Here is a 56974-nt window from a genome sequence, read left to right as displayed (position 1 = left end):
GAAACCGGGTCTGACGATCCCGGGAAAACTCGAGAAATTGGGCTACAAGGGCATCGATACAACCGAAATGATCTTCGATGGTTACGTCGCCAGCGAAGACGACATTCTCGGCAATGCGCCCGGCCAGGGTTTCTTCCAGATGATGGACGGCGTGGAAGTCGGCCGGGTCAATGTGTCGGCACGCGCCTGCGGCGTCGGATTGCGTGCCTTTGAGCTGGCAGTCCGATACGCACAGCAGCGGCACACTTTTGGTAAGCCCATATCGAGTCACCAGGCCATTGCGTTTCAACTTGCCGAGATGGCGACCAAGGTCGAAGCGGCGCATCTCATGATGGTGAACGCCGCGCGGCTCAAGGACTCTGGCGAGCGTAACGACGTGGCGGCTGGGATGGCCAAATACATGGCCAGCGAACTCTGCGCTGAGGTGACGCAGCAGAGTTTCAGAATTCACGGCGGATATGGATATTCCAAGGAGTATGAGATCGAGCGCCTCATGCGGGATGCGCCGTTCTTGCTGATAGGTGAGGGGACGAGCGAAATTCAAAAGTCCATCATCAGCAGAAACCTGTTGTCGGAGTACGCTCTTTGAGCGGCGGCGGAACGCATGACGTCCGTGAGGCATCACATCTGCACGGCGAACGTGAACGCCTCCTTCGACCCGATGATCAACCCACCCGCCATACTCGTCGGGTGACTGCTTCTGCTGAACTGTCGTTGACGGGTGTCCGCATTGTTGAGATCTCGAGTTTCGTAGCTGTGCCGCTGGCGGGGATGACGCTGGCGCAGCTGGGCGCCGAAGTCATCCGGGTCGACCCGGTCGGCGGTGCCGCGGACTACAAGCGCTGGCCGCTGACCGAAACAGGGACCAGCATCTATTGGGCAGGGCTCAACAAGAGCAAGCGGTCGGTGGCTGCCGACATGCGGTCCGAGGAGGGCCAGCAGCTGGTGGCCCGGTTGATCGCCGATGCCGGCGTTCTGATCACCAATGTTGCTGGGCGGCAGTGGCATTCCTACGACGAGCTGAGTGCTCAGTGTCCTGACCTGATTCACCTGGAGGTGGTCGGTCGCGGGGACGGCTCCACCGGGGTGGACTATACGGTCAACGCGGCCACCGGATTTCCGTTGGTCACCGGCTCACCCGCGCAGAGCGGCCCGGTGAACCACGTGCTGCCGGCCTGGGACGTTAGCTGCGGTCTGTATGCGGCGCTGGCGATCCTTGTCGCGCTGCGCCGCCGCGATGCCACCGGTGAGGGCAGCCGCATCCGGCTGCCGCTGGACGACGTCGCGCTGGCCACCGCTGCCAATCTCGGTTTCATCACCGAGCCGATGGTCAACGGCACGCAGCGCCCGCGTCTGGGCAACGCCATCTATGGCCAGTACGGCCAGGATTACACCAGCAGCGACGGCGCCACCTTCATGCTGGTGGCGCTGACCAACCGGCACTTCCGTGACCTCGCCGACCTCACCGGCACCACCAAAGCCGTTGCCGCGGTTGCCGAAGCGCTGGGTGCCGACTTCAACGACGAAGGCCAGCGCTACGAACATCGCGCCGTGCTCAGTGGCCTGTTCGCGCCGTGGTTCGCCAGGCACACCGCCGATGAGGTGACCGCCGCGCTGTCGGCCAGTTCCGTGTTGTGGGACCGCTACCTGGATTTCGCCGAAGTTGCGCAGGATCCCCGGGTGACGGCCAACCCGTTGTTCACGATTTTGACCCAGCCCAGGATCGGCAGCTACCTGGCGCCGGGGCTGCCGATGTCGGTGGACGGCGAACACGTCGCGGCCCAGCCCGCACCCGCACTCGGCGACGACACCACCGCTGTGTTGGCCGAGCTCGGGTTGAGTGCCGAGGAGATCGCCGCGCTGGTCGAATCCGGCACCGTCACAACAGGAACCGAGTAGAAGCGGCGCCCGGCACCGCGTCTGTTGGCGGCAGTTCGGCCTTTCCGTGAAACCCCGACGATGTTGGGGGTTTCACGGAAGCGCCAGTTGGTGGAGTGTGTGCCGGACGCCCCACTCCTCGATCGTTGGCCGCGTTGACACGTACAAGCGAGCGCCCCTAACATCATTGTTAAGTATCTTGACATAAGTGGGGTTGTGCATGTCCGACGACGTCTTCCTGGGACGGATGGTCGACCGCATCAGCGATTTAGTCGCCAATGACGCGGATTTCGCCGCTGCCATGCCTGACGGACGGGTCAATGCCGCCCTCGACGCTCCGGGGCTCCGAATGCCCCAGATCATCTGGACTCTGATTGAGGGGTACTCAGAGCGGCCTGCCATCGGGCAGCGGGCGGTGGAGTTCGTCACCGATGCGGCCGGTCGTACCACCGCCGAGCTGCAACCTCGCTTCGAAACCATCTCCTATCGCGAGCTCGGAGACCGACTCTGCGCCGCGGCAACCGGCCTCGGCAGCGGCGACGCGACTGTGCGCCCTGGGGACCGGGTTTGCATCCTGGGCTTCGCCAGTAACGACTACGCCACCATCGATCTCGCACTGATTCAGATTGGGGCGGTAGCAGTTTCGTTGACGACCTCTGCACCCGTCGCTCAACTCATGCCGATTGTGACGGAGACCGAGCCGTCGGTCATTGCTTCATCGGTCGAGTATCTCGACGACACAGTGGAACTCGCTTTGACCGCGCACGCACCAAGAAAGATCGTCGTTTTCGACTACCGCGGACCCGTTGACGCACATCGCGATGCCGTGGCGTCCGCAATAGCCCGGCTTGCCGACGCTGGCAGCTCCGTCCCCGTACAGACGATGCCCGCCCTGCTCGAAACTGGTCGAGCACTGGCTCCACTACCGCCCTACCTCTCTGCGGATCCAGACCCCGTAAGAATGATTGTCTACACCTCTGGCAGCACGGGATCGCCCAAGGGTGCGATGCATACCGAACGTACCGGGAGGGCCTGGTGGTTCGGCCCGACGCATGACGGCCAGCACAGCCCGTTGCCGTTGATCCAGCTGATATTTGCGCCCATGAGTCACGTGATGGGCCGCAGCTTGCTCTACACAACGCTCGGCGCCGGCGGCACAGCGTATTTCACGCCCCGCAGCGATCTGTCCACGCTAGTCGACGACCTCGCGTTGGTGCGGCCGACGATGTTGGCCTTTGTACCCAGGATCTGGGACATCCTCTACGACGAGGTGACCAGAGAGACAGACCGGCGGGTCTCCGACGGCGCTGAGCCCGCCGTCGCCGAGGCTGCGGTACTCGAGGAGTACCGCAACACAATCCTCGGCGGCCGGTACATCGGCGTGGCATCGGGCTCGGCGGCCATCTCGCCGGAAACCAAGGCCTGGGCCGAAAAGTTGATCGACCAACCGCTGATGGAGGGTTACGGCTCGACGGAAGCCGGCACGGTGATCGGCGGCGGAATGGTTCGCCGACCCCCGGTGATCGATTACAAGCTTGCCGACGTCCCCGAACTCGGCTACTTCAGCACTGATCGGCCGCACCCTCGGGGTGAGCTTCTCGTGAAAACCACCAGCATGTTTCCGGGTTACTACAAACGCCCCGACCTCAATGCGGAAGTGTTCGACGCCGAGGGTTATTACCGTACCGGCGACATCGTCGTGGAGACCGGCCCCGACCGGTTGCAGTACCTGGATCGGCGCAACACCGTCCTGAAACTATCGCAGGGCGAGTTCGTTTCCGTCTCCAAACTGGAGGCTGTCTTCACCGACAGCCCGCTAATCAGCCAGATCTACGTCTACGGCAACAGCTCCCGGCCCTATCTGCTCGCGGTCATCGTCCCTGCGGGAGGCGCGTCGGCACCCGACACCGGTAACGCCACCTCGCTGAAGTCCTTGATCGGCGAGTCGCTTCAGATGGTGGCTCGAACCGAGAGGCTGCAATCCTATGAGATCCCACGCGACTTCATCCTTGAGACAACCCCGTTCACCACCGGGAACGGCCTCCTCACCGGTATTCGCAAACTGGCGCGCCCGGCGCTCAAAGAGCGCTACGGCGATGCGCTGGAACAGCTTTACGCCGATATCGCTGCAGCGCAGGACAACGAACTACGCACTCTGCGTCGCGGCGGCGCCGATCAACCTGTGCTCGCGGTCGTAACCCGCGCCGCCAGCGCACTACTCGGTGCGGGCGCCTCAGAGTTGGATCCGGGTTCGCTGTTCACCGACATCGGCGGTGATTCGCTGTCAGCTTTGACATTTGGCCGGCTGATCAACGACATCTTCGACGTCGATATGCCGGTCGGTGTGATCGTCAGCCCGACCGGCGACCTACAGACAATCGCGGACTACATCGAAACACAACGGGCACAGGACCCGACACGCCCGACATGCACAATCGTCCACGGCCAGGGCGCCACCCGTGCGCACGCGCGGGACCTGACACTGGACAAATTCATCGATGGCCCGACACTGACTGCGGCACCTACGTTGCCGGATCCGACCGGTGAGATCCGCACGGTGCTGTTGACCGGCGCCACCGGGTTCCTAGGCCGCTACCTCGCGCTGGAATGGCTGCAACGTATGCAGCAAGTGGGGGGCCAGGTGATCTGTCTCGTCCGCGCCAAACACGCGGCGGCAGCTCGCGCGCGACTGGACGCGACCTTCGATGGCGGTGATCCCGAATTACTACGTCGATACCGCGAATTGGCGGCCGACCACCTGCGTGTCCTAGCCGGTGATAAGGCCGAGGTGAACCTTGGGCTCGATGAGGCGACGTGGCGCGATCTGGCCCACGCGGTGGATCTCATCGTTGATCCAGCCGCGTTGGTCAACCACATCCTGCCCTACAGCGAGCTATTCGGACCGAACGTGGTGGGCACCGGCGAACTGATTCGGCTCGCCATCACCACCAAACTGAAGCAGTTCGCGTTCGTCTCGACCATCGGCGTCATGGTTGGAATCGAGCCAACGGCGTTCACCGAGGACGCAGACTTGCGCGTCATCAGCCAGTCGCGCGACATCAACGACCTCTACGCGAATGGCTATGGCAACAGTAAGTGGGCGGCCGAGGTTTTGCTGCGCGAGGCGCACGACCTGTGCGGACTGCCTGTAACCGTGTACCGCTGCGGGATGATTCTGGCTGATGCCGAATACCAGGGCCAGCTCAATATGCCTGATACCTTCACCCGGTTGATTCTGAGTCTCCTCGCCACGGGTGTGGCACCCGGCTCATTTTACCGACTCGACAACAACGGGGTTCGTCAGCGGGCCCACTACGACGGACTACCAGTCGATTTCGTCGCTGAAGCGATCGCCACGCTGGGCGCGCAACAGGTTTGCGGGTTCCAGAGCTATCACGTGATGAACCCTCACGACGATGGCATCGGTCTTGATCAATACGTCGATTGGTTGGCGGAGGCCGGCTACGAGTTGCACCGGATCGCCCGCTACGACGACTGGTTCCAGCGATTCGAAACCTGCATCCGCGCACTGCCCGACCGTCAACGCCACGCGTCGGTCTTGCCGCTGCTGGACACCTACCGTTACTGCGGCACACCTCCGGTGGGCGCAATGGCCTCCACCGATCGGTTCCGCGAGGCGGTCCGAAGGGCGGGGGTCGGCCCCGGTAAGGACATACCGCACATCACCGCCGCACACATCGTCAAGTACGCGACGTCCTTAGAGCTCCTCGGGCGGATATGAACTCGCGCATTGTGACCCGACTCGGTCAGCGGGCTGCGGTCTGGAATGCGAGCCGCAAACGGGCGTCCGGTCCGCGCCGCGGCCCGGAGGCCGATAACCGTCACGACCGTCATCCCAGGCGACGGATGATCGTCCGTAGGCGTGCACCCTGCGTGGGCCCGGGCCCACACGTTGACCTCGACGGAAAGGATCAGCTGGTCGGCCATGACTTCCGAACCGGACGGCGACATCATCGACGCGATCACCGTGGGGCTGTTGCGCGTCATCAACAGGATCGAACACGGCCGTCGAACTCCTCGCGACTACGGCGCTGGAGTGTCGATGACTCGGTTGGAGACCGAGATGTGCGGGATGATCTTTCTCCACGAGGGGATCACGGGCAGCGAACTGTCCGACCAACTCGGCGTGACGCGGTCGGCCACGTCCCAAATCATCAGCAAGCTCAAGAGTAAGGGCCTCGTCAACGAGGTACTGACTGCCGGCGATGGAAAACGCAAACGCCTCCATCTCACCGAACGCGGACTGCGTGCGGCGCGAATCGCCGAAGAGTATCGGGCTTCGATGGGCGACGCGCTGTTTGGGTCGGCCAGCGCAGCCGAACTTCGGGCATTTCTCGAGTTCGTCAATCGGCTTGAACGTTTCCACGCAGACGTCCTGGCCCGATGGGGAGAGGAGGCGGCGCCGTAGTAGCCTCTTCGGTCGCTGATTACGTTCTCCACCTTAACCTTTACACATCATCGTCGCCACGCTCCACCGCAGCGTTGATCATCTTTTGACTTGCGTCGGCGGTCGGCGTGACGACACGGTCCACAGGACAAGTCGAGACGGTGCGGCCGGCGTTCCGGACGGTGGGCCATACCGTTGAGGTCTCGCGCAACTCGGATGTCTCGTCGGCACCGACACCCGAGTTTGGGAATAGCTGTTCTTCCTGAGCGCGACAGAGCTTTCTCGCAGTTCGCGTGTGCCGCCGACGTCTCAGCGTTGTTGCCTTTCATAACTGTGTTGGTTGTTCTTCGGTACGACTGTTCGTCTTAACTTGCCTGAACCGCAACAATTCTCGGCCTGTCAAGCAGAGTCATACGACTGGCCGATCGACGATGTCGCCAGCCGTTGCCCAGTATCGGCCTTGCTTGCAGCACCGGCCTACCTGGCGTGCGCTCCCGACCGCACAGTGGGCACCCAACGACGTGTCCACGCCGATGTTCTAGGTTTACTCGCATGACTGCTGCCTACTATGAAACCGCTAGCGTCGGTCTCCTCCTTTTGCGTGTGGTGCTCGGCCTGACCATGGCCGCCCACGGCTACAACAAGTTCTTCGGCGGCGGCCGGATCAAGGGCACCGCCGGGTGGTTCGAGAGCATCGGAATGAAGCCGGGCACCTTCCACGCGCGGGTGGCGGCGAGCACCGAGATGGCTGCCGGCATCGGGCTGGCCGTGGGGCTGCTGACGCCGGTCCCGGCCGCCGGTTTCGTGGCGCTGATGCTGGTGGCGGCCTGGACCGTGCACCGCCACAACGGCTTCTTCATCGTCAAGGAAGGCTGGGAGTACAACCTGGTGCTGGCGGCGGCGGCCGTGGCGCTCGCCGCGACCGGAGCTGGCAAGTACAGCCTGGACTACGCGCTGTTCTCAGACACCGGGATCTACCCGTGGCTGCACGGCTGGTGCGGACTGCTCGTCGCGCTGGTGCTCGGTCTGGGCGGTGGCATCGGGCAGCTGGCGATCTTCTACCGACCGCCCGCCAAGGCCTGACCCAGCCCCGTCAAGCCGCTTCGGGCGGTCGTTCGGCAATGGCAACGCTCCGGAATAGAACCGGAGGGTTCAGCGACGCACTCATCGAGGCTGTATGGCTCAGCTGCGCGATCGAGGGATCGGCCGGGTCGACGAAGTGAGCAGCGGACGCGGTAACGGCGGCGGCACCGCAAGCCGCTACCGCCTCAATGTCTCATCCGCCGGCAAACGAGACATTGCGCCCGCCCACCTGCCATTATGGCGCCACCCAACACTTCGTTCACGCACTTTGGCTGCTTCACCTCGCCACCGGATTTGTGCGGCTACCGTGGAAAAACGCAGGGGAGGGGGAACGATGACCGAGGAGCAAGCATTTCTGCGCATCGGTCGGATCTGGGGGTGTCTCGGGCGGTGGTGGAGGCAACCCGATCAGTTTGATTGGCTTACCAGCTATCTGCGTGCGCGTGGACTGGAGGTGCCAACCCGGCTGCTGATGGTGCTCATCGCAGCAGCAATGACGACTATGGGGATGGCCGCGCTTACCCTGCGCGGTGTGCCCGCTATAGCGGTATGGCCCTTCAGCATTGCTGCGGTGGCCGTCGGCTCCAGTTATGCGGTGTTGTGGTTGCGGCGTTGGCCGACGAGGTCGCAGTCATTGGCGATGATCTGCCTCGGGAGTGTGCTCGTCGGCGTGGGGTGCTTGTTGGATCCGCGCCCCGTGATCGGGCTGATGGGCTGCACATCTTTGGCCATCACCGGCGGATACGCGGCGTTCTTCCACAACACGAAGGCGATCGTCTTCAACATCGGCGTCGCCCTCTCTGTGGGCGCAGTGAGCGCAGCACGCGTCGGCATTGTCACTGATCCAGTAGTCGCTGCCGCCGGATTATGGCTGGTCATTGAACTCAACCTGGCCGTTCCGCTGGCGATCCAAGCGGTGGTGCGCACGTTGGGCGCTGACGTGGTGCGCTCCGACCAAGACCCGCTTACCGGTGTCCTGACTCGGCGTGCCTTCTACGAGCGTGCGAGCGCATTGTTGACGTCGCCGGGAAACGACCTGCACCTGATCGTCGTCATGATCGACCTGGACAAGTTCAAAAAACTCAACGATCTGTACGGGCACGTGGCCGGCGATCAGGCGTTGAGCACGGTTGGGTGGATTCTGCGCGAGGCCAGCACCGGTTCCGCGATCATCGGGCGCTTCGGCGGCGAGGAGTTCATTCTCATCGACGCCGTGACAGCCGATTTGGCCGAACAAATGCCTGCACAACTGTGCGCCGCCATCGCAGGATCGCCGCAACCGGTCACCGCAAGCGTTGGAGCCGCCGTCGTCCGGTGGGGTGATACGGCCGCGATCGACTACCTTATCCAATGCGCCGATGCAGCGATGTACGCCGCTAAACGCGCCGGGGGAAACCAATCGCGCATCTGCAGGCCGAGTCCCGCCAGGGGCTAGTGAAGCCCGGGTGCGCACGTTCAGGTTTCCGCGGTGCGGGCTGTCCTCTCCCCGACGCATGCGTAAGCACACGGACACGATCGGTCCTGACGAACCAGTAGCCGTACCGGGGAAGGGCTGACCGCGTCATCAAATATGACGAGGCACATATGATTCGGCGGCGAAAGGTCATAGCCGGACGGCCAAGCCTCACTGCCTGCACGACCGAACTACCGAGTGATCACCCGCCGTGGTGCCTACTGCATGCCGCGCGGGTTGTTCTGCGTAAGATACCAAAAGCATTACAGCTCATACCAAGTCGCCACCTCGATCGGGTGACCGTTTTGAAGAGTCGGGAGTCGCGCCACCTTGCAGCGGGCGCAGTCGTTACAGCCGCCCGCGCGTCGAGGCGGACATCATTCGCTTTTTGGGCCGATCACCGCATCTTCCCCTCGGGGCGGCCGCTCATCACCGCCCGTGCCTACCAGATCGGGATGCCGTGCCGCCATTCACATTGACCGGATCAGCGCGAGCGTCAGAATTCCAAACCCGGAAGTGGGCACGCCATCGCACCAACTTGCCGAGCGTCGAAGGCTCGTGCGCTTGACCGAACACGATGCCCCGATGTGCCGCCTCAACTCAAGCGGATCCGGGGATGTTCAACAGGCGACGGCGAATCCGATGCAGTGAATGTAAAGAACCGGCACCCATAAGCCCGGCGATACCTACCGCGCCGCTGATGGACGCTTGGCGGCGACATCCTGGGCGGGTCAACGAAGGTTGGGTTCGCGCGCTCGCAGTTGCAGGTCTGAGGTCCCCGGTTGCCCGGATATGCCTGCTATCGGCAGCGAGATCGAAGACTTTCTATTCTAAATAATTGGGATTCTCATCACTGTCGCGCCTCCAAAGGGGTGATTGCTAGTATGCGACCAGTCGTGTACACCTTTCGAAGGTCCTACGATGATGGGTGAGCTATGGATCCCCGTCTGAGGCGGGGTATATCGCTGTCCAACAGGGCTTCCCGTGCTTCACTTCAGCATCGGGAGTTCTGCATTAGCCAAGAAGGAACCGATAGTTGGCGCTATCGTTCACGATATGACGGTCATGTTAGTGCATGGAATGCCGATGACGAGTGCTGTGTGGCAACCGGTCATCGATTGCCTCGACCGTGACGACGTGATCGCGCTCGACTTGCCGGGGTTTCGCGAGCCGCCGCCAGCGGGATGGGCGGGTACCAAGGACGACTACGTCGCCTGGTTGATCGAACAGATCGAGGCAGAATACGCGCGCACCGGCCCGGTGCACATCGTCGGCCACGACTGGGGTTGTTTGTTGGCGCTACGCGCCGCGTCGCTTCGCCCCGAGCTGCTGAGGAGCGTCGCAGCTGGAAACGGGCCGATCGACCCGCGCTGGCCCTTGCACGGTGTGTGGCGTGTCTGGAATGAGGAGGGTGCAGGTGAGCGGTGGATGGATGAGCTTGACGTTGAAGCCTTCTCCGAGGTGCTGCTCATGTCGGGGATGCCCGAGGCTGTCGCGCGAACTCACTCTTGGCGGTACGCGTGGAACCGGGAAATCACGCTGACGCTGTATCGCTCAGCCACGCGCATCGGACAGGAATGGGCCGACGACCTCGCCAACATCATCGTGCCGAGCATGCTGATCTGGGGGGAGCGTGACCTCGTGGTATCCGTGGAATTCGGCCGGAGAATGGCGGCGCGAATGGGAGCCGAGCTGGTCACCCTCGATGCGAACCACTTCTGGCCGGCCGAGCAGCCTGCTGCTGCGGCCGTCGCGCTCCAACGCCTTTGGGCGCGTGCTGAGTTGATGCCGGAGACTATCCTGACTCAGTCGATCCCTGAATTTTAGTCGGGATTCGCCGGCGTGAAGCCGCGCTGACGTCGCGGAGTTGGTTTGTGACTGCATGCTGACACGTCTTGACAACCCGGCCGTGGACCGGCGCAGCGCGGGATGTTGGATGACCTGGACCTGCGCCTTGCGGCACCAAACCACGGGCGTCGAATAGCAAACCTAGCGGCGCTGCACCAGAAGCGTCTGGGCGGACGTGCCGACGAACCCGTCACGGTCGAATAGTTCAGCCGTGGTCACGCCGATACCGTCCGGCCCGATCGAACCGCGGGCCCGCACGGCGAAATCACTGCCGGTGGGCGCTCGGTGCAGATGCACCGCGGTATCGGTGTTCATGTAGATGAACTTCTCCGGATCTATCGCTGCGCCAATGCCATTCGCGGAATCGACCACCATCGCCAGGCGCTGCAGTGCGGTCGTCGGCTCGTCGTCGACCAGGTTCGCGATGGGGGACATCCAATACACCGTGCCGCTCCCGGACTTGTCTTGTTGCGGTCGCCAGTCCACGGAATCGATGTAGCCGCCGGCATCCTTCCAGTGCAGTTCCAATGCGGCCGTTGGCCCTTCGGTCAGCGGGGGATAGCGGTCAGTGGCGGCGTCGGCGGTGTCCGACGTGGCCAGTGCCCATGCGGTGACCCGGGCCGCCGCCCGCGGCGGACCGTCCGGGCGCTCGGCGGACATCTCGGCCGACAGCATCGCGATGCGACTGCCCGGCCGGTCGACCTTGGCCTGCACGCGCACCTCGGTGACCGGGATGGCGCCCAGAATGTCCAGGGTCAACCTGCCGATGCGCATCCCGTCGCTCGAGATCTCTTCGATGGCCTTGGTCAACAACGCCAAAGGTGGTGAGCCGTGCTGAATTTCAGGTGTCCAGTTGCTGCGGGTCTGGTCGGTTGATGCGAACAGATCAGGGCCGAGTCGCCGGTAGTAGCAGCTCACGCGGCGGGCTTCTCGGGCCAGCCGGGGTAGGGCGGCGGCGTGCCGCCGTAGACCGGGCACAGCGATTGATGGCTGCACCAGTTGCACAGCCGCGACGGGTTCGGGCGGAAATCGCCTGTTGCACCAGCGGATTGGATGGCCCGCCAGATCGCCATCAAGGTCTTCTCGAAGCGCAGCAGCTCGTCGAGCTCGGGGGTGTAGTCCAGCAGCTGGCCGTCGGCCAGGTAGATCAGGCGCAGCCGGGTCGCCAGCACATCGCGGGAGCGCAGCAGCGCCACGGCGTAGAACTTCATCTGGAACAAGGCCTTGAACTCGGCGAGTGCGCGGGCGGCAGACGGTGCCTTGCCGGTCTTATAGTCGACCACCCGCAGTTCGCCCGAACCCGCCACGTCGATGCGGTCCACGTAGCCGCGCAGCAGCGTGCCGTCGGCGAGCTCAACCTCGATGCGCTGCTCACAGCTCTGCGGGTCGAACCGCGTCGGGTCTTCGAGCCGGTAGTAGCCGGTCAGCAAGGCCCGCGCCTCGGTCAGCAGCTGGCCGCGCTGCTCGTCGGTGAAGCCATCGGCAAGGTCGGGGTGCTCGGCCAGCACCTTCTCCCAGGCCGGGTCGACCAGCGACAACGCGGTCTGCGGGCCGCGGTCGGCGGCCGGCAGACCGTAGAGCTGCTCAAGGGCGGCGTGTACCACCGAACCCCGCAACTGGGCCGTCGACGGCGGCTCGGGCAGCCGGTCGACCGCCCGGAAGCGATAAAGCAGCGGACACTGCTTGAAATCGGCGGCCCGCGACGGCGAGAGCGCGGGGCGACGCGTCTCCAACGCCTGATCGGACATGACCGAAGCCTAGGACGGTGCGCCGACAGTCGAGGGCACGTCGCGCGGCGAGTCCGATATGGCAGGTATGGCAGGCTGAACGGCTGTGACCGAGCACCCTGCCCGTCCGATGAGCGCCAGCGAAGAGGACAAATCTGCCGAAGCACGAAGGACCGGTCCCTTCGTCGTCGGGGATCGCGTGCAGCTCACCGACCCCAAGGGCCGGCACTACACGATGGTCCTGAACCCGGGTAGCGAGTTCCACACCCATCGCGGGGCCATCGAGCACAACGCCGTGATCGGCCTGCCCGAAGGCAGTGTGGTCAAGTCGTCGAACGGCGACGCGTTCCTGGTGCTGCGGCCGCTGCTCATCGACTACGTGCTCTCGATGCCGCGCGGCGCCCAGGTCATCTACCCCAAGGATGCCGCCCAGATCGTCCATGAGGGCGATATCTTCCCCGGCGCCCGGGTCCTCGAGGCCGGAGCCGGCTCCGGGGCGCTGACGTGCTCCCTGCTGCGTGCGGTCGGGCCGACCGGCGAGGTGATCTCGTATGAGGTGCGTGACGACCACGCCGTACACGCCCAGCGCAACGTCGAGACGTTCTTCGGGCAGCCACCCGAGAATTGGCAGCTGATCATCGGCGACCTGGTCGACTCCGATCTCGCCGATGCCTCGATCGACCGGATCGTGCTGGACATGCTGGCGCCCTGGGAGGTGCTGGCGACCGTCGCCCGGCTGTTGATCCCCGGCGGCGTGCTGATGGTCTACGTGGCGACCGTGACCCAGCTGTCCAAGGTCGTGGAGGCGCTGCGCGAACAGCAGTGCTGGACGGAACCCAGGAGTTGGGAGTCGCTGCAGCGCGGGTGGGATGTCGTGGGCTTGGCTGTCCGTCCCCAGCACAGCATGCGCGGCCACACGGCATTCCTGGTCTCTGCGCGCCGGCTGGCCCCGGACACGGTCACGCCGACCCCGCTGCGCCGCAAGCGCCAGGTCTAATCGTCGCTGCGGTGCAGCCCGCGGCGGACCGACAGCAGCTCGATCTCGGGACGCGCGGCCACCAACCGTTCGGCGGCATCGAGCACGTCGACGACGTGCGCGCGGTCCCCGGCCACCAGGGATACGCCGATGCCCGCGCGCCGATGCAGGTCGGGGGAGCCGGTCTCGGCCGCGGAGACGGTGAATCGGCGCCGCAGTTCGGCAACGATCGGACGCACGATCGCCCGCTTCTCCTTCAGCGAGTGGACGTCACCGAGCAGGACGTCGAACTCCAGCCAGCCGATCCACATTCAGCGTGTCGGGGTGGGGCTGGCGGGGCTCGCCGGGGTGGTGCCGCCGCCCCTGGCATTGCCGAAGGCCAGCAGCATGTTCGCCGTTTCACGGGACAGCTGCCAGGCCGCCTTGTCCTGGCGGAACTCCATCGGGAAGGTGAAGTTGCCGGGATTGGCCGGGTTCGACGTTGTGACGTTGATCGACGCCAAAGCGTCCCCGGGCTGGCGATCAGACCAGCGGATTTCGGTGGCAGTGAACGTCAGGGGGGTGAAACCGCCGTCGCGCAGCGCGGCCGCGAACTTGTCGATGGTCGCGGCATCGTCCGGCGTGGTGGACTCGACGAGCTGCAGCTTGTCCGCGCCCTTGACCGCCGGGTCGGCCAGCCGATAGAGCACGTCGGTCAGAACCTCGGGGGTCGGCAGGGCGGCCGCCGTGGTCTCCGGCGGCGCGAGCGCCGTCGACGACTGCTCGAACGGGCTCTGTGTCGATTTCGGCTCGGTGTGCTCAGAACACCCAGAGAGGCTGAGCGCCGCCACAATTGTGGCGGCGCTCAGAACTCCGAACAGCGGGTGACGCATCCAGCGACTAGCCGGCGCCTTGCATCAGCGCGAGCGCCGACTGCTTCGTCAGCTGCCAGCCGGACGGGCTGGGCCCCTGGACGAACTGGATGCTCTGCGTGGCGGTCTGACCATTCGGCGCCGTCGCGGTGACATTCGCCGTTGCGGTCGGACCTTCCTGGTCGATGTCGGCGACGACGAAACTCAGCGGGAGCAGTCCCTTGGCCGAGGCGTTGTTGAACGCCCGGTCTGCGGCAATGCCCTCAAAGCGGCCCAGGCCGAACTGGATGTAGGAGGCCTTGCCGCCGGAGAACGACCCGCCGCTCTGGAGGCCGTCGAGGGTGGCGACAAGCTGGCTCTGGAGCTCGGGAGCCGGGGTCTGCGGCAGCGGTGCGCCGAAGACGACGGGCTGCACGGCCGGCGCTACCGGCGAGCTGAATGCAACCGACGTCACACCGGCGGCCGCGCCGCCGACGATCGCGGCGGCGGCAACGCCCGTGGCTAGCAGTTTCAGGGTCACGGCTGTCCTCTCGATCTGCCCGACTCATGGAAAAGATTAACAGTGTTGCCAGTGTGTCGAAATTCCCCGAACGCACATGATCGAGGTTGGGCCGGTAGCGTTGAGGTATCCACCGCACCAACTCTCGGTGTGGGAAAGGAGCGCAACATGAGTGAGGCACAAGACCCCCAACTGTCGAGCGAGGATGCTGCCGAGCTTGAGGAGCTACGCCGCGAGGCGTCGGTCCTGCGCGAGCAGCTCGAGAACGCCATTGGGCAAGGCGGCGCCCGCAGCGCGCGCGATGTGCATCAGCTCGAGGCGCGTATCGACTCCCTTGCCGCGCGCAACGCCAAGCTGATGGACACCCTCAAAGAGGCTCGTCAGCAGCTATTGGCGCTCCGCGAGGAGGTCGACCGGCTGGGTCAGCCGCCGAGCGGCTACGGCGTGCTCCTGGGCGCCCATGACGACGACACCGTCGACGTGTTCACCTCCGGCCGCAAGATGCGGCTCACCTGCTCTCCCAACATCGACACCAAGGAACTCAAGCAAGGCCAGACCGTCCGTCTCAACGAGGCGCTGACCGTGGTCGAGGCGGGCACCTACGAGTCCGTCGGCGAGATCAGCACGTTGCGCGAGATCCTCGCCGACGGCCACCGCGCGCTGGTGGTCGGGCACGCCGACGAGGAACGCATCGTGTGGCTGGCCGAACCGCTTGTCGCCATCGAGGACCTGCCCGTCGACGTCGCCGAGGCGCTCGACGACGATCTGCGTCCGCGCAAGCTGCGCCCGGGCGACTCGCTGCTGGTCGACACCAAGGCCGGGTATGCGTTCGAACGCATTCCGAAGGCCGAGGTCGAGGATCTGGTACTCGAAGAGGTGCCCGACGTCGCCTACCACGACATCGGCGGCCTGACCCGGCAGATCGAGCAGATCCGTGACGCCGTGGAACTGCCGTTCCTGCACAAGGAGCTTTACCGCGAGTACGCCCTGCGCCCGCCCAAGGGCGTGCTGCTCTACGGTCCGCCCGGATGCGGAAAGACATTGATCGCCAAGGCCGTTGCCAATTCGCTGGCCAAGAAGATGGCCGAGGTTCGTGGCGACGACGCGCGCGAGGCGAAGTCGTACTTCCTCAACATCAAGGGCCCGGAGCTGCTGAACAAGTTCGTCGGTGAGACCGAACGGCATATCCGGTTGATCTTTCAGCGGGCCCGCGAAAAGGCCTCCGAGGGAACGCCGGTGATCGTCTTCTTCGACGAGATGGATTCGATCTTCCGTACCCGCGGCACGGGCGTGAGCTCGGACGTGGAGACGACGGTCGTCCCGCAGCTGCTCTCCGAGATCGACGGTGTGGAGGGGCTGGAGAACGTCATCGTCATCGGCGCCTCCAACCGCGAGGACATGATCGATCCGGCGATCCTGCGGCCCGGCCGCCTGGACGTCAAGATCAAGATCGAGCGGCCGGATGCCGAAGCCGCACTTGACATCTTCAGCAAGTACCTCACCGAAGACCTGCCGGTCAATGCCGACGATCTCGACGAGTTCGGCGGCGACCGCGGGCTGTGCATCAGGGCGATGATCGAGAAGGTCGTCGACCGGATGTACGCCGAGATCGACGACAACCGGTTCCTGGAGGTCACCTATGCCAACGGTGACAAGGAAGTCATGTACTTCAAGGACTTCAACTCCGGCGCGATGATTCAGAACGTGGTCGACCGGGCCAAGAAGTACGCGATCAAGTCAGTCCTGGAGACCGGGCAGAAGGGTCTGCGAATTCAGCACCTGCTCGACTCGATCGTCGACGAGTTCGCCGAGAACGAGGACCTGCCCAACACCACCAATCCCGATGACTGGGCCAGGATTTCGGGCAAGAAGGGCGAGCGGATCGTCTACATCCGCACGCTGGTCACCGGCAAGAGCAGCAGTGCCAGCCGGGCGATCGACACCGAGTCGAACCTGGGTCAGTACCTGTAGCCTCGCGAGCGGTGGGCTCGGCCTCAGCAGAGGTGCTGAGCGGCCGCGTTGTAGAAGAACGCAGCGTCCTTCGGTTCGACGCCGTCGGCGGTGTTGTCCGAGATGGTCTGCAGCGTGGTCGCCTGCGGCACGCCGGCGGCGATGTCGCTGCAGATGTGCTGTCCGACCTCCACGGCGGCGGAGACCGGTCCACTCCAGCCATCGTTGGCCAGCGTGGTGATGAACGAGTCCTGGTCCGCGTACGCCGGTGCGGCGAGCGCCACACCAAGTCCGGCCGCGGCGATTGCGGTGATGGCGAACTTCTTCATGGCAGTTCCTTCCCCGACCTGGCATTTTATGGGAAGGCGTGCCTTCCTTGCAGCGATATCGGCGTTGGCGTCAATTCGTTACAGCCGACTCGCCGCCGCATCCCAGCCCGCTCAGAACTCCAGCGAGTAGCTGTTCGCGAAGTTGTCCTGGGTGACGTGCGCGTCGCGGGTCGTGGTGTCCACGCTGAGGCGCTCGGTCAGCATCCGGGTCTCGTAGCGCCAGCCCTCGGGCAGGGTCAGGCGGGCGCCGAGGTCCGGCAGACCGGCCAGGCTGAGGGCTGGGTCGACGCCCTGGCTGTAGGTCTGCATCACCCAGCGTTGCCCCTGCGGGTCGACGAGCTCGAACACCGGTCGCCCGGCGTCGAAGTTGAAGACCGTCTTGCGGTCGACGTGATTGACGCTGTAGGGCGCGGGATTCATCGAGGACAGCTTGACGGTGGCCTGCCGCATCATGTCGATACCGCCGAACGTCATCGTGTCCGGCTCGCCCTGAGCATCCTTCTCGATGCTGCTCATCAGCCAGTGCCGCGGGCCGTTCAACAGGGCCGCGACCGCACCGTGCTCCTTGGCGATCGCCTCGGCGTCGAGCTTGTCCCACAGCTCGGCCGGGCAGTCGTTGAGCGGAAAGCTGCAGTAGACAGTCGCTTCGGGCCCATCCTCGCCCGCCTTGACCAGCAGCACTTCCCCGTACCGCTTGTCGAATACGTCGTCACGCTCGGTCATCGCTTACCTCCATCTGCAGATACGCGTCGCGGCCGGCCAGGCTCACGGCGACGTCGGCGATCAACGGGTCGAAGAACCGCTGCCGATACAGCGGGTCGACGCTGGTGCTGACGGTGAAGTACAGCCCGGACAGCACCGCCACGAACAATGAAGTGTGCACCACAGTCTGCGGAACCGGGACGTGGATGCCGAACCACGTTCCGGCGCAAGGTGGTTCGCCGACCGGGCAGGACTGCTCGCCCGACCACAGCATAGTCACGTCGTCGGGAATCGCAATGGTTCCCAGCGCCAGGAAGAACGCGAACAGCCCCGTGGTGAAGAACACCACCTGAATCGCTTGTGACACCACCATTACCGCGACGACGTTGACCTGCTCGGCCAGCGAGAGCGGCGTGCGCTCCGGGTCGGACTCGGTTGCCAGCGGGGTGTCGGCCAGCAGTGCCGCGGTGTCGCGCTGACCAGACCTGTCCTCGCGCAGGGCCTTCACCTCGTCGCGAATCGTCACCACCATGAAAACGATGGCTACCAACGACAGGAAACCGATTGTCTGCCAAAGCCGTTCGCGGGTCATCCGGGCTGACAGCTGCCACAGTTCGCCGGTGAAGTACACCACCACGGTCAGCATCAGCAGCGGCAGTGCGCGACTCATCAACGTCCCGAGCGCACCGAACTGGACCCAGGCAAACCGGAACGCCCACAAGACAATCGAGCCGATACCGAGGTAGGTCAGCCACACCGCGAGCACGGCGACGAAGGCGAAGCCGGCCACTTCGGCCGCGGCCAGACCGGTCCAGCCGCTGTCGGCCAGCGGAAAGCCGATGACGAACAGTGCCATCACCAATAGTGCCGCGGTGCGCCGCCCGGCCTCGCTGCGGGTCGTGCCGGCCTGGTGTAGCAGATACAGGACGAACGGCGCCGCGATCAGCAGCACGGCCATCGCGCCCAGTCGCGCGACGGTGCCGACCTCCGCACTGCCGTCACTGAGATCGGCGACGAGCGCGGTCAGCGCGATCAGCGCTCCGATGCCGCTGACCACCGGCGCCGAGCGCACGATCAGGGCTCGTGATCGCACCCGGCGAGTCAGAACGAGGGGCAGGCCGCGGCCCAGAAACCACTCGTGGACATCGCGGCTGTCGGTGCTCATCTCAGCGCCCCCTGCGCGACGAGCGGTAGCGATCCCGCGCCACCAGCGTGAGCCGCAGGTCGGCCAGCAGCGGGTCGAGGAACTGGGAGCGGTACTCCTTGTCGGTCACCGCTTTCGCCGCCAGATACATGAACGTGATGGCCGTGAGCATCATCGTCGTTTGAATCAGCGGATCGGGAACGGGCAGCGTCATGCCGAGGATGTGGCCGTCGTTGCTGCCCGCGCCGCGGGTCCACGACTCCAGCAGCGGCGGGCTGAGCACGATCAGACCCAGCACTCCGAAGATCGCCCCGGTGGCCAGCGCGACTGTCAGCACCTGACCCACTTGCGAGGCGGCGACGACGAACACCACGTTGGCGCGTTCGGGCCGGGACAACGGATCGGCACCGGGTTCGTCGGCAATACCGGCGAACGGCGTGCCCGCCAGGCGATCCTGGTCTTCGAGCGCGGGGTCGGCCGCCTCCAGGATCGGGCGCACCCGCTCCATGGTGCTCGAGATCAAGAAGGCCGACGCGATCAGGAACAGGAACCCGATGGCCAGCCACAGGCGCTCGCGACTCACGATTGCTGCCATCAACCAGACGTAGGTGTTGAAGAACACCAGAAAAGTCAGCAGCACGACCGGCAGCGCGCGAACGAACATGCCGCTGGCCAGCGCCAGATTCGACATCGTGTCGCGCGCCGCCCAGCCCAGGATCGAGCCGATGCCCGATGCGGTGGCCACCAGGATGAGGGCGATTCCGATCGCCGACATGACCAGATTCACGAACTCCCTGGGGCTGGGACCGCCGAAAATGCAACCGAGGACGATCACCACCAGGCTCACGTTCGCCGCCACGACGCGCTTGACGGGGGTTGCGATCCGCGACACCAGCCAGCCGGCCAGACCAGCGACGGGCATGACCAGCACCACCAGGGCGAGCACGAAACCCTCGGTCACCGTCGGATGGCCGTCGATGTCGATGGTGTGCTTGCCCGACAACGCCACCACCAGGATGGAGTTGGCCGCTATGACCGCCAGCCCCGCCAGTGCGGGAGCCGAGCGGCCCCACACCCGCCGGAGCAGGGCACCGCGCCGCACCACCGCGGGCAGCCCTCGAACCAGAAACCACCGCTCTTCGGCGTAGCGGTCGGGTGCTGTCATCGTTGCGCGACTCCGGTGTGGAGGCATCTGGGGTGAGGTCACCCTAGCGGGAAGTCGCCGCGTCCACCCATGAGGCGCGCGACACCGCCTGTCCCAGGACCCGTAGGCTTGCGGCCATGCAACGGATCATCGGGACCGAGGTCGAATACGGCATTTCATCGCCGTCCGATCCGACCGCCAACCCGATCCTGACCTCGACGCAGGCGGTGCTGGCGTACGCCGCGGCCGCAGGCATTCAGCGGGCCAAGCGCACCCGGTGGGACTACGAAGTGGAGTCTCCACTGCGCGACGCCCGCGGATTCGACCTCAGCCGCGCGTCGGGACCGCCGCCGGTGGTCGACGCCGACGAGGTCGGCGCCGCCAACATGATCCTGACCAACGGCGCCCGGCTGTACGTCGATCACGCCCACCCGGAATATTCGGCTCCCGAGGTCACCGATCCGATGGACGCGGTGATCTGGGACAAGGCGGGTGAGCGCGTGATGGAGGCGGCGGCCCGGCATGTGGCGAGCGTGCCCGGCGCGGCCAAGCTCCAGCTGTACAAGAACAACGTCGATGGCAAGGGCGCCTCCTACGGGACGCACGAGAACTACCTGATGAGCCGGCAGACGCCGTTCTCGGCGGTGATCTCGGGTCTGACGCCGTTCATGGTGTCGCGGCAGGTGGTGACCGGTTCCGGCCGCGTCGGCATCGGCCCGTCCGGCGACGAGCCCGGCTTTCAGCTCTCCCAGCGTGCCGACTACATCGAGGTCGAGGTCGGCCTGGAGACCACGCTCAAGCGGGGCATCATCAACACCCGCGACGAACCGCACGCCGACGCCGACAAATACCGCCGGCTGCACGTCATCATCGGCGATGCCAACCTGGCCGAGACGTCGACCTATCTCAAGGTCGGCACGACGTCGCTGGTGCTGGACCTGATCGAGGAGGGGCCCCGGTACGGCCTTGACCTCTCGGATCTGGCGCTGGCCCGGCCGGTGCACGCCGTGCACGTGATCAGCCGGGATCCCTCCCTGCGGGCCACCGTGGCGCTGGCCGACGGCCGGGAGCTGACCGCGCTGGCCATGCAGCGCATCTATCTGGACCGGGTGGCCAAACTGGTGGACGCCCGCGACCCCGATGCGCGCGCCTCGCACGTCGTGGAAACCTGGGCTCACGTGCTTGACCTGCTGGAACGCGACCCGATGGAGTGTGCTGAGCTGCTCGACTGGCCGGCGAAGCTGCGGCTGCTCGAAGGTTTCCGCCAGCGGGAGAACCTCGGCTGGTCGGCGCCGCGCCTGCATCTGGTGGACCTGCAGTATTCCGACGTGCGGCTGGACAAGGGCCTCTACAACCGGCTGGTGGCGCGGGGATCGATGAAACGTCTCGTCACCGAGCAACAGGTGATCGACGCCGTCGACAACCCGCCCACCGACACCCGGGCGTACTTCCGCGGTGAGTGCCTGCGCCGGTTCGGTGCCGACATCGCGGCGGCGAGTTGGGACTCGGTGATCTTTGATCTGGGCGGTGATTCGCTCGTCCGGATTCCGACTCTCGAGCCGCTGCGCGGCAGCAAAGCCCACGTCGGCGCGCTGCTCGATTCGGTCGACAGCGCAGCGCAACTCGTGGAACAACTCACGACCTGACGGTCGTTAGAGGGAGCAATACCGGTCGCGACCGGTAGTGTGGAGGAACCGGCGGCCCGGCCGAATGGCACGACATAGTCGCCGATAACGAGCAGGAGGCAGCGATGGCTCAAGAGCAGACCAAGCGTGGTGGCGGTGGCGGCGAGGACGACGACCTCTCTGGCAACGGTGCCGCCGGGCAGGAGCGTCGCGACAAGCTCGCCGAGGAGACCGACGATCTGCTGGACGAGATCGATGATGTCCTCGAGGAGAACGCCGAGGACTTCGTGCGTGCATATGTTCAAAAGGGCGGACAGTGACCTGGCCGTTTTCTGATCGCTTGGCCACTAGTTCACCTCTGACGGATCTTTCTTCGTTTTCCGATTTCCTGCGGCGCGAAGCCCCGCAGCTGCTGCCGACCCCGACCGGGACCAGCGCAGCGCTGCCCGGTGATGCGCTGCCGCACGGCACCACGATCGTCGCGCTGAAGTATCCGGGCGGCGTGCTGATCGCCGGTGATCGCCGCTCGACGCAAGGCAATATGATCGCCGGCCGCGACGTGCAGAAGGTGTACATCACCGACGACTACACGGCCACCGGCATCGCCGGTACCGCGGCCATCGCCGTCGAGTTCGCCCGGCTCTACGCCGTCGAACTCGAGCACTACGAGAAGGTCGAGGGCGTCCCGCTGACGTTCCCCGGCAAGGTGAACCGGCTCTCGACCATGGTGCGCGGCAATCTCGGTGCGGCACTGCAGGGATTCGTCGCGCTGCCGCTACTGGTGGGCTACGACCTCGACGATCCGAACGCCGAGGGGGCCGGCCGCATTGTCTCGTTCGACGCCGCAGGCGGCTGGAACATCGAGGAAGAGGGCTATCAATCGGTCGGCTCCGGCTCGATCTTCGCGAAGTCGTCGATCAAGAAGCTGTATTCCGGTGTCAGCGATGCTGATTCGGCGCTGCGGGCGGCGGTCGAGGCGCTCTACGACGCCGCCGACGACGATTCCGCGACCGGCGGTCCGGACTTGGTGCGTGGCATCTTCCCGACCGCTGTCACCATCGGGGCCGAAGGTGCGGCCGACGTGCCCGAGGCGCGGATCTCGGCGCTGGCGCGCGAGGTGATCGAAAAGCGGTCCAGAACAAACACATTCGGGCCCGGTAACGGTCCCGGCAACGAAGCACCGCGGGTGGACTAAGTGAGCTTCCCATATTTCATCTCGCCTGAGCAGGCGATGCGTGAGCGTTCGGAGCTCGCGCGTAAGGGTATTGCCCGGGGCCGCAGTGTCGTTGTGCTCGCCTATGACTCCGGTGTGTTGTTCGTCGCCGAGAACCCGTCGCGGTCACTGCAGAAGATCAGTGAGCTCTACGACCGGGTGGGCTTCGCCGCGGTGGGCCGCTTCAACGAGTTCGACAACCTGCGCCGGGGTGGCATCCAGTTCGCCGACACCCGCGGCTATGCCTACGACCGCCGCGACGTGACCGGCCGTCAGCTGGCCAACGTGTACGCGCAGACGCTCGGCACGATCTTCACCGAGCAGGCCAAGCCGTACGAGGTGGAGCTGTGTGTGGCCGAGGTGGCGCACTACGGCGAGGCGAAAGCCCCCGAGCTGTACCGCATCACCTATGACGGCTCGATCGCCGACGAACCGCACTTCGTCGTGATGGGCGGCACCACCGAACCGATCATCACCGCGCTCAAGGAGTCCTACTCCGAGAACGCCGCGCTCGGTGATGCGGTCGGGATCGCGCTCGAGGCGCTGCGTGCCGGTATCAACGGCAGCGGCAGCAGTACGCCGCCCGCCGAGCCTCGGGTGCTCGGCCCCGCCACACTCGAGGTGGCCATTCTGGACGCCAAGCGGCCGCGCCGGGCGTTCCGGCGGATCACCGGCTCGGCGCTGGAAGCGCTGCTGCCGAAGGCAGAGAGCGCGCCGGCCGATGCGCCTCCCGCGGAGGAAAACTCCTGACCCAGCTCGTCATTGGCGCCAGCGGGTTCCTCGGCTCGCATGTGACGCGCCGGCTGGTTGCCAGCGGTGCCGATGTGCGGGTGATGGTCCGCAAGACCAGCTCGACCGCAGGCATCGACGACCTCGATGTCCAACGGCACTACGGCGACATTTTCGACGACGATGCCCTGCGCGCCGCGATGAGCGGCTGCGATGTCGTCTACTACTGCGTGGTCGATGCCCGGATGTGGCTGCGGGATCCCGCACCCCTGTTCCGCACGAACGTCGAAGGTCTGCGGCATGTACTCGACGCCGCCGTCGAGGCAGACCTGAGGAAGTTCGTCTTCACCAGCACCACAGGCACATTGGCGATCAGCGACGGTACGCCGATCACTGAAGAGGACCAGCACAACTGGACCGGCGGCGGGCCGTACATCGAGGCCAGGGTGCAGGCCGAGGACCTTGTCCTAAGCTACGCGCGGGACAAAGGGTTGCCGGCCGTCGCGATGTGCATCTCGACCACCTACGGGCCCGGTGACTGGCAGCCGACACCCCACGGCTCGATGATCGCACAGGTCGCATCCGGCCGGTTCCCGTTCTACCTCGACTTCTCTTCCGAGGTGGTTGGGATCGAAGATGCCGCGCGCGCAATGCTTCTCGCGGCCGAGCATGGCCGGGTGGGGGAGCGCTACATCATCTCCGATCGCTACCTGAGCACTCGCGAGGTACACGAGATCGCCGCCGATGCGGTCGGAGTCGCCCGGCCGCGCATCAAGATTCCGTTGCCGCTGCTCTACGCCGGCGCGCACGCCAACGATCTGGCGTCCCGGCTCCTGCGTCGGGACCTGCCCTTCGCGGTGGCCGGACTGCGGATGGCGGAACTGATGTCGCCGCTGGACCACAGCAAGGCCGAACGCGAGCTGGGCTGGAAGCCGGCCCCCGTCGAGGAGTCGATCCGCAGAGCCGCAAGGTTTTTCATCGAGCAGGCCCGCGGCCGGTAACGTCAGCTGGCGGCTGCTCGTCGGTCTTCCGCGAGGAGGCGGATGATGTCCAGCACGTTCGCGCCGTCGAGGTCGGCGCTTCGGTCGATGAGTGTGACGAAGGTGTCGGCCAGGCCCTGATCGTCGACGCGCGAGGCCAGGATGTCGGCCAATTCCCGGCCGGTGGCCACCAGTTCGGCAGGGATGGGCGGCGTCGGAGTGGTGCCGGCGGTGGCCTCCAGGGCCGACGCCTTCGCCACGACGTACGCCACGTCCAACACGAACCGGAGCGCCCTGGTACGCAGCGCCTTGTCTTCCTTCAGGATCCCGGTGATGTCCCGGCCTGCATCGACATCCAGAGCGTCGAGTGTACTCGCGATCGGCGAGTTCGGGAACCGGCGGTGGAGGTTGCAGAGCGGAAAGTAGAGGAGGTTGACTTCTGCTGCCTCCTCGGATGGTGTACCGGCAGACGAGACGTGCTCGCTGAACAGCGAATGCATGACCCGGGGTGGCGGGCCGCTTGTGACAGGGGAGACTTCGCCACCCGCGTGTTGGCAGGACGCGACGTCCGCAAAATCGTAGACCCTCATTCCATTCAGTTCGCCGCCGACGCAGGTGCCGATAGGTGTTTGTTCGATGGGCATTTCAAGCCCCCTTTCCGATTGGTGTGGCTAGCCGAGATTGTCGATGGCCCGTTGCGCCTGCTGGCGGCGGAATTCACCGAAGACCGGGGGCAGTGGGTTGACCAAAACCTGCAAGCCCCCCTGCGCGGTGGTCAGGACATCGACGACGTCGACGTTGCCGTCGCCCGTCTGGTCGATGCCCGTCGGAATGCCGGCGATGAAGATCGCTCCGTCCGGCACCTCCGGGTGCACCGGGTCGGCGCCGCCGCGCCAGAATGAGGCTGCGATCCCGTTGTAGACGCCTGTCGCGATCCTCTCGCTGGCGACACCGCTCGCGCTCACTTTGTGCCAGTCTAGGGCTGCGACAAGCGTTTTCGATGCTGGTGCCGTGAACGCGGGCAGCCAGACCAGACTGAAACGGATCCGCATCGTGATGTCGAAATCGGTGTCGGGAAGCAATCCGTTGTCTCGGAATCCGTGCAGTGCGATCGTCACCAATCTCGGCGACGAGGACCAGAATCCGTAACTCCACCGCGAGACCGCGGTGATCTCGGTCTGGGGATGCAGGCCCAAGCTCTGACCGGCCCTGTGCAGACCGTCGTCGACGAACTTGCGAAGCATGATCCGCAGTCGTTCGGGTGAAAGGTTGGCCGTTCCAGCCTCTTTCACACCGTCCTTGGTCTGGACGATTGCGCCGTTCTGGAACAGCGACCAGGCCACCTTTGGATTGTCCGGCGGATAAAGGCCAGGGACGTGATAGGTGTCGGCGACGGGATAGCCGAGTGGTCCGTTTTCCCAGCCGGCCGCCGCCCACCTCGCTCGGACCATGCCGGTGACGAACATCGGACCCGTGTCCGGCGTCCAGTAGATCGAACCCTTCTCGAAGTGGTTGTAGCGACCGATTCCGTCCGGCGTGCCGGTCTCGTCCGTGGTCGGCAAGCCAAGCTGCGCAACGCCGTTGTTGGCCTTGTACTTGGCCAGGATGTCCCCGTGAATCTCGTGGGCCCCGGTCTTTTCGCTGAAGTAGATGTAGTAGTCCGCATATCGGATCAGGTAGCCGTCTCCGGCCACCCGTAGCGAGCTCTTCGGGGCGCCGGCCCCGATAGCCGCGGCTTTCTGCGTGATCTGTTTCTCGGCTTCCGCTTGGCGAGCCGCCTCCTGAAGCAGGCTGCCCACGTCGATGGCCGTCTTCAGGCTGTCGGCGCGCAGCCACGGAGGCGAGTTCAGCAACCCGACCCCGGCGTGCAGGTCGATGTGGTCGGAGCCTGCGCCGCCTTGGATCACGACCGGATCCTTGAAGTCGCGCAAAGTTGCCAGGCGCGTGCGCAATTCAGAGGCGGGGACTTCACGGAGCTGATCGCCGAGCCGCACCACTTCACCGAGCGCGGCGGCGAGCGCATCGTCGTGAGTCGCGGCAATGAGGTCGTTGGCCAGCGCGGTGCCGTCGTCGATGAGTCGGGCCGCTGTGACCGTGCTGCCCTGTTCATGGATTGCCTGGGCGGCCAGTTGGCTGGCGTCGCGTATCCACTGAGTGAAATGCTGCTTGAGTTCCGGCGAACCGTCGAGGACGGGAGCGAGAACGTCGTAGAAGGCGGTGTCGATGTTGTCCAAACTCTTGATGAGATCCGACCCCCGGGCATCGCGTCGGATCGTGCGCAGCGGCATCGACAGCAGGCCGGCCACGACGTCCCCTTTGCCCTCGAGCAGTGCCGCGACCGCGGTGCGCGTCAGGCGCGGGCGGCTATCGTCTCCTGGGGTGTCATCATTGAGATCGTTTCTGGCCCAACATGTTCCGTATCGGACGGTGCTATCGGTATCTGCGGTCATCGTAGTCTCCCTTGTCAACCAGACCAGTCGATGATGGTTGGAGACTCACGTGGGCGGACAGAGTAACCGGCTACTCGAATCAACTCCGGTGCCGTCGAGTAGTTCCTCCTGCGCTACTCGGTCACCCGAATGTGCTCACGGTCGCCGGTGATCACCGCGAGGATGTTGTGCCAGGCGTCGGATGGTTCGTTCAGGACGTCACTGTGCGCCGAGGGGCCGGCCATCGGCGCGCCGGTCAGGCGGCGCCCGGTTTCCAGTTGCAGCACACCGGGCATCAGATCCGGGTCGGCACCGTGCGGACCGAATGGGATGCCCTGCACCAAGGCGATCGGATCACCGGGTGCGGTCATCGAGAACCTCATCACCGCGGGGTTGCGGTTGTGCCAGTCCGACGGATCGTGCACGCCCACACCGGCTCCGGCGGCCTCTACGTAGACCACCCGGTCGGCGGTCAGGCCGAAGTTCTCCGCCGTGCCCAGGATCGAGCCACCGTAGGAATGGCCGAGGTAGGTCACCGGTCTCGTCCCCGCCTGCCGTTCGACGTCCTCGCTGAATGCCACCAGCCGAGGCGCCATCTGCAGCGCGTAGCGAGGGTCGGCGGCGTCGGCGACGCCGGCGGGCAACGGGCCGGTGGGGAAGCGCCCACCCAGATAGCTGATCATCGCCATGTCGCCACCGGACCCGGCGACGAACCGCCGTGCGGTGGCGACATCGTCGGCCGAGCCGTCGAATGTGGTGTTGAGGCCGGGGACGAGCACCGCCAGTGCGCGGGCCCGGCCGAGGTCGCCGGACAACTCGATGAGGGATTGCCGGTCGGGATCGAACGCCAGAATCTGCCGCGGCACCCTGCGATCACGGTCCAGCGGATCGGGGACGTCGGCGAGCAGTGTCTGGTAGTACTCGACGCGGCGCTGGGCCTCGTGGTCGTGGGCGGAGATGGCAGCGGCTCTCAGAACGGGATCGACATGCAGTGTGGCCCAAAGCCGTTCGGCGTCTGCGGGGTCCAGTGTGGAGGCGACGGCGGCGCGCAACTTCACCTCTTCTGGGGCATCGAGGGTGCGGTGCGTATCGAGGATCGCGTTGGCGATGTTGATCCGGTTGGCCGCGATACGGAGCTGCCAGGGAACTCCATCGGTGTTGCCGACGTCGGCGGGCCTCTGTTCGACCAGTCGTTGTCGTTCGGCTTGCGGCATCGCCGCGATCTGTGCGGCGATGCTGTCCTGGCTCATCCGCGGCCAGTCGGCGACCGGGTCGCCGGCGGCCGCGGCCGGCCGGACCGCAGCGGGCTCCGCCGACGCGGCGTCGAACGCCGCGTCGATCGCCACGGCGGCGTCGGCGTCGGCCGCACCGAGTGCACGTAGCGCGCCCTGCAGTGCGCTGGTCAGCTCGGCCGCGCGCACGGCGAGCAGTTCCCGGGCCGCCGAGTCGGATCCGCCGCTGCATGCCACCAGCAGCGGTGACGGTGCGGGGGGTGGCCGCACGGTTCCGTCGTCGGCGACCTGGCAGTCTTCGTCGCGAGCATCGGCGAGCACGGCCAGCACCCGATTTCGGGCCCGGCCGATCACCTCGGCGCCATCGCGTGCCTCGGCGGCCGCCAGGATCAGCGCTTGGCACATCCGGCGCAACCCCGCGGCGGTGGGGCCGATGGCATGCCGGGCCGCGCCCGCGGCCGACCCGGTGAACACGCCCGGGGTGCCGGCGATCACGTCGTCGACGGTGGCGGCCTGGGCCTGTAACCGGCTTGCGGCACTGACCCACTCGTCGGCCAGTTCGGTCAGCGCCTCGGGCCGCCAGATGAGCACCTGGGCGATACCCGGACGGGTCACCGCGGCTGCAGTCGTTCGGCGGCGGTGTCGTCCGCGGCGGCGAGTTCGTCGACCGACCGGCACGCCGAGCAAACCCAGTCCTGTACCGCTGCGCCGAGTCGGCGCACTTCAGCGGTGACACGCTGGGGCAACGTCACACCGCCCAGCGCAGAGCCGGGCAATGCGTCGACGCCACGAATCGGAATCGCGCAAAGGTCGTCAGTGGTGCGGGTCAGACGGCTCACGAGCGCACTGAGCGTGGTGGGATCGACGGCGACCGGCTCGGGCACGGCTCATGCTGGCATGCCCGGCGCCCGGCTTGTCTCCGCGATCCACAGGGGTTGCGAACGTGTTTCGCGGACCGCTTGCGCACCGTGAGTGCAAACGAACCAGTAGGCTCGGTGTCGTGCAGCGGAGAATCATGGGCATCGAAACCGAATTCGGTGTCACCTGCACGTTCCACGGCCATCGTCGGCTCAGTCCGGACGAGGTCGCCCGGTACCTGTTCCGCCGGGTGGTGTCGTGGGGCCGCAGCTCGAACGTGTTCCTGCGCAACGGTGCGCGGTTGTACCTCGACGTGGGCAGCCACCCGGAGTACGCCACCGCCGAGTGCGACAACCTGGCGCAGCTGGTCACTCACGACCGCGCCGGTGAGCGGGTGCTGGAAGACCTGCTCATCGACGCCGAACAGCGCCTCGCCGACGAGGGCATCGGCGGCGACATCTACCTGTTCAAGAACAACACCGATTCGGCCGGGAACTCCTACGGCTGCCACGAGAACTACCTGATCGTGCGCGCGGGCGAGTTCTCCCGGATTTCCGACGTGCTGTTGCCGTTCCTGGTCACCCGCCAGCTGATCTGCGGTGCCGGCAAGGTGTTGCAGACCCCCAAGGCCGCCACATTCTGCCTGTCGCAGCGCGCCGAGCACATCTGGGAAGGGGTCTCCAGCGCGACGACCCGGTCCCGGCCCATCATCAATACCCGCGACGAACCGCACGCCGATGCCGAGAAGTACCGCCGGCTGCACGTGATCGTCGGTGACTCCAACATGTGCGAATCCACCACCATGCTCAAGGTCGGCACCGCCTCGCTGGTACTGGAGATGATCGAGGCCGGGGTGGCGTTCCGCGATTTCTCGCTGGACAACCCGATCCGCGCCATCCGCGAGGTCAGCCACGACCTGACCGGCCGGCGGCCGGTGCGGCTGGCCGGTGGGCGGCAGGCCAGCGCCCTGGACATCCAGCGCGAGTACTACGCCCGCGCGGTCGAATACCTGCAGACCCGCGAGCCCAACACCCAGATCGACCAGGTCGTCGACTTGTGGGGCCGCCAGCTCGACGCCGTCGAGAGCCAGGACTTCGCGAAGGTGGACACCGAGATCGACTGGGTGATCAAACGCAAGCTGTTCCAGCGCTACCAGGACCGCTACAGCATGGAGCTGTCCGACCCCAAGATCAGCCAGCTCGACCTGGCCTACCACGACATCAAGCGCGGCCGCGGTGTGTTCGACCTGCTGCAGCGCAAGGGCCTGGCGACCAGGATCACCACCGATGAGGAGATCGAGGCCGCCGTCGACACCCCGCCGCAGACCACGCGGGCCAAGTTGCGCGGTGAGTTCATCAGCGCCGCCCAGGAGGCGGGCCGGGATTTCACCGTCGACTGGGTGCATCTCAAGCTCAACGACCAGGCTCAGCGCACGGTGCTGTGCAAGGACCCGTTCCGCTCGGTCGACGAGCGGGTGAAGCGACTCATCGCCAGCATGTGACGAGCGCGCCGCAGGGGCGGCGCACCGTTTCCCGCTAAGGTTTTCCGAGTGGCGACATCCAAAGTAGAGCGGTTGATGAACCTCGTCATCGCGCTGCTGTCCACCCATGGCTTCATCACCGCCGATCGCATCCGTGCCAGCGTCGCCGGGTATGCCGACAGCCCCAGCGACGAGGCGTTCTCCCGGATGTTCGAACGGGACAAGAACGAGCTCCGCGATCTCGGTATCCCGCTGGAGACCGGACGGGTGTCGACCTTCGATCCCACCGAGGGTTACCGGATCAACCGGGACACCTACGCGCTGCCCGATATCGAGCTGACGAATGAGGAGGCAGGTGCCGTCGCCATCGCCACCCAGCTGTGGGAGTCCCCGGAGTTGATCACGGCGACCCAGGGTGCGCTGCTGAAATTGCGGGCGGCCGGCGTCGACGTCGATCCCGATGCCGCCGTCGCGATCACCACCGCGTCGGGGCCGCCAGGTCTGCGTGGATCCGAAGACGTGCTGGGAAACCTGTTGTCGGCCATCGACTCCGGCCAACCTGTGCAGTTCCGGCACCGGTCGCTGCCGACCGACCCCTACACCGTGCGCACCGTGGAACCGTGGGGCGTGATCACCGACCGGGGCCGCTGGTATCTGGTGGGCCACGACCGGGACCGCAACGCCACCAGGACATTTCGGCTGTCCCGCATCGGTGCCGACATCAAGACCGTCGGCGCGCCAGGATCTGTCACCAGACCCGCCGGGGTCGACCTGCGGGCGATCGTCGACCGGGCGATCGGTGAAGCCCCCAGCGGGGTGCAGGCCTCGGTGTGGGTTGCCGATGGCAAGGCGATGTCGTTGCGTCGCAACGGAAAAGTCTTCGGACCGCGCAGCATCGGCGGACGCCCCGGTGAGGTGATCGAACTCGACATCGGCACCCGCGACCGGCTCGCCCGCGAAGTCGCGGGCTACGGAGCCGATGCCCTTGTCCTGGAACCGGCCGCATTGCGCGACGACGTGATCGCCCGGCTCAAGGCGCAGGCGGGGGATCGCGCATGACTCCCGTGTCGACCCGGCTGGTGCGGCTGCTGAACATGGTGCCGTACCTCAAGGCGAACCCGAGCATCACTTATGAGGAGGCCGCCGCCGACCTCGGCGTGAGCCGCAAGCAACTCCAGCAGGACCTCGACCAGCTCTGGATGTGCGGTCTGCCGGGCTACGGGCCCGGCGACCTGATCGACTTCGAATTCTCCGGGGACACCATCAAGGTGACGTTCTCGGCGGGCATGGACGAACCGCTGCGGTTGACGTCGCCGGAAGCCACCGGGCTTCTGGTCGCGCTGCGCGCGCTCATCGACATTCCCGGTGTCGTCGACCCGCAGGCGGCCTTGAGCGCGATCGCCAAGATCGAGTCTGCGGCGGGCACCGTCAGCCATGACCACACCCACGCCGTCGGCGCGGTGGAGGAGCGGGCGCCCATCGAAAGCGACACTGCCGCGGCCGTGCGCGCGGCGGTGCGCGACGGGCGCGCCCTGAGCATCGAGTACTACTCGGCCTCCCGGGACACGCTGTCGAGCCGTGTCGTCGACCCCATCCGGGTGGTCCTCGTCGGCGACCACAGCTACCTGCACGCGTGGTCGCGCGACGCCGACGGGGTGCGGCTGTTCCGGTTCGACCGCATCGTCGAGGCGACCGTGCTCGACCAGGCCGCGGTCCCGCCAGAGCCCGCCGTCCAGGCCGGCCCGGACACCTCGTTGTTCGACGCCGACCCCGCCTTACCTGCCGCGACCCTGCTGCTTGCCCCGGCGGCGTCGTGGATGCTCGAGTACTACCCGATGCGGATCCTCGAAGAGCTGTCCGACGGCCACCACAAGGCCGTGATGACCTACGCCTCCGAGGAGTGGATGGCACGGGTGCTGCTGGGATTCGGCGCCGACGTCCGGGTGCTGGAGCCGCAATCGCTGGTGGAGCGCGTGCACACCCGCGCGCGGGCGGCGTTGGCCGCCTACGCTGAACTGACCGGCTGACCTGCATCCCGGCTCGTCAGGGGCCCGGTGGGGTAGCATCGAACCAACGTCTGGAGGTGACCAAATTGGGTGCTCTACAACCGTGGCACTGGCTGATTCTCATCGCGGTGGTCGTGCTGCTCTTCGGGTCGAAGAGGTTGCCTGACGCTGCCCGCTCGCTGGGCAAGTCGATGCGCATCTTCAAGTCCGAAGTCAAGGAGCTGCAGAACGAGCACAAGGCGGACACTCCCGTCACGCCCGCGCAGCCGCCCACCCAGGTTCAGTCCGAGCGCGTCGAGGCACCGGTGACACCACCGGCCCAGAGCCACACCGACGCCAAACCGGCCTGAACCCCACAACGACCAGGCGCTCGTGCGCCGTAGTCAGACGCTGCCGTGCGCACCCCTAAAATCCTGTCGCGGCTGGATCCACGACAACGCCGCAGCCGCACCAATCCCGACGGGACCATGTCCCTCGTCGACCACATCCGGGAGCTGCGGACCCGGCTGCTGATCTCGCTGGCCGCCGTCGCGCTGACGACCATCGTCGGCTTCCTCTGGTACAGCCACGGTTTCCTCGGTATCGAGAGCCTCGGTGAATGGCTGCGCGAGCCCTACTGTTCGCTGCCCCAGTCGGCGCGCGCCGATATCAGCGCCGACGGTGGCTGCCGATTGTTGGCGACCGCGCCGTTCGACCAATTCATGTTGCGGCTGAAGGTCGGCCTGACCGCCGGTATCGTGCTGGCCTGCCCCGTCTGGCTGCACCAGCTGTGGGCGTTCATCACCCCCGGCCTCTATCGCAACGAGCGCCGATTCGCGTCGATCTTCGTCTTCTTCGCCGCACTGCTGTTCGTGTCCGGCACCGTGCTGGCCTACTTCGTGCTCTCCAAGGCCTTGCACTTCCTGCTGACGGTCGGCAGCGACGTTCAGGTCACCGCGCTGTCGGGCGACCAGTACTTCGGCTTCCTGATCAACCTCCTGCTGATCTTCGGCGTCAGCTTCGAATTCCCGCTGCTGATCATCATGTTGAACCTGATCGGCGTGCTGCCGTACGCCAAGCTCAAGGCGTGGCGCCGCGGCCTGATCTTCGGGGTATTCGTCTTTGCCGCGTTCGCCACGCCCGGCTCCGACCCGTTCTCGATGCTCGCACTCGGTTTGGCGCTGACGCTGCTGCTCGAGTTCGCGATCCAGATCGCCCGACTGCACGACCGGCGAAAAGCCAAGCGGGAGGCGCAAGCCGAGATTCCCGACGACCAGGCCGCACCTATCGAGGCGCCGGCTCCGGTTACCGCCCCGGTCACGTTCGCGGCACAGCATGACGACATCACCTAGCCAGCTTCAGCAGTTCAGCGAGCTGCTGACGTTTCGGCTCGACCCGTTCCAACGGCAGGCGTGTGAGGCCCTCGAGCGTGGCCATGGCGTGCTGGTGTGTGCACCGACCGGCGCGGGCAAGACCGTCGTCGGTGAGTTCGCGGTGCACCTCGCGCTTGCGGCGGGCCGAAAGTGCTTCTACACCACGCCGATCAAGGCGCTGAGCAATCAGAAGCACAACGATCTGGTGCGCCGCTACGGCGCGGAGAACATCGGTCTGCTGACCGGCGACCAGTCGGTGAACGGCGACGCGCCCGTGGTGGTGATGACCACCGAGGTGCTGCGCAACATGCTGTACGCCGGATCTGATGCTTTGCACGGACTTTCGCATGTCGTGATGGACGAGGTGCACTTCCTGGCCGACCGGATGCGGGGCGCGGTGTGGGAGGAAGTGATCCTGCATCTGCCCGAGGACGTGCGGCTGGTCAGCTTGTCCGCGACGGTGAGCAATGCCGAGGAGTTCGGCGGCTGGATCCAGACCGTGCGCGGTGACACCACCGTCGTCGTCGACGAACACCGGCCGGTTCCGTTGTGGCAGCACGTGTTGGTGGGCAAGCGGCTGTTCGACCTGTTCGACTATGACCGCGAGGGAAAGCAACACCTCGTCGACCCCGACCTGATCCGGCACATCGCCCATCGGCGCGAGGCCGAACGCCTCACCGACTGGGAGCCGCGCCGCCGCGGCCCGGGCCGCCCCGGCGGCCGGTCGGGCCTGTACCGCCCGCCGTCGCGGCCCGACGTGATTGCCTCGCTCGACCGTGAAGGGCTGCTTCCGGCCATCACGTTCATCTTCTCGCGTGCAGGCTGCGACGCGGCGGTCAAGCAGTGCCTGCGCAGCCCGCTGAAGCTGACCGACGACGAGGAGCGCAAGCGGATCGCCGAGGTGATCGACCGGCGCTGTGGCGATCTCGCCGATTCCGACCTGGTGGTGCTCGACTACTACGAATGGCGGGAGGGGCTGCTGCGGGGACTGGCCGCCCACCACGCGGGAATGCTGCCGGTGTTCCGGCACACCGTCGAGGAGTTGTTCACCGCCGGCCTGGTGAAGGCCGTCTTCGCGACCGAGACGCTGGCGCTGGGCATCAACATGCCGGCCCGCACCGTCGTGTTGGAGAAGCTGGTCAAGTTCAACGGCGAACAGCACATGCCGCTGACGCCGGGGGAGTACACCCAACTGACCGGGCGCGCGGGGCGGCGCGGTATCGACGTCGAGGGTCATGCCGTCGTGTTGTGGCACCCAGACGTCGAACCCGCGGAGGTCGCCGGGCTGGCGTCGACCCGCACGTTCCCGCTGAAGAGCTCGTTCGCGCCGTCGTACAACATGACGATCAACCTGGTGAACCAGATGGGCCCTGAGCAGGCGCATGCGCTGTTGGAGCGGTCGTTCGCGCAGTATCAGGCCGACCGGTCGGTCGTGGGGCTGGTCCGCGGTGTCGAGCGGGGGGAGAAGATGCTGGGCGAGATCGCCGCCGAACTGGGCTGGGATCGCCGCGCCAACCCTGACCGCGAACCGCCGATCCTCGACTACGTACGGCTGCGCGCCAAGATCAGCGAGCGGGAGCGTGCGCAGTCCCGGGCCTCGCGCCTGCAACGCAGGCAGGCGACCGCTGAGGCACTGAGCGCGCTTCGTAAGGGCGACATCATCAACATCACCCAGGGTCGCCGCGGCGGGTTGGCGGTCGTGCTCGAAGCCGCCCACGAAGAATCCGATCCGCGCCCGCTGGTGCTGACCGAACACCATTGGGCCGGAAGGGTTTCCTCGGCCGATTTCACCGGGGCGGCGGCACCGCTCGGGTCGATGTCGCTGCCCAAGCGGGTCGAGCATCGCCAGCCGCGAGTGCGCCGGGACTTGGCGTCGGCGCTGCGGTCGGCGGCGGTTGGGCTGACGGTTCCCTCGGCCCGTCGTCGGCGCGGTGAGAGCGACGAAACCGCCGATATCGACCCGGAATTGGCGGCGCTGCGCGTCGCGATGCGCAAGCATTCGGCGCACGGACTGCCCGACCGAGAGGCCAAGGTGCGCATCGGTGAGCGTTATCTGCGGATGGAGCGGGACAACGAGCAGATCCGCAAGAAGGTCAGCGCCGCAACCAATTCGCTGGCGCGCAGGTTCGACCGGATCGTCGGGCTGCTCTCCGAGCGTGGGTTCATCGAGCAACGAGACGGACAGCCGCGGGTGACGGCCGACGGGCGGCTGCTGGCGCGGATCTACAGCGAGAGCGATCTCTTGGTCGCCGAATGCCTGCGCACGGGGATCTGGAAGGGGCTGGCCCCGGCCGAGCTGGCCGCGGTGCTCTCGGCGATGGTGTTCGAGACCCGGGGCAGTGACGGCCCGACCCCGGCACACGCGATCGAGATGCCGACCCCGAACGTGCGGCGCGCCCTCGTCGAGACGCGGAGACTGTCCGGGCAGTTGCGCGCCGACGAGAGCCGGCACCGGATCTCGCCGACGCGCGAGCCCGACGAGGGATTCGTCGCCGCGGTGTACCGGTGGGCGACGACCGGCGACCTGGCCGCCGCGCTGGCGGCTTCCGATGTTGCCGGTGGCGGCACACCGCTACCCGCGGGCGATTTCGTCCGGTGGTGTCGTCAGGTGCTCGATCTGCTCGACCAGGTGCGCAATGCCGGGCCGGAAGCGGGCCTGCGCAGCACTGCGAAACGTGCCATCGACGACATCCGGCGCGGCGTCGTCGCTGTTGATGGCGGGTAGGGTGATGCAAACGCTACGGTGGGAGCGGCGAATCGCTACCAGATCAAGGAGAGACGATGAGCGGACCGCAGGGATCTGACCCCAATCCCTGGCAGGGCCAGCCCGCACAGGGTCAGGATCAGCCCGCCCCCGGCTCCGAGCAGCCCACGCCCGCCTGGCAACCGCCGGAAACCCCGGCCCCGGAGACTCCCGCCTGGGGGCAGCAGCCCACCAGCGAGCCTCCGGCGTGGCAGCCGCCCGCCTACACCCAGCCGCAGTACCCGCAGTACGGCCAGCAACCGGCGCAGGGCTACCCACAGCAACCGCCGTACCAGGCGCCGACCGAATACAACCCGGCCGCCTACGGGCAGCCGGGCCAATACGGTCAGCCGCCCCAATACGGTCAGCCGCAGTACGGCCAATACCCGCAGACCGGTCAGTATCCGCAGCAGCCGGGCCAGTACCCGCAGCAGCCGGGCGACCCCAACCAGCCCGGCCAGTACAGCACCTACCCGCAGATGGACGGCGGCGAGGGGGCCAAGAAGTCCTCGGCAGTCATCTTCACCGTCATCGGCGTGCTGGCCGCGATCGTCGTGGCCGTCGTGCTGGTGATGGGCTTCTGGAAGCCCGGCTTCTTCGTCACGACCAAGCTCGACATCGCCAAGGCCCAGGTGGGTGTGCAGCAGATCCTCACCGACGAGACCAACGGCTACGGCGCCAAGAACGTCAAGGACGTCAAGTGCAACAACGGCGCCAACCCGACGGTGAAGAAGGGTGACACCTTCACCTGCGAGGTGAGCATCGACGGCACCAAGCGCCAGGTGACGGTGACGTTCCAGGATGACAAGGGTACCTACGAGGTCGGCCGGCCCAAGTAGCCGCTGGGCGGCGAGCGTGCGCGAAATGCCCGCCCCGGCGGCGTGTCGGTGTACCGACACGCACGCTCGCAGTTAGTTAGAGCCCGTCCAGTGCCTTCTGCAGGCGACCGATCGACGAGCTGACGCCGTAGGCGTGCGCCAGGTCGGCGACACGGGCGGGGTCGGCGGCCGCCAGCGGAAGCCGGTCGTCGGCCTTCGAGAGTGTCACGGGCGCATCGCGGGCCACCAGCACCACCGGCCCGGCCGCCTCGATGTAGTCGGTAGCGGCCAGCAGCTTCGCGCGAAAAGCCTTGGACAGCTTCGACTTCGGGTCGTGAGCAGCAGTCAGGATGTCGTCCAGCGAGCCGTATTGGGCGAGCAGCGTGGCCGCGGTCTTCTCCCCGACGCCCGGCACTCCGGGCAGCCCGTCGGACGGATCACCGCGCAGCAGAGCCAGTTCGGCGTATGCGGTCCCGGCCCGATGCACCGGCACGCCGTATTTCTCGGCGACCTCGGCCGGCCCGAACATCGTCGCGTTCGAGAGGCCACGGCCCAGATACAGCACCCGCACCGCCACCGGGTCGTCGCCGACCAGTTGCAGCAGGTCGCGGTCACCGCTGACAACGACCACGGGATCCCGCTTTTCGGCCGTGGCCAGAGTGCCCAGCACGTCGTCGGCCTCGTAGCCTTCCGCGCCGGCGGTGGTGATCCCGAACGCGTCGAGCAGCTCCATGATCATGTCCACCTGATGGCTCAGCTCGTCCGGAGTCTCTTCCAAATCCGTTTCACCGCTGGGCATTTCCTCTGCGACGCGGTGCGCTTTGTACGACGGGATCGCGTCGACCCGGAACTGCGGGCGCCAGTCCAGATCCAGGCAGACCACCAGCCGGGACGGCCGCTCGCGGGTGATCAGTGTGGCCACGCTGTCGAGGAACCCGCGCACGGCATTGACCTGCCTGCCGTCGGGAGCGGTGATCGACGACGGAACGCCGAAGAAGGAGCGAAACCACATGCTGGCGCCGTCGAGCAGCAACACCGGTGCAGACATGTCAGCCATCCTGCCAGTAGCGTTGGCGTATGTCGTTCGCCATCGAGCGGATCGACCACGTGGTGCTCAACTGTCGTGACGTCGACGCCGTCGCCGACTGGTACGTCCGCGTGCTGGGCATGCGTCGCGAGGTGTTCTCCGGCGGCCGGGTGGCGTTGCGATTCGGCGCTCAGAAGCTCAATCTGCGCCCAACCGGTGCGCCGGACTGGCCCACCGCAGCGGTGGATTCGCCCGGCGCGGTGGACCTGTGTTTCATCACCACGGCATCGCCCGACGACGTCGCGACGGCGCTGAGTGACGCCGGCGTGACGATCACCGAGGGGCCTGTCCCCAAAACCGGTGCGCTGGGCCCGATGACGTCGTGCTACTGCCGTGATCCCGAGGGCAATCTCGTCGAGATCGCGAGTTATCCGCGCTCGTAAGCGAACACGTACGAGGCGGCGGTGATGGCCTTGTCGCCGGCGCCCTCGTCGTACATCGTGGCGCGCACCCCGACGGTCCCGCCGGCGCCGCGGATCGGCTCCACGTCCACCCGGAACGGCCCGACTTTGCCGCGCGCCAGGAACATCACGTGCGAGCTGAGTCCCTGCAGGCGGTCGGTGCCTGTCACGGTGGCTGCGGCATCGAGGGCGGCGGTTTCCAGCACCACGAACTGCGGACCGATGTGCAGCGCGGCATCCGGAGACGCCACCTCGACCGACAGCTCGGGCAGTGCCCAGACGCCGTCGGGCCGGCGGGCGGCACCGAACACCTGCCACAACGGAGGCAGGTCGGGGGAGTCGACGACCTCGATCGGGTTGAGCTCCATCCTCTCCAGCCCCTCGGGCGGAACACCGATGCTGACGCCCTGGCCCTCGTTGAGCGCCAGCACGCGCGAGGGGTTGTCCGCGTCGACGATCCGGGACCGGCTGTAGGACATCTGCCTGCCGCGCTTGAGGTCTTCGGATTGGATCTCGATGCGGCGTACATCGCGGCCGGGGTCGAGGACCTGGATGGAGATCACCACCGGGTTGGGCACCGCCTCGCGGTCGGACACCAGCCCGCTGTCCGGTGAGACGATGCCCAGCACCGCCAGGTACAGCCCGCCTGTCGGATTGCGCATGTCGTGGCGGACATCGACGGTGTCCTGGGCGCCGATGTCCATCGACGAGTAGCTGCGGCCCAGGTAGCGATAGCTGAGCAGGCCACCCCACCGGCGGTTGAGTTCGGCGGCATACGCCGCGGGATCGTCGGCGAGCTCACGGATGTCGCGCAGCATCGCGTCATCGTATGCCTGCAGCTAGCCTGGCTGGCATGAGCACTGCCGACCGATTCAGCAGCGATGTCTACGCCCGCCGGCTCGCTGCCGCGGCAGCCGCGGCAGCCGACGCCGGGCTGGCGGGCTTGGTCATCACCCCCGGCTATGACCTGCGCTACCTCGTCGGCTCGGCGGCCCAGACGTTCGAGCGGCTGACCGCGCTGGTGGTTCCGGCATCCGGTCAGCCGATCATGGTGGTGCCGCGCCTGGAACTGGCCGCACTGAAGGAATCCGCGGTCGTCGAGCTGGGGTTGCCCGTGCAGGACTGGGTGGACGGCGAGAATCCCTACCAGCTGGTGGGCGCGGCCCTCGGCGGGCATGCGCAGGTCGCTGTGACGGACTCGATGCCGGCGCTGCACCTGCTGCCGCTGGCCGAGATGCTTGGCTCGGTGCCGATACTGGCGACCGACGTGTTGCGCTCGCTGCGGATGATCAAGGATCCCGCCGAGATCGACGCGCTGCGCAAGGCCGGTGCGGCGATCGACCGGGTGCACGCGCGGGTGCCCGAATTCCTCGTCCCCGGCCGCACCGAAGCCGACGTCGCCGACGATATCGCCAAAGCCATTGTGGCCGAGGGGCATTCGGCGGTGGCGTTCATCATCGTCGGCTCCGGCCCGCACGGTGCGGACCCGCACCACGAACATTCCGATCGGGTGCTGCAGGCCGGCGATATCGTCGTCGTCGACATCGGCGGGCCGTATGCGCCCGGCTACAACTCCGATTGCACCCGCACCTACAGCCTCGGGGAGCCGAGCACCGAAATCGCCGAACAGTACGCGGTTCTGCAGCGTGCGCAGGCCGCGGCGGTCGCGGCGGTGCGCCCCGGCGTGACCGCCGAACAGGTCGACGCCGCGGCGCGCGACGTCCTGGCCGACGCCGGACTGGCCGAGTATTTCGTGCATCGCACCGGCCACGGCATCGGACTGTCCGTGCACGAGGAGCCCTACATCGTGGCGGGCAACGACCTGACGCTGACCGAGGGCATGGCGTTCTCCGTCGAGCCGGGCGTCTACTTCCCGGGCCGGTGGGGCGCCCGCATCGAGGACATTGTGATCGTCACCGCCGACGGTGCGCTGGCCGTCAACAACGGCCCGCACGAACTGACGGTGGTTCCCGTCTAAGCCTTGCGGTCCAGCAGGTCCGAGGACCCGAGCACCCGGGTCACGTGTACTTCGATGACCACACGCTTGGGATTGACGCGCGGGGTGCGGTAGCGCTGGGCGTAGCGCAGTTCGGCGTCGCGGACGGCGGCGGGATCCCGATTGACACTGGCCTGACCCTCCAGCGACAGCCATCGGGCGCCGTCGACCTGGGAGAGCACGCCGACGGCTCCGTCCCGGTCGGCGTTGATGGCCTTCTGCGAGCCGTCACTGGTGATGACCCGGGCGATGTGGGTCTTGGGATCGAAGGTGAAACCGACAGCCACCACGTGTGGTGAGTTGTCCGAGCGCAAGGTCGTCAGCATCGCCAGGTGGCGTTCGGTGAGGAAGGCCAGTGCATCGCTGGTCAGCCGGGTCGTTGAGTTGCCCATCGGAGTCCAACCTAGCGCAGTGGATAATCACAGCCGTGAATGACACGGGTCCGGTCGTGATCTTCGGCGGTCGCAGCGAGATCGGTGTCGAAGTCGCCGAGCGATTGGCATCCGGCGCCACCGTGGTGCTGGCCGCCCGGCGTGCCGACCAGCTCGACGAGCAGATCGGCGCGGTGCGTGCGGCCGGGGCCACCGCGGTGCACACCGTCGAATTCGACGCCGACGATCTGGCCTCGCACGGCCCGTTGATCCAGCGGCTGGTGGCCGAGCACGGCCCGATCGGCACCGCCGTGCTGGCATTCGGAATCCTGGGCGATCAGGCCCGTGCGGAGGCCGACGCCGACCACGCCGCCGCGATCATGCAGACCGATTTCGTCGCTCAAGTCAGCCTGCTGACCCACCTGTCCGCCGCAATGCGGGCAGCCGCTCGCGGCGCCCTGGTGGTGTTCTCCTCGATCGCGGGGGTGCGGGCGCGCCGCGCCAACTACGTCTACGGATCGGCCAAGGCCGGGCTGGACGCCTTCGCCTCCGGGCTGGCCGACGCACTGCACGGCAGCGGGGTGCGGCTGCTGCTGGTGCGGCCGGGGTTTGTGATCGGCCGGATGACCGAGGGCATGAAGCCCGCGCCGCTGTCCACCACGCCGGCCAAGGTGGCCGACGCGACCGACCGGGCTCTGCGCACGGGCCGCAGCACGGTGTGGGTACCCGCGCCCCTTGCGGTGTTGGCCTTCGCGTTTCGGATGACGCCGCGGTTCGTGTGGCGGAGGATGCCCCGATGATCATTGTGGTCGGTGTCGGTGCCGATGGCATGGCCGGGCTGGTGTCGGCATCTGCTGCTGAATTGCGCCGGGCGACAGTCGTTTACGGGTCACAGCGGCAGCTCGATTTACTGGACGGATCGGTGACAGCCGAACGCCGGGAATGGGGTAAGCCATTCCTGGACGGGCTGTATGCGGTCCGCGACTTCGATGGCGACGTGCACGTGGTTGCGAGCGGCGACCCGATGCTTCACGGTGTCGGTGCCGTGCTCATCCGCCTGTGCGGCGCCGACCGGGTGACGGTGCTGCCGCATGTGTCGAGCGTGACGCTGGCCTGCGCCCGGCTCGGGTGGTCGGTCCAGGACACCGAGGTGATCAGTCTTATGACCGCGGACGCGCGAAAGGCGGTGCGCCGCGGCGGCCAGGCGATCGTGTTGTCCAAAGGTGGACCCGACCTCAGAGCGCTGGCGATCCAGCTCAACAACTCTGGCCGTGGTGACTCCGAACTTACTGTCCTGGAACAACTCGGCGGTCCACGGGAGCGCCGCCACGACGGCACCGCGCGGGATTGGGCTGACGGGACGCCCGCCGACATCGACGACCTGCATGTGATCGCCGTGCGCTATCTGCCTGACGGGCGGGTCTGGACGCTGACCGACAGTATGTTCGTCAACGACGGGCAGATCACCAAGCACTCCATCCGCCTGGCGACGTTGGCGGCGCTCGCGCCGCGGCCGGGCGAGCGGCTCTGGGACGTCGGCGCCGGATCAGGCAGTATCTCCGTCGAGTGGTGCCGTAGCCGTCCCGGCTGCACGGCAGTGGCTTTCGAGCGTGACGAGCGTCGTCGGATGTTCATCGGAGCCAACGCCTCAGCCAACGCCGCCGACGTCGACGTGCATGGCGAAGCGCCGGAGGCTTTCGGTGACGCCAAGCTCAGCACCGGCGGCGTCGACGGTGTGCCGCGGCCGTCGGCCATCTTCGTCGGCGGCGGCCTCACCAATCCGGGTCTTTTGGATGCGTGCTGGAAACATCTGCCAGTCGGCGGCCGGCTGGTGGCGAACGCCGTCACCGTCGAATCAGAAGCACTTGTCTTCCAGTGGCATTCGAGATTCGGTGGCGAGCTACGGAAATTCCAGCACTACGAGGCCGAGCCCCTGGGCGACTTCACCGGTTGGCGTCCGGCGATGCCCGTCACGCAATGGGTGGTGACCAAGCAGTGACGGTGTATTTCATCGGCGCGGGACCCGGCGCGGCCGACCTGATCACGGTGCGCGGACAGCGGCTGCTGCAACGATGCCCGGTGTGCCTGTACGCCGGGTCGATCATGCCCGACGATCTTCTCGCACTGTGCCCCGAGGATGCCAAGGTCGTCGACACCGGCCCGCTGACCCTGGAGCAGATCATCGCCGAACTGGCCGATGCCGACGCCGCCGGACACGACGTGGCCCGGCTGCACTCCGGTGATCCCGCGATCTACAGTGCACTGGCCGAGCAGTGCCGGCACCTCGACGCACTCGGCATCGTCTACGAAATCGTGCCTGGGGTACCGTCATTCGCCGCCGCTGCCGCCGCACTCGGGCGAGAACTCACTGTCCCCGGCGTGGCCCAGACGGTGACACTGACCCGGGTGGCCACCCTGTCGACGGCCATGCCCGACGGCGAGGACCTGATCACCCTGTCCCGGCCCGGCGCCACGCTGGTCCTGCACCTGGCCGCGCACCGGATCGACGCGATCGTCCCGCAGCTCATCGAGGGCGGCTACCTGCCGGAAACCCCGGTCGCCGTCGTCGCGTTCGCCAGCTGGCCCCGGGAGGTCGTGCTGCGCGGCACCCTGGCCGATATCGCCGGACAGATGCACGATGCGGAGATCACCAAGACCGCGGTGATCATCGTCGGCGATGTGCTTGCCGCAGAAGGGTTCACCGACAGTTACCTGTATTCCTCGGGAAGAACCCGGGGGAGCAGGCACTGATGCGGATCCTGCTGTTGGGCGGCACCGGTGAGGCGCGCGCATTGGCGACCAGGCTGCACCCGGACTACGACATCGTCAGCTCGCTGGCCGGACGAGTGCCCGACCCGGCGCTGCCGGCCGGACCGGTTCGCGTCGGCGGCTTCGGCGGGGTGGCAGGTTTGCGGGAATGGCTGGGCGCCAACCAGATCGGCGCGGTCGTCGACGCCACCCACCCGTTCGCGGCGACGATGACCGCACACGCCGCGCAGGCATGCGCCGACCTGGGATTGCCCCACCTGGTGCTGTCCCGACCGGCGTGGGACCCCGCCGGGGCGATCCGGGTGGCCTCCGACGTCGAGGCCGCAGAAGTCGTTGCCGAACAGGGGTTCTCCCGGATATTCCTCACCACCGGGCGTTCCGGGGTGCGTCCGTTCACGTGGAGTCACGCGTGGTTCCTGATCCGGGTCGTGACCCCGCCGGACCCGGACGCGCTGCCGCGACACCACGAGGTGCTGCTGTCCCGCGGGCCGTACGGCTACGACGACGAGTGCGCACTGCTGCGGGACAACCGAATCGACGTGCTGGTCACCAAGAACAGCGGGGGAGCGCTGACGGCGGCGAAGCTAGCCGCCGCCAAGGACCTCGGCGTCACCGTCGTGATGATCGACCGGCCGGCGCTACCCGCCGGAGTGCACGCGGTCGGCACCGTCGACGAGGCTGTCGACTGGGTAGTGCGTCTCGCGGCATAGCAGTTCTTCAGGGTGATGGTAGTAGTTCACCCGGGTTTGTCCGCGATCGAGGTGCGGTGGTGGTATCCACTCGGTTCTGTTGTCTTTTCGGCGTTTTCGGGTGGTCCATCCAGCGGGGCCGTTGTTGACCATCCGATTGTCGCAGCCGCAGGCCAGGGTGAGTTCGTTGATGTCGGTGTTGCCGCCGAGGGCGAAGTCCCTGCTGGCGTGGTGGACCTGGGTTTGGTAGGCGGGTGCCGTGCAATCGGGTTTTGTGCAGCCCTTGTCGATTGCGAAGAGGGCAAGGCGTTGTCCGGGCGACGCCGTACGCCGAGAGCGCCCGTAGTAAAGCTTGATCTCTCTTGGCGATTCGAACACCGTCAGATAGGGGTAGGCTCGGGCGGCCATCCGGATGAGCGTCGGCATGGGCAGATAGCTGCCACCGCCGGTGTGGGCCAGCCCGGCGGCCGACGTCAGCTGTTCCAATGTGGTTGTCGCGACGATGGTGACGGGCAGGCCATTGTGCTGGCCGAGTTGTCCAGAAGAAAGCATGGCGATGCACACCGTCTTGAGTGCGTCGTGGGTGCGTTGCGCGGCCGAGCGTGTGTCGCCGGTGATCTGTGCTTCGCTGGGTGTGCCGTCCACGCAGGGTGTTTCGTCGTCGGGATTGCAGTAGCCGGGGGCGGCGAGTTTCGCGTTGGTGGCGTCCATTGCCGCCCGCAGTTCCGGGTCGACCCAGCCGGTGACCCGGCTCATGCCGTCGACCTGTTGCGGCCCGATGGTGAGCCCACGCTTGCGGGCCTGGTCGCGTTCGTCCTCGAGGCTGCCGTTCTGGTTGATCATGGCCATCAGCTGGTGAGCGATTTTGCGCAGTCCTTCCGGCGTGAGTCCGCCCGCCAGCCCTCCCAGTTGAGCTTCGGCATGCTCGCGGGTCGCCCCATCGACGGCTGCGGGCAGATGGTCCATGAACGACCGGATCACGGCCACGTGGTCGCTCCCGATTTCCCCGCGGGCTTGGGCGGCGGCGGTCGTGGGCAGCACCGGCGGCAGGGTCTCCCCAGTGATGGAAAGCCGGGGCCCGAGCTCGGCGGCCTCGGCCAGCCGCTGGCCGGCGTCGGCACTGCTGATCCCGAGGCGCTGGGTGAGCACCGAGCGCCAGGATTTGGCGCCTACGGCGACTGGTGTCGTTTGTGATTGCAGCTGGGTCAGGACGGTGTGTTCGACCGCGGGCAGCAGTCGGCGCAGCCGTTCCATTCGCTCGAGCGCGACCAGCATTTCAGGGGCGGCCATGTCGGCGGCCGGCAACGCAGCCACCTTGTCCCAGGCTGTCAGTACGTCGTCCAAAGCGTCCAACATGATTCGAACATTAGTTCGATAAGCCGACAAGAATCGTCGAAATGTGACCGCTGTGGCGAATGAGCCCAAAGAAATTATTGAGGATAGCGCCGGGGCGTGAAGACCGTGTCGCCGTACCACTGCGTCTGCGACGAGCCCACGATCAGCAGGCAGCGCATGTCGACGTCGGCGGGATCCAGATCGCCGAGGTGCACGACCTTCACCGACTCGTGCGGTCCGGCCACGTCGCGGCCGATCACCACGGGCGTGCCCGGTTCGCGATGCTCCAACAGCAGCTCGCGCATCGCCGCGACCTGCCAGGTGCGGCTCTTGGACGCCGGGTTGTAGATCGCCAGCACCAGGTCCGCTTCGGCGGCCGCCGAGAGCCGGGCGGCAATGATGTCCCACGGTTTGAGCCGGTCGGACAGTGAGATCACCGCGTAGTCATGCCCCAGCGGGGCGCCGACCCGGCTGGCCACGGCCTGTGCGGCCGTCATCGCCGGGATCACCCGCACCGCGACGTTCGGCCACTGCTTGGCCTCCTCGAGCACCGCGGTCGCCATCGCGAACACCCCCGGATCACCGGAGGACACCACCGCCACCGTGCGACCCTGCTCGGCCAGTTCGCAGGCCAACCGCGCCCGCGCGGGTTCGTCGGTGTTGTCGCTGGGGTGCCGGCGCTGCCCGGGCTGCGCGGGCACCCGGTCCAGATAGGGCCCGTAGCCGATGAGGTCGGTGGCCGCGGCCAGCTCCCGGCGGCTCTGCGGTGTCATCCAGTCGATGTCACCGGGGCCCAGCCCGACCACCGTGACACCGCTCGTGACGGGCTTGGCTCGCTCACTGATGTCCGATGTCGCCGACCCTCCGGCTCCGCCCGGCAAGATCGCCAGCGAGAAGTACGGCACCGATTCGGCGTCGACGTCACCGGCTGGCAGTACCCGTTGCGCGTCGGTGCTGGCTCGCTCGACGTAGAACGCCTCGTCGAGGCGGCCTGCCATCGAAAGTGCTTCCCGCACTTGTGGATACGTCCGGCCCAGCTTCATCACCACCGCGGCGTCGGCATCGGCCAGCCGGCGGGCCAGTTCGCGTACCGGCATGGTTCCCGGCAGCACCGACAGCACCTCGTCGCCGGTCACCAGGGGAGTGGCGATCGCCGCGGAGGCCGCGCTGACGGACGTGACACCGGGGATGATGACCGCGCTGAACCGCTCGGTCAGCCGGGTGTGCATGTGCATATAGGAGCTGTAGAACAGCGGATCGCCCTCCGCCAACAGCGCGACATCGCGCCCGGCATCGAGGTGGGCGGCGATGCGTTCGGCCGACTCGCGGTAGAAGTCCTCCATCGCGCCTGCATAACCGCCGGGGTGCTCGGTGGTCTCGGTGGTCACCGGGTAGACCAGATGTTCCTCGATCTGGCCGGCCCGCAGATACGGCTCGGCGATGCGCCGCGCGATGCTGCGACCGTGCCGCGCGCTGTGATAGGCCACCACGTCGGCCGCGCCGATGATCCGGGCGGCCTTGACCGTCACCAACTCCGGATCGCCCGGACCGAGACCCACCCCGTAGAGAGTTCCCACGCCGATCGCCTCGCTGCTCCTCCGCCCTCGTTCCTCGGGCGGCATCGTCGACTCGGCAGTCATTCCTGCTCACTCGCGATCGCATTCACCGCGGCCGCTGCCATTGCGCTGCCACCCCGGCGGCCGGTCACCACCAGGTACTCGATCCCGCGCGGTGAGTCGATCAGCTCCTGCTTGGACTGTGCGGAACCGACGAACCCGACCGGGCCACCGAGCACCGACACCGGGGCCGGCACACCCTCGTCGACCAGCTCCAGCAGCCGGAACAGGGCTGTCGGCGCGTTGCCGATGGCCACCACGGCTCCGGCCAGTCGCTCGGCCCACAACTCCACCCCGGCCGCCGAGCGAGTGTTCCCGGTCCGCCGGGCGAGCTCCGGCGCCCGCGGATCGGCAACCAGCGACACCACCTCGTTGCCGGCCGGCAGGCGGGCGGCGGTGATCCCGGCGGCGACCATCGACGAGTCACACAGGATCGGCGCCCCGGCAAGCAGGGCGGCATGCGTCGCGGCGACGACACCGGGTGTGAACGCCACATGCTCGGCGACGTCAACCTGCCCGCAGGTGTGGATCAGCCGGACGACGACGCGTGCGACATCCCCGGGGAAGGGGGTCAGGTCGGCTTCGGCGCGAATCGTCGCGAACGACTGCCGATAGATCTCGGCGGCGTCGCGAATGTAGTCGAGCACGCGATCACCCTACGGCCTACCGCGACGCGGGCCGGAACCCCTCCGCCGTCGCCACGAACACCTGACCAGCCGGGGGACTGCCGCACGCCCGCTCGCAACCCACGTAGTGCACGTGCCCGTCGATGGCTTCCTCGGCGGCCACCCGGGTCGCCTCGGCGCGCACGTCGCCCAGTGACTTCTCACAGCCGGGGCTGCCGACGCAGGCGCTGATGTCCAGCCACGGCGAGTTCTCGTCGAATACCAGTCCCATCGGGGCGAGTACCCGCAGTGACGTGTCGGCCACCCCTTCGGCCAGATCGCAGACCAACAGAGAGCGCCAGGGCGTGATGACAACGGGTGCGCCGATGGCGGCGACGAATTCCGCCTGCCGGGCCGCCAGCACGCCCAACGGAATCGCGGCGCCCAGCGTCACCTCGCCGTCGTCCTGAGTGATCCAGCCGACCGGCGGCCGCAGCACCGGCGGGCAGGTCGCCCCGGCCCCGGCGGTCGGCTGGAAATCCGAGACCAACGGGGCCGGGTCATCCAATTCCACTACCCGCCAAGCATTTCCACGGATCTCGGTGAACCGGCGGGCGACGGTGGTCAATGCGGCGATCACCTCGGCCGGTTCGATGCGGATCCCGGTGTCGCGGCCGGCCAGCAACAGCGCCACACCGTCGTCGCGCACACGCGCGCAGACGTCGGCCCCGAGGCCGGCGATATCGCCCCGTCCGTCGTCGAGCCCGAACAGGAACCGGCCGGGCAGTCGCGCCAGGGCGGGGTCCGCCTGGATGGCGCTGTCCAGTTCGGTCACCCAGGGCCGCACATCGGCCATCCCGCCGACCCGGCCCGACAGCGGGGAGGCGACGATGTTGCGGACCCGCTCGTGGCTGGGCGATGGCAGCAAGCCGGCGGCCGCAGCGGCATCGGCGACCGCACCCGCGTCGCGTACTCCGCGGAGCTGAAGATTGCCCCGCACGGTCAGCTCCAGAGTGCCGTTGCCGAACTCGGTGGCCGTGTGCGCCAAAGCTTCCAGCTGCGCCGCACGGATCATTCCGCCGGGCAGCCGCAACCGGGCGAGCGCGCCGTCGGCCGCCTGGTGCACCTGCAGGGCACCGGGGCAGGCGTCGTCGTCGCGCAAACGCTTCACCCGTCCACCGTACGGGCGTATGTTCGGGCCATGGCGACGGCTGCCACCGACTTCGAGGTTCGCAGCCCGTAGATGTCTGGGACCAGGGCGGCGCAGGTGCGGGTGGCCGCACTGGTTGCTTTGGTGCTGCTGCTCGGGGTGGCGTTGCGTGGGCAGCTGCCAGGGGCTCAGCCGGCTAGCCGCGAACAACCGGCCGACCACACCGCGGGCCTGCTGGGGATGCTGGCGTTGGTGATCGCCTGCCTGCTGGTGATCATCGTCTCGATCGTGGCGACGTTGCGCGACCCGCGACGCGCCAAACCGGCCGCCCGCTACGAGGTTCCGGGTGCCGGGAGCGGTAGGGAGCGGCGGAGCTGGCGGTTCGTTCTCATCATCGTCGCCGCGATCCTGGCCTGGCTGCTGGTCGCCGCATTGCTGGCACAGGTGCGCCTGCCGCAGCTACGGGGCGGACCGCCGTCACCCCCGGCAGGCGACACGCCCCCCGGGACGGCGCCGCCCGGTCAGGTCCCCACCCCACGTCTACCGGCGCCCGAGCCGGACGTCCCTGACCCGGTCTACTGGTATCTGATGTTCGCGATGGCCGCCCTGCTGGTGGTGGTCCTCGCCGGGATGGTCGTACTGCGGGTGCGCCGCCGTGAGCCGGTGACCCCGCTCGATGCCCGCGACGCCGCAACCGAACACGTGCCCCCGGGGCCGGGATCGCTGGCCCTGGCCGCCGAACGGGGTCTGGCCGAGGTGGGTGACCTCAGCCGCGAGCCGCGCGAGGCCATCATCGCGTGTTATGCGGCGATGGAACACGCGCTGGCCAATGCTCCGGGCGCCGCGCCGCTGGAGTCGGACACCCCATCGGAAGTCCTCGCCCGCGCCGTCGAGCACGAAGCGATCCACGCCGGCAGCGCAACCGAACTCGTCGCCCTGTTCGCCGAGGCCCGGTTCAGCACGCACGTGATGAACGAGGGTCATCGCGAGGCCGCCGAACGCGCACTGCGCCTCGTTCTCGACGAGTTGCGGAGCCCGGTGTGATCCGCCTGGTGGCCGGGGGCCTGGCCCTGGTCGCGGGGGCAGAGGTGCTTGCCGTGGTTCTGGGTGCACGGCAATGGGTTCTGCCCGCGGCAGGACTGGCGCTGGTGGTGTTCCTTCTCGCTGCGCGGCTGAGCTTCGATGCGGCACAACATCGCAGCGCCGCTGAGCCTGGCGCTGACGATCCCGCGGAAGCGTTGCGGCGCTGGCGGTCTCGCACCGAGTCGACGATTCAGTGGGCCGATGCCACCCGAGGCGACTGGGATCGGCATCTACGGCCCAGGCTGGCGCGTGAGTTCGTGCTCGCCACCCGGCAGCGAGATCCGGCGGGACTGCAGGCGACCGGTCGCATCGTGTTCGGCGACGACCTGTGGTGCTGGGTGGATCCCAACAACGTCGTCCACGGCCGTGGCCGCGAACCCGGGCCCGGGTACGCCACGCTCCAGGAGATCCTGCGACGGATGGGGGACATATGACGATGCCGGCCCCGGCGATGACGGCCTATTGCGAAGCGGTACTCGACGAGATCGAACGCGTGGTGGTGGGTAAACGCGCTGCGCTCACGCTGATCCTGACCACGGTGCTGGCCGACGGCCACGTGCTGATCGAAGACCTGCCCGGCATGGGCAAGACACTGATCGCACGCTCATTCGCCGCCGCGCTGGGTTTGCGTTTCACCCGAGTCCAATTCACCCCTGACCTGTTGCCCGCCGACCTGCTCGGCTCCACGATCTACGACATGCAATCGGGCCGTTTCGAGTTCCGCCCCGGCCCGATCTTCACCAATCTGTTGATGGCGGACGAGATCAACCGGACCCCGCCCAAGACGCAGGCCGCGCTCTTGGAAGCCATGGCCGAGCGTCAGGTCAGTATCGACGGCGAAACTCACCAGCTGCCTTCGCCGTTCATCGTCCTGGCCACCGACAATCCGATCGAGTACGAGGGCACCTACCCGCTGCCGGAAGCTCAGCTCGACCGTTTCGCGGTCAAGGTCGCGCTGAACTATCTCTCCGAGACCGAGGAGGCGTCGATGTTGCGCCGCCGCATCGAGCGGGGGTCGGCGGAAGCGACGATCAACCAGGTGGTGGACGCCAAAGACCTTCTGGCCATGCGGGAATCGGTGGAGCAGGTATCTGTACACGACGACGTCCTGCACTACGTAGTCTCCATCGCGACGGCCACCCGCAGCCATCCGCAGGTGGCGGTGGGAGCCAGCCCGCGTGCCGAACTCGACCTCGTCCAGCTGGCGCGGGCCCGTGCGCTGGTGTCCGGCCGGGATTATGTGATCCCCGAGGACGTGAAGGCGCTCGCCGTTGCGGCGATCGCGCACCGGATCAGCCTGCGGCCGGAGATGTGGGTGCGCAGCGTGCACGGCTCCGATGTGGTCGAACAATTGCTGCGGCGGCTGCCGGTCCCGCGAGCGCGTGGTCAGGGACAGTGATGACGGACGCCCGTCACACCGAGGCCGAATTACATTGGAGTGCATCGCCGTTGACTCGGGCGATCGTCACGTGCGCCGGTGCCGCACTGGCGGTTGCCGTGATCGGGGCGCGGTGGCAGCTGATCGCGTTCGTGGCGCCCATGCTCGGGGTGCTCGCCTCGATCGGGTGGCAGCGCAAGCCGGCGACGGCAGCGGTGGTGGGGCGCCCGGCGTTGACGCGGTGTTTCGAGAACGAACGGATGCAGCTGAGCGCCGAGTTGGTGGGGGACTCGCCCGACGCGACGCTGACGGTGTGCGCGGTGCCCGGACTGCTGACCGAGACGATCGAGAGCGATCGCACTCGCGCAACTGTGTCCGCCGAGGCGCCGCGGTGGGGCCGCTACCCACTGCGCACCCGGGTGGAGGTCGTGGCGGCCGGCGGACTGCTGACCGGCACCGCGATCATCGATGCCGCCGACCTTTTCGTCTTCCCGGTCGCACCCCCGCAGCCGACCGGGATTCCCCGAACCGAGCTGCCCGATCGGCTCGGCACCCACCTGACCCGCCACATCGGTCCCGGTGTCGAGTTCGCCGATATTCGGCCCTACCTTCCGGGAGATCAACTGCGCGCGGTGAATTGGGCGGTCAGCGCACGCCGCGGCAGCCTGCACGTCACCGAACGGCTGACCGACCGCGCCGCCGACGTCGTCGTGCTCGTCGACATGAGCGCACAGCCGGCCGGACCGGCCACGGCGGTCACCGAGCGAATCCTGCGCGGCGCCACCCAGGTGGTGCAGACCGCGCTGCGCAACGGTGACCGGGCCGGCATCGTCGGGCTCGGCGGCCGTCGGCCCCGGTGGCTCGGTGCCGATATCGGCCGCAGGCAGTTCTACCGGATACTCGACGCCGCGCTCGGGGTGGGCAGCGAATACCAGGACACCGCAGGCACATTGGCGCCGCGCGCAGCCGTCCCACCCGGCGCGGTCGTCGTCGGGTTCTCCACCATGCTCGACACCGAATTCGCGCTGGCGTTGATCAACCTGTGCAAACGCGGGCACCCGGTCGTGGCGGTCGACGTGCTCGAAGGCTGGCCGTTCGCCGACGGCAACGACCCGATCCTCGAGCGCATGTGGGCGCTGCAACGCTCGGCGATGTACCGCGACATGAAGGTGATCGGTGTCGACGTGGTGTCCTGGCCCGCCGACGTCCCCCTCGATCAGGCGATGAGCCTGGTGCCCGACCGCGCCCGGCGCATCTCATGACGTCGCGGCGGCTGCTGGCGACGGCCTTCGGGGCGGTGACGGCCGGCTCGGCCGCCCTGGGCGCCGACGAACGCGGCATGGTCGCGGTTGCGGTGGCCCTGATCGCGGTGCTGGCCGGGCTCTATCTGCGGGCGGCGGCCACCGTGGCGGTGCTCGCCGTGATCGGCGCCATCGCGCTCTCCGGTCCGCAACCGATGCCGGCGGCGGTATCGGGGGTGTGTGCCGCGGCGTATCTGGTGCTGATGCACGCAGCGCTGACCCGGGCGACGGCCGTGGGTATCGCCGGTTTCGCCGCGGTAGGGGTACTGGCCACCACGCTGCCTGCCGGAGTGCCGTGGCTGCCGCTGCTCGCCCCGGTCGCCGGCGTGGCCGTGATCGGCCTTGCGCTGAGCCCGTTCCTGCGCGCCGAGCGACCCGCACGAGAAAACTGGACTTGACAGTACAGTTTCGGCCGGTAAGGCTGGAGCGACGGTGCATTGACTGTGGCGCCGCGACCGACGGGAGCATCGATGCGGGTCAAGCCGGGCGACATCGTCCAAGCCGACGAATTGCACTCCATCAACGGCGTCACGGTCAGCGTTCCTGACCCGGAAAAGGTTGTCCACCTTCAGTTTCGGCGTTTTGCTGGCTGCCCGATCTGCAATGTGCACCTGCAGTCGGTGGTCAAGCGCTACGACGAGATCACGGCAAACGGCATCCGCGAGGTGGTGCTGTTCCACTCCACGCCCGAGGAGTTGGAGACCTACGTCGATGACCTGCCGTTCGATCTCGTCGCCGATCCGGACCGGACGCTCTACCGACGATTCGGCGTCGAGACCTCGGTCCGATCGGTAATCGATCCGCGCTCGGTGGCACCGATCTTCAAGGGCATGATGGACCCGTCTCTGGCCGGCAAATTGCGCCTGAAGGCCGGGATGCATCGAGCCAACGGGGGCCATCTCGGTCTGCCCGCCGACATCTTGATCGACACCAACGGCACCGTCATCGACGCCAAGTACGGCAAGCACGCCGGGGATCAATGGTCCGTCGACGAACTGCTCCAGCACGCCAAGGCGCGGCGCTGAGGGGCGCAACGGCCAAGCCGGTGCCGGTGACCGAGCGGGGCCGGCGGGCTCGTGCCGCGATCGTGGACGCCGCGGCGGTGCTGATCTACCAACGTGGTGTCCGCGCAACCAGTCTTGACGACGTGCTCGCAGTGGCGGGTTGCGGAAAGTCCCAGCTCTACCACTACTTCAACGACAAGGCCGAGCTCGTCGGAGCCGTCATCGATCGGCAGCTGGAGATCGTGCTCGCCGCCCAACCCGGGCTGATGCATATCGAGTCGTGGGCAACGGTGGATTCTTGGCTGTCCGGCATCGTGCAGATGCACTCGGCTCCCGGCGGGCCGTTCGCGTGCCCGTTGGGCAAGTTGGCTGCCGAGCTGATGGACGACCAAAGCTTTCGGCCGCGTGTCGATGCCGCGTTCGGCCGATGGGTGGCACTGCTTTCCGACGGGCTGCGCACGATGCGGGACAACGGCGATCTGCGCGCCGACGTCGATCCGGATCGATTGGCCGCCAACGTTATTGCATCGCTGCAGGGCGGCATGCTGGTCGGCCGGGTGCGCGCCGACATCACCCCGATGCGCGACGCGGTCGATATGGCACGGGCGCAGCTTCGGCGGTGGAAGCCCGCCCCGACCGATCAACCAGAACCAACCCGCTAGTGCAAAGGAGCACCACCCATGGATGTATTGCGCACCCCCGACGAGCGTTTCGCCGCGTTGCCCGACTTCCCTTTCGCCCCGCGCTACGTGGAGGTCGATTCCGGCGACGGCGGCACGTTGCGCATGCACTACCTCGACGAGGGCCCGTCCGACGGTGAGGTGGTGCTGTTGTTGCACGGCGAGCCATCGTGGAGCTACCTGTACCGGTGGATGATCCCGGTGCTGGTCGAGGCCGGACTGCGTGCGGTGGCGATCGACCTCGTCGGTTTCGGGCGCAGCGACAAGCCGACCAGCCGCGACGACTACACCTATCAGGCGCACGTGGATTGGATGTGGGCGGCGATCGAGGAGATCGGTCTTGCCGACATCACGCTGGTCTGTCAGGACTGGGGCGGCCTGATCGGACTGCGCCTGGTCGGCGAGCATCCGGATCGGTTCGCCCGGGTGGTGGCGGCCAACACCATGCTGCCGACGGGTGATCATCACCCCGGTGAGGCGTTCCTCGCGTGGCAGAAGTTCAGTCAGGAAGTGCCGTTGTTCCCGGCCGGCCAGATCGTCAACGGCGGATCCCTGTCCACGTTGTCGGCCGAGACGATCGCGGCCTACGACGCACCGTTCCCGGACGCCAGCTATCAGGCCGGGGCCAGGCAGTTCCCCATGCTCGTCCCGATCAGTCCGGACGACCCGGCGACGCCAGCCAACCGCAAGGCATGGGCGTCGCTGGGTCGCTTCGAAAAGCCTTTCCTGTCAGCGTTTTCCGACTCAGATCCGATTACCGGTGCTGCTGAGCCGGTGCTGCGGGGCCACGTCCCTGGCGCACGTGGACAGTCACATGTGACCATCGCCGGAGCCGGCCACTTCCTGCAAGAGGACAAGGGACGTGAACTGGCCGAGGCGGTCGTGACGTTCGTGCGCGCCAACCCCCGAGCCGAATAGGGCACCACCCGGCCCATACGGTACGAATGGTGGGTGTCTTCCACCGTGTTGCTGTTGTCGACGTCGGATACCGACCTGATCACCGCCCGAGCCAGCGGCGCGGACTACCGGTGGGCCAACCCGGCACGACTGATCGACGGTGAGCTGGCCGAGCTGCTCGACGGCGCTGACCTGGTGGTGGTGCGCATCCTGGGCGGCTATCGGGCGTGGCAGGACGGCATCGACGAAGTGGTGGCCAGCGGCTGCCCGGCCATCGTCGTCAGCGGGGAGCAGGCCCCCGACGCCGACCTGATGGAGCGCTCCACGGTGCCCGCGGGCATCGCCGTCCAGACCCATGTCTACCTGGCCCAGGGCGGGGTGGAAAACCTGCGGCAGCTACATGCCTTCTTGTCCGACACCCTGCTGATGACCGGAATCGGCTTCAACCAGCCGTCGCAAACCCCGGCATGGGGAGTGCTGGACCGGGCGAGTGGGCTGGCTGACGGGCCGACCATCGCGGTGCTGTACTACCGCGCCCAGCAGCTCGCCGGCAACACCGCCTACATCGAGGCGCTCGCCGATGCGATCGAGCAGGCCGGCGGCCGTGCACTTGGGGTCTATTGCACGTCGCTGCGCACACCCGAACCCGAACTGCTGGAACTGCTCGGCACCGCCGACGCCATGGTGGTGACCGTGCTGGCCGCGGGCGGAGCCCGGCCGGCGACCGCCGGGGCAGGCCACGACGACGACAGCTGGAACGTCAAACACCTTGCCGCCCTTGATGTCCCGATCCTGCAAGGATTGTGCCTGACCAGCTCGCGGGCCACGTGGACTGACAACGACGACGGCTTGAGCCCACTGGATGTCGCCACCCAGGTGGCGGTGCCGGAGTTCGACGGTCGCATCATCACGGTCCCGTTCTCGTTCAAAGAGATCGACTCCGACGGGCTCATCTCCTATGTGCCCGACCCCGAGCGGTGCGCTCGGGTGGCCGGCCTGGCCGTCAAGCACGCCATGCTTCGCCGGGTCGCCCCGGCCGATAAGCGCCTGGCCCTGGTGTTTTCGGCGTACCCGACCAAGCACTCGCGGATCGGCAACGCGGTCGGACTGGACACCCCGGCCAGCGCCGTCGCACTGCTGCGCGCGCTGCGCGAT

General features: G+C 67.0%; 56 protein-coding genes (2 of these 56 running past the window's edge). 36 read left to right on the top strand and 20 right to left on the bottom strand.

Annotated features, from left to right (window positions below):
* From HPC46_RS11155 to HPC46_RS11125, 7 genes are all read left to right on the top strand, one after another.
* Positions 1–589: the 3' end of an acyl-CoA dehydrogenase family protein gene (locus tag HPC46_RS11155; protein WP_179469707.1), read on the top strand. It extends 605 nt beyond the left edge of the window; only the last 589 of its 1194 coding nucleotides appear in the window; its start codon lies beyond the left edge, outside the window; its stop codon occupies positions 587–589.
* Positions 590–690: 101 nt separating this feature from the next.
* Positions 691–1899, top strand: a complete 1209-nt coding sequence (locus HPC46_RS11150) for a CoA transferase (RefSeq protein ID WP_179469705.1) — start codon at positions 691–693, stop codon at positions 1897–1899.
* A 199-nt stretch (positions 1900–2098) separates the two neighbouring features.
* Positions 2099–5620 (top strand): carboxylic acid reductase, encoded by a 3522-nt coding sequence (gene car / locus HPC46_RS11145; RefSeq protein ID WP_179469703.1) that lies wholly within the window; start codon positions 2099–2101, stop codon positions 5618–5620.
* Positions 5621–5824: 204 nt separating this feature from the next.
* Positions 5825–6307, top strand: a complete 483-nt coding sequence (locus HPC46_RS11140) for a MarR family winged helix-turn-helix transcriptional regulator (RefSeq protein WP_179469701.1) — start codon at positions 5825–5827, stop codon at positions 6305–6307.
* A 531-nt stretch (positions 6308–6838) separates the two neighbouring features.
* The gene (locus tag HPC46_RS11135) at positions 6839–7369 is read left to right on the top strand and encodes a DoxX family protein (protein ID WP_179469699.1); all 531 of its coding nucleotides are present in this window, start codon (positions 6839–6841) and stop codon (positions 7367–7369) included.
* A 94-nt stretch (positions 7370–7463) separates the two neighbouring features.
* Positions 7464–8804, top strand: coding sequence for a GGDEF domain-containing protein (locus HPC46_RS11130; protein WP_233716362.1), 1341 nt, complete (start codon positions 7464–7466; stop codon positions 8802–8804).
* A gap of 1074 nt (positions 8805–9878) precedes the next feature.
* Complete coding sequence (locus HPC46_RS11125) at positions 9879–10649, top strand: alpha/beta fold hydrolase (protein WP_325096626.1); 771 nt, start codon at positions 9879–9881, stop codon at positions 10647–10649.
* 162 nt (positions 10650–10811) lie between these two features.
* Here HPC46_RS11125 and HPC46_RS11120 read toward each other — a convergent pair whose 3' ends face one another.
* On the bottom strand, positions 10812–11588 hold the full coding sequence (locus tag HPC46_RS11120; RefSeq protein ID WP_179469695.1) for a thioesterase family protein: 777 nt from the start codon (positions 11586–11588) through the stop codon (positions 10812–10814).
* The gene (locus tag HPC46_RS11115; protein ID WP_179469693.1) at positions 11585–12418 is read right to left on the bottom strand and encodes a RecB family exonuclease; all 834 of its coding nucleotides are present in this window, start codon (positions 12416–12418) and stop codon (positions 11585–11587) included. Before HPC46_RS11115 ends, HPC46_RS11120 begins: the two co-directional genes overlap by 4 nt.
* A 109-nt stretch (positions 12419–12527) precedes the next feature.
* On the opposite strand from HPC46_RS11115, the gene HPC46_RS11110 reads away from it, so the two are divergent.
* Complete coding sequence (locus HPC46_RS11110) at positions 12528–13394, top strand: tRNA (adenine-N1)-methyltransferase (protein ID WP_179469691.1); 867 nt, start codon at positions 12528–12530, stop codon at positions 13392–13394.
* Here the strand turns inward: HPC46_RS11110 and HPC46_RS11105 are convergent.
* Genes HPC46_RS11105 through HPC46_RS11095 form a run of 3 tightly spaced genes read right to left on the bottom strand, consistent with a single transcriptional unit; the run spans position 13391 to position 14744 of the window.
* Positions 13391–13684 (bottom strand): DUF503 domain-containing protein, encoded by a 294-nt coding sequence (locus HPC46_RS11105; protein ID WP_179469689.1) that lies wholly within the window; start codon positions 13682–13684, stop codon positions 13391–13393. The two genes, HPC46_RS11110 and HPC46_RS11105, sit on opposite strands and share 4 nt — an antisense overlap.
* Entirely contained in the window at positions 13685–14245 is a 561-nt protein-coding gene (locus tag HPC46_RS11100) for a lipoprotein LppK (protein WP_179469687.1), read from the bottom strand.
* A gap of 7 nt (positions 14246–14252) precedes the next feature.
* Complete coding sequence (locus HPC46_RS11095) at positions 14253–14744, bottom strand: MTB12 family secreted protein (protein ID WP_179469685.1); 492 nt, start codon at positions 14742–14744, stop codon at positions 14253–14255.
* A gap of 147 nt (positions 14745–14891) precedes the next feature.
* On the opposite strand from HPC46_RS11095, the gene arc reads away from it, so the two are divergent.
* The gene (gene arc / locus HPC46_RS11090; RefSeq protein ID WP_005144403.1) at positions 14892–16694 is read left to right on the top strand and encodes a proteasome ATPase; all 1803 of its coding nucleotides are present in this window, start codon (positions 14892–14894) and stop codon (positions 16692–16694) included.
* 23 nt (positions 16695–16717) lie between these two features.
* Here the strand turns inward: arc and HPC46_RS11085 are convergent, their stop codons facing one another.
* From HPC46_RS11085 to HPC46_RS11070, 4 genes are all read right to left on the bottom strand, one after another.
* Positions 16718–17002 carry a DUF732 domain-containing protein gene (locus HPC46_RS11085; RefSeq protein ID WP_179469683.1) on the bottom strand — a complete coding sequence of 95 codons (285 nt, stop codon included), beginning with the start codon at positions 17000–17002 and terminating at the stop codon, positions 16718–16720.
* A 111-nt stretch (positions 17003–17113) separates the two neighbouring features.
* Positions 17114–17725: a hypothetical protein gene (locus HPC46_RS11080; protein ID WP_179469681.1), complete on the bottom strand. Its 612-nt coding sequence runs from the start codon at positions 17723–17725 to the stop codon at positions 17114–17116.
* Positions 17712–18869: a hypothetical protein gene (locus HPC46_RS11075; RefSeq protein ID WP_179469679.1), complete on the bottom strand. Its 1158-nt coding sequence runs from the start codon at positions 18867–18869 to the stop codon at positions 17712–17714. Before HPC46_RS11075 ends, HPC46_RS11080 begins: the two co-directional genes overlap by 14 nt.
* Before the next feature lies 1 nt (position 18870).
* Positions 18871–20013, bottom strand: a complete 1143-nt coding sequence (locus HPC46_RS11070) for a phosphatidylglycerol lysyltransferase domain-containing protein (protein ID WP_179469677.1) — start codon at positions 20011–20013, stop codon at positions 18871–18873.
* A gap of 116 nt (positions 20014–20129) precedes the next feature.
* Between HPC46_RS11070 and dop the strand changes: the two genes are divergently transcribed.
* The 5 genes from dop to HPC46_RS11045 all read left to right on the top strand — a co-directional run bounded on the left by dop (position 20130) and on the right by HPC46_RS11045 (position 24560).
* Complete coding sequence (dop, locus tag HPC46_RS11065; RefSeq protein ID WP_179469675.1) at positions 20130–21638, top strand: depupylase/deamidase Dop; 1509 nt, start codon at positions 20130–20132, stop codon at positions 21636–21638.
* A 104-nt stretch (positions 21639–21742) separates the two neighbouring features.
* Positions 21743–21937 (top strand): ubiquitin-like protein Pup, encoded by a 195-nt coding sequence (locus HPC46_RS11060; RefSeq protein WP_005144398.1) that lies wholly within the window; start codon positions 21743–21745, stop codon positions 21935–21937.
* Positions 21934–22812 carry a proteasome subunit beta gene (prcB, locus tag HPC46_RS11055; RefSeq protein WP_179469673.1) on the top strand — a complete coding sequence of 293 codons (879 nt, stop codon included), beginning with the start codon at positions 21934–21936 and terminating at the stop codon, positions 22810–22812. The genes HPC46_RS11060 and prcB overlap by 4 nt, the downstream gene beginning before the upstream one ends.
* Entirely contained in the window at positions 22813–23580 is a 768-nt protein-coding gene (gene prcA, locus HPC46_RS11050) for a proteasome subunit alpha (RefSeq protein ID WP_179469671.1), read from the top strand.
* Positions 23577–24560 (top strand): NAD-dependent epimerase/dehydratase family protein, encoded by a 984-nt coding sequence (locus tag HPC46_RS11045; RefSeq protein ID WP_218894024.1) that lies wholly within the window; start codon positions 23577–23579, stop codon positions 24558–24560. Before prcA ends, HPC46_RS11045 begins: the two co-directional genes overlap by 4 nt.
* A 2-nt stretch (positions 24561–24562) precedes the next feature.
* On the opposite strand, the gene HPC46_RS11040 is transcribed toward HPC46_RS11045, so the two are convergent.
* From HPC46_RS11040 to HPC46_RS11025, 4 genes are all read right to left on the bottom strand, one after another.
* Positions 24563–25183, bottom strand: a complete 621-nt coding sequence (locus HPC46_RS11040; protein ID WP_179469669.1) for a hypothetical protein — start codon at positions 25181–25183, stop codon at positions 24563–24565.
* Positions 25184–25210: 27 nt separating this feature from the next.
* Positions 25211–26989 (bottom strand): LGFP repeat-containing protein, encoded by a 1779-nt coding sequence (locus tag HPC46_RS11035; RefSeq protein WP_179469667.1) that lies wholly within the window; start codon positions 26987–26989, stop codon positions 25211–25213.
* 113 nt (positions 26990–27102) lie between these two features.
* Positions 27103–28815, bottom strand: a complete 1713-nt coding sequence (locus HPC46_RS11030; protein WP_179469665.1) for an alpha/beta hydrolase — start codon at positions 28813–28815, stop codon at positions 27103–27105.
* Positions 28812–29084, bottom strand: coding sequence for a DUF7162 family protein (locus tag HPC46_RS11025; RefSeq protein ID WP_179469663.1), 273 nt, complete (start codon positions 29082–29084; stop codon positions 28812–28814). The genes HPC46_RS11030 and HPC46_RS11025 overlap by 4 nt, the downstream gene beginning before the upstream one ends.
* Positions 29085–29200: 116 nt before the next feature.
* On the opposite strand from HPC46_RS11025, the gene pafA reads away from it, so the two are divergent.
* The 7 genes from pafA (at position 29201) to HPC46_RS10990 (ending at position 37478) form a co-directional block, all read left to right on the top strand.
* The gene (pafA, locus tag HPC46_RS11020; RefSeq protein WP_133692560.1) at positions 29201–30559 is read left to right on the top strand and encodes a Pup--protein ligase; all 1359 of its coding nucleotides are present in this window, start codon (positions 29201–29203) and stop codon (positions 30557–30559) included.
* 48 nt (positions 30560–30607) lie between these two features.
* Positions 30608–31597: a helix-turn-helix transcriptional regulator gene (locus HPC46_RS11015; RefSeq protein WP_179469661.1), complete on the top strand. Its 990-nt coding sequence runs from the start codon at positions 30608–30610 to the stop codon at positions 31595–31597.
* Positions 31594–32565, top strand: coding sequence for a helix-turn-helix transcriptional regulator (locus HPC46_RS11010; protein ID WP_179469659.1), 972 nt, complete (start codon positions 31594–31596; stop codon positions 32563–32565). Before HPC46_RS11015 ends, HPC46_RS11010 begins: the two co-directional genes overlap by 4 nt.
* 65 nt (positions 32566–32630) lie before the next feature.
* Positions 32631–32894, top strand: a complete 264-nt coding sequence (gene tatA / locus HPC46_RS11005; RefSeq protein ID WP_036345393.1) for a Sec-independent protein translocase subunit TatA — start codon at positions 32631–32633, stop codon at positions 32892–32894.
* 45 nt (positions 32895–32939) lie between these two features.
* Entirely contained in the window at positions 32940–33875 is a 936-nt protein-coding gene (tatC, locus tag HPC46_RS11000; RefSeq protein ID WP_179469657.1) for a twin-arginine translocase subunit TatC, read from the top strand.
* Positions 33859–36621, top strand: a complete 2763-nt coding sequence (locus tag HPC46_RS10995) for a DEAD/DEAH box helicase (RefSeq protein ID WP_179469655.1) — start codon at positions 33859–33861, stop codon at positions 36619–36621. The genes tatC and HPC46_RS10995 overlap by 17 nt, the downstream gene beginning before the upstream one ends.
* 56 nt (positions 36622–36677) lie before the next feature.
* Positions 36678–37478, top strand: a complete 801-nt coding sequence (locus HPC46_RS10990) for a DUF4333 domain-containing protein (RefSeq protein WP_179469653.1) — start codon at positions 36678–36680, stop codon at positions 37476–37478.
* A gap of 76 nt (positions 37479–37554) precedes the next feature.
* Here HPC46_RS10990 and HPC46_RS10985 read toward each other — a convergent pair whose 3' ends face one another.
* Positions 37555–38505, bottom strand: a complete 951-nt coding sequence (locus HPC46_RS10985; protein WP_179469651.1) for a 5'-3' exonuclease — start codon at positions 38503–38505, stop codon at positions 37555–37557.
* 29 nt (positions 38506–38534) lie between these two features.
* On the opposite strand from HPC46_RS10985, the gene HPC46_RS10980 reads away from it, so the two are divergent.
* Entirely contained in the window at positions 38535–38927 is a 393-nt protein-coding gene (locus HPC46_RS10980) for a VOC family protein (protein WP_179469649.1), read from the top strand.
* Here the strand turns inward: HPC46_RS10980 and HPC46_RS10975 are convergent.
* Positions 38912–39763, bottom strand: coding sequence for a hypothetical protein (locus tag HPC46_RS10975; protein WP_179469647.1), 852 nt, complete (start codon positions 39761–39763; stop codon positions 38912–38914). The genes HPC46_RS10980 and HPC46_RS10975 overlap by 16 nt on opposite strands.
* Before the next feature lie 35 nt (positions 39764–39798).
* Between HPC46_RS10975 and HPC46_RS10970 the strand changes: the two genes are divergently transcribed.
* A complete protein-coding gene (locus HPC46_RS10970; RefSeq protein ID WP_179469645.1) occupies positions 39799–40923 on the top strand; it encodes a M24 family metallopeptidase in 1125 nt (374 codons plus the stop codon).
* Here HPC46_RS10970 and HPC46_RS10965 read toward each other — a convergent pair.
* Positions 40920–41333 (bottom strand): F420-dependent biliverdin reductase, encoded by a 414-nt coding sequence (locus HPC46_RS10965; RefSeq protein ID WP_005144381.1) that lies wholly within the window; start codon positions 41331–41333, stop codon positions 40920–40922. The genes HPC46_RS10970 and HPC46_RS10965 overlap by 4 nt on opposite strands.
* Before the next feature lie 35 nt (positions 41334–41368).
* On the opposite strand from HPC46_RS10965, the gene HPC46_RS10960 reads away from it, so the two are divergent.
* The 4 genes from HPC46_RS10960 to HPC46_RS10945 are packed head-to-tail and all read left to right on the top strand — an operon-like array spanning position 41369 to position 44791.
* Positions 41369–42112 carry a decaprenylphospho-beta-D-erythro-pentofuranosid-2-ulose 2-reductase gene (locus HPC46_RS10960; RefSeq protein ID WP_179469643.1) on the top strand — a complete coding sequence of 248 codons (744 nt, stop codon included), beginning with the start codon at positions 41369–41371 and terminating at the stop codon, positions 42110–42112.
* Complete coding sequence (gene cbiE, locus HPC46_RS10955) at positions 42109–43311, top strand: precorrin-6y C5,15-methyltransferase (decarboxylating) subunit CbiE (protein WP_179469641.1); 1203 nt, start codon at positions 42109–42111, stop codon at positions 43309–43311. Before HPC46_RS10960 ends, cbiE begins: the two co-directional genes overlap by 4 nt.
* Complete coding sequence (gene cobM / locus HPC46_RS10950) at positions 43308–44063, top strand: precorrin-4 C(11)-methyltransferase (protein ID WP_179469639.1); 756 nt, start codon at positions 43308–43310, stop codon at positions 44061–44063. The genes cbiE and cobM overlap by 4 nt, the downstream gene beginning before the upstream one ends.
* Entirely contained in the window at positions 44063–44791 is a 729-nt protein-coding gene (locus HPC46_RS10945) for a cobalt-precorrin-6A reductase (RefSeq protein WP_179469637.1), read from the top strand. Before cobM ends, HPC46_RS10945 begins: the two co-directional genes overlap by 1 nt.
* Here HPC46_RS10945 and HPC46_RS10940 read toward each other — a convergent pair.
* From HPC46_RS10940 to cobG, 4 genes are all read right to left on the bottom strand, one after another.
* On the bottom strand, positions 44720–46126 hold the full coding sequence (locus tag HPC46_RS10940; protein WP_179469635.1) for an HNH endonuclease signature motif containing protein: 1407 nt from the start codon (positions 46124–46126) through the stop codon (positions 44720–44722). The genes HPC46_RS10945 and HPC46_RS10940 overlap by 72 nt on opposite strands.
* 74 nt (positions 46127–46200) lie before the next feature.
* A complete protein-coding gene (locus HPC46_RS10935) occupies positions 46201–47727 on the bottom strand; it encodes a precorrin-2 C(20)-methyltransferase (RefSeq protein WP_179469810.1) in 1527 nt (508 codons plus the stop codon).
* Positions 47728–47741: 14 nt separating this feature from the next.
* Positions 47742–48368, bottom strand: a complete 627-nt coding sequence (locus tag HPC46_RS10930) for a precorrin-8X methylmutase (RefSeq protein WP_179469633.1) — start codon at positions 48366–48368, stop codon at positions 47742–47744.
* A gap of 16 nt (positions 48369–48384) precedes the next feature.
* On the bottom strand, positions 48385–49497 hold the full coding sequence (cobG, locus tag HPC46_RS10925) for a precorrin-3B synthase (protein ID WP_179469631.1): 1113 nt from the start codon (positions 49495–49497) through the stop codon (positions 48385–48387).
* Between the two features lie 72 nt (positions 49498–49569).
* Here cobG and HPC46_RS10920 point away from each other — a divergent pair, with 72 nt between their 5' ends.
* From HPC46_RS10920 to cobN, 9 genes are all read left to right on the top strand, one after another.
* A complete protein-coding gene (locus HPC46_RS10920) occupies positions 49570–50520 on the top strand; it encodes a DUF4129 domain-containing protein (protein WP_179469629.1) in 951 nt (316 codons plus the stop codon).
* Complete coding sequence (locus tag HPC46_RS10915; RefSeq protein WP_179469627.1) at positions 50517–50993, top strand: hypothetical protein; 477 nt, start codon at positions 50517–50519, stop codon at positions 50991–50993. Before HPC46_RS10920 ends, HPC46_RS10915 begins: the two co-directional genes overlap by 4 nt.
* Positions 50990–51958, top strand: a complete 969-nt coding sequence (locus HPC46_RS10910) for an AAA family ATPase (RefSeq protein WP_179469625.1) — start codon at positions 50990–50992, stop codon at positions 51956–51958. The genes HPC46_RS10915 and HPC46_RS10910 overlap by 4 nt, the downstream gene beginning before the upstream one ends.
* Complete coding sequence (locus tag HPC46_RS10905) at positions 51958–53199, top strand: DUF58 domain-containing protein (RefSeq protein ID WP_179469623.1); 1242 nt, start codon at positions 51958–51960, stop codon at positions 53197–53199. The genes HPC46_RS10910 and HPC46_RS10905 overlap by 1 nt, the downstream gene beginning before the upstream one ends.
* Complete coding sequence (locus tag HPC46_RS10900; protein ID WP_179469621.1) at positions 53196–53636, top strand: hypothetical protein; 441 nt, start codon at positions 53196–53198, stop codon at positions 53634–53636. The genes HPC46_RS10905 and HPC46_RS10900 overlap by 4 nt, the downstream gene beginning before the upstream one ends.
* Positions 53637–53708: 72 nt before the next feature.
* Positions 53709–54263: a peroxiredoxin-like family protein gene (locus HPC46_RS10895; RefSeq protein ID WP_179469619.1), complete on the top strand. Its 555-nt coding sequence runs from the start codon at positions 53709–53711 to the stop codon at positions 54261–54263.
* Positions 54264–54283: 20 nt separating this feature from the next.
* Positions 54284–54904 (top strand): TetR/AcrR family transcriptional regulator, encoded by a 621-nt coding sequence (locus tag HPC46_RS10890; RefSeq protein ID WP_179469617.1) that lies wholly within the window; start codon positions 54284–54286, stop codon positions 54902–54904.
* An 18-nt stretch (positions 54905–54922) separates the two neighbouring features.
* Positions 54923–55840, top strand: a complete 918-nt coding sequence (locus tag HPC46_RS10885; RefSeq protein WP_179469615.1) for a haloalkane dehalogenase — start codon at positions 54923–54925, stop codon at positions 55838–55840.
* A gap of 33 nt (positions 55841–55873) precedes the next feature.
* Positions 55874–56974, top strand: partial view of a cobaltochelatase subunit CobN gene (gene cobN, locus HPC46_RS10880; RefSeq protein WP_325096625.1) — the 5' portion only. 2472 nt of this gene lie beyond the right edge of the window; only the first 1101 of its 3573 coding nucleotides appear in the window; its start codon is at positions 55874–55876; the stop codon falls past the right edge of the window.

It is taken from the genome of Mycolicibacterium vinylchloridicum, assembly GCF_013404075.1.
GTDB classification, from domain to species: domain Bacteria; phylum Actinomycetota; class Actinomycetes; order Mycobacteriales; family Mycobacteriaceae; genus Mycobacterium; species Mycobacterium vinylchloridicum.
Note: the sequence above shows the minus strand (reverse complement) of the source record. Positions and strands in the feature narration are given on the sequence as shown.

Bases quoted from the DNA above. Each gene is read 5' to 3' on its own strand.
- HPC46_RS10885 (WP_179469615.1), top strand. From the start codon at position 54,923: ATGGATGTATTGCGCACCCCCGACGAGCGTTTCGCCGCGTTGCCCGAC.
- HPC46_RS10920 (WP_179469629.1), top strand. From the start codon at position 49,570: ATGTCTGGGACCAGGGCGGCGCAGGTGCGGGTGGCCGCACTGGTTGCT.
- HPC46_RS10910 (WP_179469625.1), top strand. From the start codon at position 50,990: ATGACGATGCCGGCCCCGGCGATGACGGCCTATTGCGAAGCGGTACTC.
- HPC46_RS11130 (WP_233716362.1), top strand. From the start codon at position 7,464: ATGGCTCAGCTGCGCGATCGAGGGATCGGCCGGGTCGACGAAGTGAGC.
- HPC46_RS10905 (WP_179469623.1), top strand. From the start codon at position 51,958: ATGACGGACGCCCGTCACACCGAGGCCGAATTACATTGGAGTGCATCG.
- cbiE (WP_179469641.1), top strand. From the start codon at position 42,109: ATGATCATTGTGGTCGGTGTCGGTGCCGATGGCATGGCCGGGCTGGTG.
- HPC46_RS11105 (WP_179469689.1), bottom strand. From the start codon at position 13,684: ATGTGGATCGGCTGGCTGGAGTTCGACGTCCTGCTCGGTGACGTCCAC.
- HPC46_RS10985 (WP_179469651.1), bottom strand. From the start codon at position 38,505: ATGTCTGCACCGGTGTTGCTGCTCGACGGCGCCAGCATGTGGTTTCGC.
- HPC46_RS11135 (WP_179469699.1), top strand. From the start codon at position 6,839: ATGACTGCTGCCTACTATGAAACCGCTAGCGTCGGTCTCCTCCTTTTG.
- HPC46_RS11075 (WP_179469679.1), bottom strand. From the start codon at position 18,869: ATGAGCACCGACAGCCGCGATGTCCACGAGTGGTTTCTGGGCCGCGGC.
- HPC46_RS11110 (WP_179469691.1), top strand. From the start codon at position 12,528: ATGAGCGCCAGCGAAGAGGACAAATCTGCCGAAGCACGAAGGACCGGT.
- HPC46_RS11010 (WP_179469659.1), top strand. From the start codon at position 31,594: ATGACTCCCGTGTCGACCCGGCTGGTGCGGCTGCTGAACATGGTGCCG.
- HPC46_RS11140 (WP_179469701.1), top strand. From the start codon at position 5,825: ATGACTTCCGAACCGGACGGCGACATCATCGACGCGATCACCGTGGGG.
- HPC46_RS10970 (WP_179469645.1), top strand. From the start codon at position 39,799: ATGAGCACTGCCGACCGATTCAGCAGCGATGTCTACGCCCGCCGGCTC.
- HPC46_RS11070 (WP_179469677.1), bottom strand. From the start codon at position 20,013: ATGACAGCACCCGACCGCTACGCCGAAGAGCGGTGGTTTCTGGTTCGA.
- HPC46_RS11125 (WP_325096626.1), top strand. From the start codon at position 9,879: ATGACGGTCATGTTAGTGCATGGAATGCCGATGACGAGTGCTGTGTGG.
- arc (WP_005144403.1), top strand. From the start codon at position 14,892: ATGAGTGAGGCACAAGACCCCCAACTGTCGAGCGAGGATGCTGCCGAG.
- HPC46_RS10935 (WP_179469810.1), bottom strand. From the start codon at position 47,727: ATGCCGCCCGAGGAACGAGGGCGGAGGAGCAGCGAGGCGATCGGCGTG.
- HPC46_RS10980 (WP_179469649.1), top strand. From the start codon at position 38,535: ATGTCGTTCGCCATCGAGCGGATCGACCACGTGGTGCTCAACTGTCGT.
- HPC46_RS10895 (WP_179469619.1), top strand. From the start codon at position 53,709: ATGCGGGTCAAGCCGGGCGACATCGTCCAAGCCGACGAATTGCACTCC.
- HPC46_RS11115 (WP_179469693.1), bottom strand. From the start codon at position 12,418: ATGTCCGATCAGGCGTTGGAGACGCGTCGCCCCGCGCTCTCGCCGTCG.
- HPC46_RS10975 (WP_179469647.1), bottom strand. From the start codon at position 39,763: ATGCTGCGCGACATCCGTGAGCTCGCCGACGATCCCGCGGCGTATGCC.
- HPC46_RS11040 (WP_179469669.1), bottom strand. From the start codon at position 25,183: ATGCCCATCGAACAAACACCTATCGGCACCTGCGTCGGCGGCGAACTG.
- dop (WP_179469675.1), top strand. From the start codon at position 20,130: ATGCAACGGATCATCGGGACCGAGGTCGAATACGGCATTTCATCGCCG.
- car (WP_179469703.1), top strand. From the start codon at position 2,099: ATGTCCGACGACGTCTTCCTGGGACGGATGGTCGACCGCATCAGCGAT.
- HPC46_RS11085 (WP_179469683.1), bottom strand. From the start codon at position 17,002: ATGAAGAAGTTCGCCATCACCGCAATCGCCGCGGCCGGACTTGGTGTG.
- HPC46_RS10990 (WP_179469653.1), top strand. From the start codon at position 36,678: ATGAGCGGACCGCAGGGATCTGACCCCAATCCCTGGCAGGGCCAGCCC.
- HPC46_RS11080 (WP_179469681.1), bottom strand. From the start codon at position 17,725: ATGACCGAGCGTGACGACGTATTCGACAAGCGGTACGGGGAAGTGCTG.
- HPC46_RS11100 (WP_179469687.1), bottom strand. From the start codon at position 14,245: ATGCGTCACCCGCTGTTCGGAGTTCTGAGCGCCGCCACAATTGTGGCG.
- HPC46_RS10965 (WP_005144381.1), bottom strand. From the start codon at position 41,333: ATGGGCAACTCAACGACCCGGCTGACCAGCGATGCACTGGCCTTCCTC.
- HPC46_RS11060 (WP_005144398.1), top strand. From the start codon at position 21,743: ATGGCTCAAGAGCAGACCAAGCGTGGTGGCGGTGGCGGCGAGGACGAC.
- HPC46_RS10900 (WP_179469621.1), top strand. From the start codon at position 53,196: ATGACGTCGCGGCGGCTGCTGGCGACGGCCTTCGGGGCGGTGACGGCC.
- HPC46_RS10945 (WP_179469637.1), top strand. From the start codon at position 44,063: ATGCGGATCCTGCTGTTGGGCGGCACCGGTGAGGCGCGCGCATTGGCG.
- HPC46_RS10995 (WP_179469655.1), top strand. From the start codon at position 33,859: ATGACGACATCACCTAGCCAGCTTCAGCAGTTCAGCGAGCTGCTGACG.
- HPC46_RS11035 (WP_179469667.1), bottom strand. From the start codon at position 26,989: ATGACCGCAGATACCGATAGCACCGTCCGATACGGAACATGTTGGGCC.
- HPC46_RS10940 (WP_179469635.1), bottom strand. From the start codon at position 46,126: ATGTTGGACGCTTTGGACGACGTACTGACAGCCTGGGACAAGGTGGCT.